Raw genomic sequence first — 52,675 nt, 5'->3', positions numbered from 1 at the left:
GTCAGGCACCGGTGCTTGCTCCTTCGTCGCCTACGCACCGGCGCCTGACCGGCGGCCCGGCCGCGGACCGGCCACTTCGTGGCCGTCCCTCCCTAGGGGTCGGGAGTGCGGTGGCTGGGTTGGGTGGGTTGTTGAAGACGGGGACAGGCTGGGTGTGCGCGCGGTGGGTTGATGAAGTCGGGGACGGGCTGGGTGTGCGCGCGGTGGGTTGTGGAGTGGGGGACGGGCTGGGTGTGCGCGCGGTGGGTTGTGGAGTGGGGGACGGGCTGGGTGTGCGCGCGGTGGGTTGTGGAAGTCGGGGACAGGCTGGGTGTACGCGCGGTGGGTTGTGGAAGTCGGGGACTGGCTGGGTGTGCGCGCGGTGGGTTGTGGAGTCGGGGACGGGCTGGGTGTGGGTGGTGGGTTGTGGAGGAGGGGACGGGCTGGGTGTGGGCTCGGGGGTGGACGGTGTGGTCGGGAGTGTGGTCTGGGTGGGCGGGTGGTGGGGTTCGGGGGTGACACGAGGTGGTGGGGGTGTGGTTCCCTGCGTCTGTGGCGTCCTTGGGGCACAGTGGTGTCATGACGAACCCGAGGAAGCGGGGGCGCGCGGAGGAACCTGCTCCGGCGCAGGCGCGGAAGGTGCCGGGGGCGGAGTTGCTGTCGGCGGCTCAGGCGGCGGTGGGGGCTGCGCAGACTGCGGCGGGGCAGGCTATCGATGCCGCTCAGCAGACTGCGGGGTATGCCTTCGATGCGGCGGTTCGGTTGCCGCCCGCGTCGGCGCAGCTGGCCGCGCAATTGCCGGATCTGGTGGAGAACCTGTCGATCGCGGTCGACCGGCTCAACAGCACGATCGACCGGCTCGATCGGACGTTGGCGCTGGCGGATCCGGTGTTCGCCACCTACGACCGGTTGCTGCCACGGCTCGAGGCGATGATCTCCCTGGGTGAGGACGTGTTCGGCGCGGTGGCGAAGCTGCCCGGTGTCGGGTTGCTCGGGCGGATCACGGGGCGTGGGGGCGAGGAACCCGCACCGGAACCGGAGCCGGACAAGCGCGGGCGTCGGCGGCGCTGATCCCGCGTCCGCCGTGCCGATCCGGCAGCGGTGTGGCTCAACCGTTGTTGCCGCGTGCGCGCGTCGAAGTCACGTCTCGGGAGTCAACGCCCGGAACGTCGCCGCCGCCTTGAGCACCATTTCCGCGTACTCGTCCTCGGGATCGGAATCGAGGACGATCGCGCCGCCCGCGCCGATTCGCCACTCGTCGTCGTAGCGGACGGCCGTGCGGATGACGATGTTGAGGTCGGCGGTGCCGTTGAGGCCGAGGAAACCGATGGTGCCCGAATAGATGCCGCGCGCTTGGGTTTCCAGTTCGTCGAGGATCTCCATGGTCCGCAGCTTCGGCGCGCCGGTCATCGAACCGCCGGGGAAGCAGGCGCGCAGGCAGTCGATCACCCCGGCGCCGGGAAGTAGCGTGCCACGCACGGTCGACACCAGTTGGTGCAGGGTGGAATAGGTTTCGGTGTCCATCAGCTTCGGGACGTGCACCGAACCCACTTCGCAGACGCGGCCCAGATCATTGCGCAACAGGTCGACGATCATCAGGTTCTCGGCCCGGGTCTTCGGGTCGTCGGCCAGTGCGCGACGCAGGTGCTCGTCCTCGTCGGCGGTCCGTCCGCGCGGGGCGGTGCCCTTGATCGGCTTGCTCTCGACCATCCGGTCCCGGTCGATCTTCAGGAACCGCTCCGGCGAGGAGCACGCCACATCCAGGGCGTCGAAGCGCAGGTAGGCGGCGTAGGGCGCCGGGTTGCAGCGGCGCAGTCGCCGGTAGAAGGCGAATCCGTCATCGGGCGCCGCGGCGACGGCGACCGCGTCGGTGAGACAGATCTCGTAGGACTCGCCCGCGTGCAGCTTGTCCTGACACACCGCGATATCGGCGAGGTAGCGGTCGCGGCCACGCACCAGATGCGCCCGCACGGCGTCGGGATCGGCGGGCACGGGCAGGTCGGCGGGATTGACCCAGGTGGGCAGATCGTCGAGGGACACCGACGTCGCGCGCAGCCATTGCTCGGCGTCGCTCTCGGTGGCGGGTTCGCACAGGGCGAGCAGGTGGGTTCGCCCTGCCTCGTGGTCGACGACGACCAGCCGGTCGGCGAAAATCCACTGGGCATCGGGGGTGGGGGAGCGGTGCGCGGTGTTCGCGCCGCAGTCGGCCTTCACCTCGTACCCGAGATAGCCGACGTAGCCGCCCACGAAATCGAAGGGCAGCGGCGGGGTTTCACAGTGCCGCGCCCGGAGTTCGCGGTCGAGATAGTCCAGGACCGTCCCCGCGACGGTACGGGTGCCCGCGATGTCCGTCACGGTGACGCGGGCATCGCCGACCCGATAGCCGACGATCTCGGCATGCGGCCCGCTCGCGTCACCGAGGAAGGAGAACCGGTCCAGGCCCGGTTCCACGTGCTCGCTGTCGAGCCAGAACGCGCTCGTCGCGTCGGCGTATCGGCGCAGGAAGATCGCTTCCGTGTCGATCGCGCGTTCGATCACTTTGTGCCGCAAGCGAAATGATCGTTCCCGGGAAACGGGCGCCACCGCCGCGGGTCCGCGCACGACCACCGACGCGGCTACCCGCGTGCGCGCTTTGGTGAGATCGGCGAAGTTGCGCAGCAGCGCGGCGCCGAACTCACTCGACACCGACTCGGGGTGGAACTGCACGCCCCACTGCGGCCGCTCGCGATGGCGCACCCCCATGATCACCCCGTCGCTGGTCGACGCGGTCACCTCGAGCGACGCGGGCAGCGGCTCCCGCGCCGCGAGCGAGTGGTAGCGCACCACGGTGAAGCCCTGCGGCAGACCGGCGAACAAGTCCCGATCGTCGTGGGTCACCTGATCGAGAAAACCGTGCCTGGCCTGTGGCGCGCGCTCCACGGTTCCGCCCGCGCCGAGCACGATCCCCTGATGGCCGAGGCAGACGCCGAGCAGCGGCAACTCGGTCTGCGCGATGAGCGCTGTCGACACCCCCATGTCGCGGGCGCGGTCCGGGCGGCCGGGTCCGGGCGAGATCACCACATTGTCGAACTGACCCAGGTCGAGGGAGCCGTCGGCCTCGTCGTTGCGCACGACGGTCGGCTCGCTCCCGTTGACCTCGCTGATCAGCTGATAGAGGTTGTAGGTGAACGAGTCGTAGTTGTCGATCAAGAGCGTGCGCATCGTGGCAGAAACATTACGCCGGGCGCGCGCGTGCGCATTCGCGCGCAGTCCCCTGCGATCTGCGGGCACAATGTGCGGCATGGCTGTTTCTCAACCTGTCGATGTTGACCCGGCGATCGCCGATTTCGCGGCGATCGGGCGGTGGATGGACGAACAGGGCTTGCCCGGGACGGAATTCGACGCGGTCACCGCTCTCGGCGGCGGCACCCAGAACGTGATGCTGCGCTTCACCAGGGGTGGGCGCGAGTATGTGCTGCGGCGCGGGCCCAAGCATCTGCGCGCCAAGAGCAACGAGGTGATCGGCCGGGAATCACGACTGCTGCGCGCGATCGCCGACACCGAGGTGCGCTCGCCCCGGGTGATCGCCGCCTGCGACGACGAGTCGGTGATCGGCGCGGTGTTCTATCTGATGGAGCCCATCCGCGGCTTCAACCCGCAGACGGAACTGCCCGAACTGCACGCCGGTGATCCCGAGATCCGGCGCCAGATGGGTCTGTCCGCGGTCGAGGCCATCGCCCGGCTCGGCTCCCTCGATTATCAGGCGCTCGGCCTCGACGACTACGGCCGTCCCGCGAGTTTCCTCGAGCGGCAGGTTCCGCGCTGGCTGCGCGAACTGGACTCCTACAACGCCAACGAGGGCTACCCCGGCCCGCGGATCCCCGGTGTCGAGCGGATCGGTGACTGGCTCGAGCGGCACCGGCCGAGGGACTGGATGCCCGGCATCATGCACGGCGACTGTCACCTGGCGAACATGATGTTCGACTACGACGGCCCCGAAGTGGCGGCGATGGTCGACTGGGAGATGTCGACGATCGGCGACCCGCTGCTCGACCTGGGCTGGCAGCTGGCGACCCGGCCCGAGCCCGGCACCGTCGGGGCGGGCCTGATGGGCACTCTCGGCACCGTCGGCGGTCTGCCGACCGAGGCGGAGATGATCGAGCACTACGGCAAGTTCTCCGACCGCGATCTCAGCGCCGTCACCTGGTACACCGTGCTGGCCTGCTTCAAGCTGGGCATCGTCCTCGAGGGCACCTACGCGCGGGCGTTCGCGGGTAAGGCGCCGAAACCGGTCGGCGACTTCCTGCACGCGGTGACGCTGGAACTCTTCGAGCAGGCGAACCAGCTCGCCGAGTGATGCCGGATCTCGCCGATAGTTGGCTCGATATCGATGGAGCGCAAGAAGCGGACATCCTAGGCTGACTTCCATGATCGTCCCCGACACCAAGAACTGGACCTGGGTCCTCGAACGCGCCTGCTCCGAGTGCGGATTCGAGGCCGAGGCCACCGCGTACTCGGCCGTGCCCGAGATCGTTCTCGACAGCGCCACCCGGATCGGCTCGGCGCTCGACCGCGACGACGCGCGAGTGCGTCCCGACGAGCTGACCTGGTCTGTTCTCGAATACGGCGCGCACGTGCGCGATGTGTGCCGGATCTTCGACACCAGGCTCGCGCTGATGCTCGACGGTGACGGTGTCGAGGCGCCGCGGTTCGAGAACTGGGATCAGGACGCGACCGCCGTCGCCGATCGCTACGACCAGCAGGACCCCGCCGTAGTCGCGCGGGAACTGGCGCTTGCCGCCGATCGGGTGGCCGCCGCGTTCGGCGCGGTGCCCGCCGATCGGCTCGATCTGCGGGGCGCGCGCAGCGACGGATCGCTGTTCACTGTCACCTCGCTGGGTCGGTACTTCGTGCACGACCTCGTGCACCACGTCCATGACGTGCGCGGATAGAAATCTCTCGAATATTTTCTAGAACGTGTTTCAGAAACCGGTGATTTGTCGCTAGGGTGAGTGCAGTCACAACGAGGCACGAGCTTGGCGAGAGGTCTACCGGCATGAAGACGAAGGGCGCGATCCTGTGGGGCACCGACCAGGAATGGTCGGTCGAGGAGATCGAGGTCGGCGACCCCGTCGCCGGTGAAGTGCAGATCCGGATGGAAACGGCGGGCATGTGCCACTCCGACCATCACATCGTCACCGGCGCGACGCCGATGCCGGCCTACCCGGTGATGGGTGGGCACGAGGGTGCGGGTGTGATCACCAAGCTCGGCCCGAACTGCCCGGCCGACCTGGCCGTGGGCGACCACGTCATCCTGTCGTTCATCCCCGCGTGCGGGCGCTGTCCCGCGTGTGTCGCGGGCAACATGGCGCTGTGCGACCTGGGCGCCGGACTGCTGATGGGACAGGCGATTTCGGACGGCACGTACCGCATCCAGGCGCGTGGTGAGAACGTCATCCCGATGTGCCTGCTCGGCACGTTCTCCCCGTACATGACGGTGCACCACACCTCCGTGGTGAAGATCGACCCCACCATCCCGTTCGAGGTGGCCTGCCTCGTCGGCTGCGGCGTGCCGACCGGGTTCGGATCGTCGACCCATGTGGCGCAGGTGCAGCCGGGTGAGACCGTGGTGATCGCGGGTATCGGCGGCGTCGGTATGAGCGCGCTGCAAGGGGCGGTGCTCGCCGGCGCGTCGAAGGTCATCGCCATCGACCCGAATCCGTGGAAGCGGGAACAGGCGCAGAAGTTCGGCGCCACCCACACCTACGAGAGCATGGCCGCCGCGATCATGCCGATGATCGAGGCCACCGAGGGTCGGATGGCCGAGAAGGTCATCCTCACCATGGGTGAGATGCACGGCGACTACGTCGAAGAGGGCCTGATCCTCACCGGCAAGGCGGGCACTCTCGTCGTTACCTCGATGGGCCGCATGGACGCCGGCGACGTCAAGATGAACAGCTTCCTGCTGTCGATGTTGCAGAAGACGGTGAAGGGCACGATCTTCGGTGGCGGCAACGCCCGTCAGGACGCGCCGCGTCTGCTCGCGCTCTACAAGGCGGGCCAGCTCAATCTCGACGATATGGTCACGCGCAGCTACTCGCTCGAAGAGATCAACCAGGGCTACCAGGACATGCTGGACGGCAAGAACATTCGCGGCATCATCCGCTTCACCGAAGCCGACTGGTAGTCAGCTCCGGCCTGCCCGCTCGGCGAGGCGGACCGCGACCTGGGCGATCAGGTCGTACGGAATCGGTTCGCCGAGTGGGAATTTCAAGGTGCCACGGCCCGAGTTGTAGGGGGCGATGGCTTTCTCGAACGCTTCGTCCCCCTCGGGGACGGGGTACACGCTCACGTGGGACTTCCAGCCCGCGAAGAAGATGAACACCCGGCCGTCGATGGTGGCGGCCGGGATGGCGTAGCTGATCTTCTCGCCCGTGGCGGGCACCGCGCGGTGAATCGTGTCGCGGATCCGCTGCAGGACAGCGCGCTCCGACGGCGGTTGGGCCGCCAGATAGGTGTCGACGGAGTCGGGTTTCTCGGCCATGTCCTCGACTCTAGGCTCTGACCAGGACTTTCTCCGGACGACCCGCGGCCTTCAGTCGCCCGTCCCGCAGCAGGAGGCAGTGGTCTGCCCTGCTCGCCTCGTCCAGGTCGTGGGTGGCCTGGACGACAGTCACACCGGCCGCGCTGATTTGCGCCAGGACCCGGGAGATCTCGGTCTGCGACGCCTCGTCCAAGCCCGCCGCCGGTTCGTCGAGCAGCAGGAGATCGGACTCCTGCGCCAATGCCTGTGCGAGCAGGGCGCGTTGGCGTTGCCCGCCCGAGAGGGTGTCGAGCCGCCGAGTGGCCAGGTCGGTGAGCTCCATGCGCTCCAGGCAGGTGCGCGCGATCTCGCGATCCGCACGGGTCAGCCGCCGCCACGGTCCGCAGTGCGCCCAGCGCCCCATCGCGACCACTTCTCGCACCGTGATCGGCAGGGTCGGCGGAATCGCCGTGTGCTGCACCACGAAGGCGGGCCGCCGGGTGGTGGTGCGGTGCACCGTCCCCTCGTGCGCCGCCACGGTGCCGGCGAGAACGCCGAGCAGGGTCGACTTCCCCGAACCGTTGGGTCCGACGATCGCGGTCACCCGCCCGCGCGGAATCGTGGCCGTCACCTCGTGGAGTACGGGTCGCCGGGCGTAACCGGCGGTCAGGTGCTCGATTCGGAGTGCTGCGTCATCTGTGTTCTGCATCTCACCTCAATTGAAACGATAATCGTTTTCAGTATATCGTCTCGCGCTATGGATTGGCTGTTCGCCCCGTTCGAGGTGGCTTTCGTGCAACGCGCGCTGTGGGGTGGGCTGCTCGTGTCGTGCGTGTGCGCGCTCGCCGGGACCTGGGTGGTGGTGCGCGGCATGGCATTTCTCGGCGACGCGATGGCGCACGGGATGCTGCCCGGCGTCGCGGTCGCGGCGCTGCTCGGTGGGAATGTGATGATCGGCGCCGCGATCAGCTGCACCGCCATGGCGGCGGGGGTGTCGCTGCTGAGCCGTGGCAAGCGGTTCGCGCCGGATACCGCGATCGGGCTGTTGTTCGTCGGGATGCTCGCGACCGGGGTGATCATCGTGTCGCGGTCGCAGTCCTTCGCGGTGGACCTGACCGGGTTCCTGTTCGGTGATGTGCTGGCCGTGCGTGCCGTCGACCTGTGGTATCTGGTTGCGGCCCTCGGCGTCGCGCTGGTGGTGGCGGTGCTCGGGCATCGCGCGTTCGTGGCGCTGACCTTCGATACGCGCAAGGCGCACACCCTCGGGCTGCGTCCGAAGGCGGCGCACGCGGCGCTGGTGGGGTTGGTGACCTTGGCGATCGTGGCGTCGTTTCATGTCGTGGGGACGCTGCTGGTCTTCGGATTGCTGATCGCGCCGCCCGCCGCCGCGGTGTTCTGGTCGAACCGGGTGCCGGTGGTGATGGCGGTTGCCGCGCTGATCGGTGGGCTGTCCACCGTGGGGGGACTGGTCATTTCGTGGCACGCGGGCACCGCGGCGGGGGCCACCATCGCGGCGGTGGCCGTCGGCTCGTTCTTCGTGTCCGCGCTCATTTCCGCGGTGCGGGAACGGGTCGGCCGGGTGGGCATGGTCGCGCTCGCCGCCGTGCCTTTGGTCGGCTGTGGGGCGACGGAGGTACCGGTCGTCGAGGAGGCGGCGCCGCACGGATTCGTCGCGGGCGCGGAGGAGATGAGCGAGGCTCGGACACGCGTGGTTGTCGCCGACGAGGCCGGTGCTGTGCGGGTGATCGATCTGCTGAGCGGAGAGGTCACGACCGTTGACGCCGGTTCACCGGAAACTGCTCGAGTGCAACCACCTTCGAGCGCCTCGGCTGGCGCCCCGCCGTCGCCGAGCAGTGGCGGCCTGGACGTGCCGACCGTGGGCGCGGTGGGGGACGGGCGCTTCGCGTACCTGAGTTCGGGCGCGTCGATTCAGGTCGTGGACAGCGGGGCGTGGACCGTCGACCACGGCGACCACCGGCACTACTACGTGGCCCCCATCCGGGAGGTCGGTGTGATCGCCGCGGCCGACAGCGGTGTGACCGCCGGGCCTGGAGCCGGAAGTGTCACTCCCGCACCGGAAGACGGCAGTGGCGCGGGTCGTTCCGGGGTTGCCGGTGCGTACAGCGATGCTGCTGTCGCGTCGCTGGTGCTGGACTCCGGTGCGTCGATCCTGCTCGACCGTCCGGCGCTGGATGGCGGTGCCGCCCAGCCGCAACGCCGAATCGAGGGCATCGCCCTCCCGTATGCCGAGCGGATCGTGGTCGCTGACAGCTCAGGTCGAGTCGAGGTGCGCGGGCGAGACGGCGCGACGGGGCACGTGCAGGCCGTGACGTGTCCGCAGCCCGAGGGGCAGGCCGTGACCAGGCGCGGCGTTGTCTTCGGCTGTGCCGACGGCGCGCTCGTGGTGGCACAGCGCGAGGGCGATGTCGTCGCCGAGAAGATTCCCTATCCGGCGCAGACCACCGACCGGGCGAGCGTGTTCACCCACCGCCCCGGCAGCACCACCCTGACCGCGCTCGCGGGACGGGACGGTGTGTGGTCGCTCGACATCAGGAAGAAGACCTGGACTCGAATCGCGATCCCCGACGCGGTCGCGGTGAACACCGCCGGTGAAGGATCGCCGCTGCTGGTGCTCACCCGCGATGGTGTGCTGCACGGCATCGACCCCGAAACCGGCACGGAGACAGCGCGTACCGCGCTCATCGCCGGGCCCGTCGAAGGCGATCCGGTGATCAGTGTCGACCCGGAGCGCGCCTATATCAACGACTCTCGGGCGCGCACCGTCCACGAGATCGCCTACAACGACAATCTTCGCGTCGCGCGCACGTTCTCGCTGGACATCGCGCCCTCGCTGATGGTGGAGACAGGCCTGTGAAGCGCGCGCACATCTCTCACGTTCTGCCCTCGAGCCGACGGCGGGCAACTGCCGTGACGTCGATAGCGTTGCGCCGCTACGCCATTGGTCGGATCACGGGGGCGATCCGCCGCGCAGTCCCGCTCCTGTTCGCAGCTGCCCTGCTCGTGCCGCTGATGAGTGCGTGCAGCAGCGGGGCCGAGCGGTCCGGGATCGTGGTGACCACCAATATCCTCGGCGATCTGACCCGGGCAGTTGTCGGTGACACCGTGCCGGTGACAGTGCTGATGCAGGCGGGCGCCGATCCGCATTCGTTCGGCATTTCCGCACGTCAAGCAGCCGAGATCGAGCGAGCGGCGCTGGTGGTGCACAACGGGCTCGGGCTTGAGGAAGGCGTGGCCCGGCATGTGGAGGCCGCCGCCGCTGCCGGGGTTCCCACCCTCGCCGTGGCCGAGCGGGTGAACCCGATCGCCTACACCTCCGATGAGTCGGCGGGACAACCCGATCCGCACTTCTGGACCGATCCGCGCCGGGTGCGCACGGCCGTCGAGGCGATCAGTACCGAGGTGCTCGCCCGGGTCGACGGCATCGACGCCGACGCGGTGCGGGCGAACACGCGGCGCTACCTCGGCGAGGTCGACGAGCTGGACCGCTGGATGACCGACCGCTTCGCCGCCGTCCCGGCCGAGCGCAGGCAGCTGGTGACCGACCATCACGTCTTCGGTTATCTCGCACAGCGATTCGGGTTCCGGGTGATCGGTGCGGTGATTCCCAGCGGCACCACCCTGGCCTCGCCGAGCGCCTCCGATCTCGACGACCTCGCGACCGCGATCAGGACCGCCGGGGTGAGCGCGATCTTCGCCGATTCCGCCCAGCCCGACCGGCTTTCGCGCGTCCTCGCCGAACACACCGGGCTACAGGTGCAGGTGATCGCTCTGCACACCGAGTCGCTCACCGCACCCGGTGACGGTGCGGCCACCTATCTGGAGATGGCTCGCGCCAACACCGAGGCCATCGCCCGTGGTCTATCCGGGCCGAGCACGTAATTCACGCACAAGAGATGGAGCATTACATGAACAGGTCACGGACCACGACCATGGTGGCCATGTCCGCGGCACTCGCCGCGGCGATGGCGCTGAGCGGTTGCGGCACAGAGGATTCCGGTCACGACCACCCGCACGCGCCGGGTGCCGAACCGATCGCCCTCACTTACGACGGCGGCATCTACGTCCTCGACGGCGCGTCACTGGCCCAGCGGGGCGAGGTGAAGATCGACGGCTACAACCGGCTCAACCCGGTCGGGGACGACGACCATCTGATGGTGTCGACCAAGGACGGCTTCCGCGTCTTCGACGCCTACGACGCCGCGTTCACCGGAACCCAGTTCCCCGCCGCCAAGCCGGGCCACGTCGTCCGGCACGCCGGCAAGACCGTGCTCTTCGCCGACGGCTCCGGTGAGGTCACCGTGCTCGATACCGCGCAGGTCGACAGCGGTAAGCCGACGGAGGTCTACCAGGCCGCCGCTCCGCACCACGGTGTCGCGATCGAGTTGAGCAACGGGAACATGGTGCTCACCCTCGGCACCGAGGACAAGCGGGTCGGCATCGTCGCGCTCGACAAGGACCGCAAGGAGCTCACCCGCAACGAGGACTGCCCCGGCGTGCACGGTGAAGCGGCGGCCCAGGGCGAGGCGGTCGTGATCGGCTGCCAGACCGGCGCCGTCGTCTACCGCGACGGCAAGATCACCAAGGTCACCAGCCCCACCGCCTACGGGCGGATCGGCAATATGGCCGGCAGCGACGCGTCGCCGATCGTGCTCGGCGACTACAAGCAGGACAAGGACGCCGAACTCGAACGCCCGCAGCAGATTTCACTGGTGAACACCACCGACGGCACACTGCGGCTGGTCGACATCGGCACCAGCTACACCTTCCGCTCGCTGGCCCGCGGCCCGCAGGGTGAGGCTCTGGTGCTGGGCACCGACGGCAAGATCCACGTCATCGACCCCGTCGCGGGCACGGTGGTTCGCACCATCCCGGTGATCGGCAGCTGGCAGGAGCCGCTCAACTGGCAGGTCGCCCGCCCGAACCTGTTCGTTCGCGACGGCGTCGCCTACGTGAGCGACCCCGCGTCCAAGCAGGTGCACCGCGTCGACCTGGCCACCGGAAACATCACCGCCAGCACCACGCTGGCAGCCACGCCGAACGAGCTGACCGGCGTCACCGCGCACTGATCGAGATCACCACGCTCGCCGTACACCGGCGAGCGTGGTGCTCGTCGGTGCAGTTCGTCGACTCAGGCGGCGCACCGCACGACGACCTCGCGCAGGTTGCGGCTGCGCACATCGTCGAGAATCGCCATGCCGAGCCGGTTCATGCTGTAGCCGAAACCCACTCCGGTGGTCGGGTCGGCGAATCCGAAGGAGCCACCCAAACCGGTGGTGCCGTACGCGCGCTTGTCCGAGCCGAAGCGGAACGTGCCGCGCGACTTGCGGAAACCGAGGTGATAGCGGCTCTTGGTGTGCAGCACCAGGTCGTCGGCGGGCACATCGTCGGCGGTGTCGGCGGCGGCCAGCAAGTCGAGAACATCCTCGCTGATCGGCAGCACGCCCGTGCGTCCGGCGGCGGCGCCGTAGACCTTCGCCAGCGCGCGGGCATTGCCGACACCGTTCATGCCGGGCCATTCGATCTCCAGGAACTCCCGCCGCGCGGCGCGCGCGGGGGCGCCGGGACGCGGATTGGTCAGTGCCGCATAGGAGTGTCCCCGCTTGGCATAGACCTCACCGCCGATGCGCAGCGGCAGGTCGCGCCGCTCGTAGCGCCAGATGTCCCAGCCCTTGGTCGCCGAGAGCTGGGCGACCCGGTCCATCGACTCGGTCTCGGGCAGGCCGATGAACAGATCGGCGCCGACCGGGCCCGCGATCTCCTCGGCGAAGAAGCGCCCGAGACTACGGCCGCCCGGATCCACCCGCCGCAGCAATTCGCTCTGATAGAGCCCCAGCGTGAGCGCGTGATAACCGTGCCGGGTGCCCGGCTCCCACGCGGGCTTCTGCGCGGCCAGCAGCTCGCCGAGGGCGTCGCGGTCGAGCAGTTCACGCAGTTTCACGATCCGGTCCAGACCTGACAGACCGGCCTGATGATCGATCAGCTGACGCACCGTGACGCGCTCTTTGCCGTGCGCGGCGAACTCCGGCCAGTACTTCGCCACCGGCGCCTCGTAGTCGAGCAGCCCTCGCGACACCGCCGTCGCGAGGGTGAACGCCGACATCCCCTTCGACGAGGAGAACACCGGCACGATCGTGTCGCGTTCCCACGCCACCTCGCGCTTGCGGTCGCGATGGCCTGCCCACAGGTCGACCAGTGGCTGGTCACCGGAGTAGACGGCGACAGCGGCGCCGATCTCGCCGTGATCGGTGAAGTTGCGGCGGAAGGCGTCGGCGACGGGGCCGAAACCGGCCGCCACGTCGCCGTGGATCGATGGTGCGGGACTCATGGTGTCCACGATCGTAGCCGCGTCTCGTACGCTGCCGATATGCGATCGTTGCAGCAGGTTCAGCACTGGCCGGTCGAGAACGCCGCCGCCGCCGTGGTCACCGCGGGCAGTGTGTCGAGTATCGGCGACACCGAGCGGGTGTTCCGGCTCGCCTCGGTCACCAAACCGCTCGTCGCCTACGCCACCCTCGTGGCGCTCGAGGAAGGCGCGGTCGAACTCGACCAACCGGCGGGTCCGCCCGGTTCGACCGTGCGGCACCTGCTGGCCCACACCTCGGGCGTCGCGTTCGCCACTCCCGAAGTTCTCGCCGCACCCGGTACCCGGCGCATCTACTCGAGCGCGGGCTTCGAACTGCTCGCCGATTTCCTCACCGATCTGACCGGGATCGAATTCCCGCGGTATCTGCGCGAGGCGGTTTTCGAGCCGCTCGGTATGCGCACGGCGGCCCTCGACGGTTCCGCCGGCCATGGGTGCAGTGCCTCGCTCGCCGACCTCACGCTATTCGCCGCCGAGTTGCTGACACCTCAATTGATATCTCGGCAAACCCTGGACGACGCGACCTCGGTGCAATTCCCCGACCGCAACGGAGTCCTGCCCGGATACGGCTCCCAGCGCCCCAACGACTGGGGATTGGGATTCGAAATCCGCGACGGGAAAACCCCGCACTGGACGGGGGCAACCAATTCCGCCCGCACCTACGGCCACTTCGGCCAGTCCGGCACGTTCCTCTGGGTCGACCCGGAAATCGGAGTGGCGACAATCGCGTTGAGCGACGAGAATTTCGGTGACTGGGCCAGAACGGCGTGGCCGAAATTCAGCGATTCCGTTATCGCAGAGACACATAACACGCAGTAAAGTAACACGCGCAACACCGCGCACTTCAGTACACTCGTGCCACGCCAGACCGCGACGGGCCGTTGGGGAAGACGTTCCTTGTCGAGGCTGGAGGTGTTGGTAAGTGCGCGCATCGAGTCAGTTCGCTGACGCGACGGCGGGTGTGGTCTACATCCACTCATCGCCTGCCGCGTTGTGCCCTCACGTGGAATGGGCGCTGTCCACCGCACTGTCGTCCCCCGCGAAATTGCGCTGGAACACCCAACCGGCCGACGGGCAACTTCGCGCCAGCAGCGACTGGATCGGTCCCGTCGGCACCGCGGCCCGAATTGCCCAATCATTGCGCACCTGGCCTGTGCTCCGCTTCGAAGTCACCGAGGATCCCAGCGAAGGCGTGGACGGCGAACGCTACAGCTTCGTCCCCCTCCTCGGACTCTGGCACGGATCCACCGGCGCCAACGGCGATGTGATGCTGGGCGAAATGCGATTACGCGCCTTACTCCAAGCCGCCAAGGAACTGGACGTCCACGGAACCTTCGACCTCTCCACCGAACTCGACCGGGCACTGGGCACGCCATGGGACGAGGATCTCGAGGCATTCCGTCAGGGAACCGACAACGTCGGCGCCGAAGTCACCTGGCTGCGACGGGATGTGGGTTGACGCCGGACCCGCGCGATACCGGCCGACCAGTGTCCGACCGGCAGTTCCAGGGATGTGCTGGAGGCGGCCCGGCGAAGTCAGTCGGCGAGGTCCATGCGCAGGAACTCGGTGATGCGCAGGAGTTTCGGTGGGCGGGGGATTTCTGGCGGGAGCGCTTGGAACGCTTCGTCTCTGCCGACGACGCGGGGCGCGGTGAGGGTTACCTCGCGGCCGTCCTTGCGGAGTTGCGCGGTGCCGGCGGCCAGGATGTTCTGCACCCAGTCCGAGGCTGATCCGTAGACGAGGACGAACAGGTAGCCGCCGTCGACGGGGTGGGCGTCGAGTGGGGTGCGGTAGGTCTTTCCCGAGGTGCGGCCGGTGTGGGTGAGCACCGGCCATTTTCCGCCTGCGACAGCGCGGGGGTTGAAGACGCGTTTGTTGATGTGGCCCCACCAGATCGGCATAGGCATGGGTGCTTCCCTTGTTCGGGCCGGTGTTACTTACACCTGTAAGGCTGACTTACGACTGTAAGCTTGTCAACACTTCGTCACCGAGGAGGTTTCATGCCCGTACGGCAACCGCTCAGTCGCGATCGTGTGCTGGATGCCGCGATCCGGGTCGCCGACCGTGGGGGAGCGGAGGCCATCACGATGCGGCGAGTGGCGCAGGAGCTGGGCGTGGAGGCGATGTCGCTCTACCACCACGTGCCGAACAAGGACGCGATGCTCGACGGGGTCGTCGACGCGGTGTTCGCGGCGATCGAGTTGCCGAAGGCGGGCAGCGCGCAGTGGCGGGAGGTGATCCGGGACAGGGCCTGCTCGGCGCGATCGGTGCTGGCGCGACACAGCTGGGCGCTCGGGCTGATGGATTCGCGCCGGCATCCCGGACCGGCGACACTGCGTCATCACGATGCTGTTCTCGGAGTTCTTCGCGAGGCGGGGTTCTCGCTGCCGATGGCCGCGCACGCTGTCTCGCTGCTCGACAGCTATGTCGGCGGGTTCGTCCTGCAGGAGGCGAACCTGCCCGTGTCCGTGCCTGCCGATGTCGAGGAAGTCGCGGGCGGCATTCTCGCGAACCTGCCGGCGGACGAGTTGCCGTATCTCACCGAGATGATCGTCGACCATGCGCTGCGGCCGGGGTGCGACTACTCGAGTGAATTCGGCTTCGGTCTGGATCTGATCCTGGATGCGCTCGAGGCGCGCCGAATGCCGCGCTGAGGCGCCAGCCCCCGATTGCTGGGGCACCGCGCTCCTTGAATCGGAATCCGTTGTGGTGCAGCATCAAACGTGTGATGAACAGACGAATTTCTGGAGCCATCCTCGCCGCGTCAGCCGCGGTGGTCGCCTTCGGTCCCGGCGCACCAGCCGGCGCGGCGACACCGTTCGTAGCACCCGAGATCACCTTCGCCGGTACGGCGGCGGGCACCGTGACCGCCACTCTGCGCAACCCGAACGACCGGGGACAGTGCTGGGCCGAAGCGGGCGTCGGTCCCGAGAACAATCACGTGTTCTTCGGTGACAGCGCACCGGAATCGCTGGCCGACCCCGGCAAGACCGTCGTGACCTCGCTCGACGGACTCGAGCCCGGCACCACGATCACCGCTCGCGGCGGCTGCGTCAACGGCGCCGAGTTCGCGTTCTCCGAGTTGGTCACGGTCAACGTTCCGACCGCGACGCCCTCGACCGGAAGCTTCGGCTTCTAGCGGATTCGCCGACAGCCGCGGCCGGTATGCCGCGGCTGTCGTCAGCTGTCGGTGCGTCGTGCCGGGAGGCTGACGCGGTCGAGATCGTGGGCGAGGACGGCGCCGGGAAAGGCTGCCTGCTCGATGAACAGGTGGTCCTCACGTTCGGTGTAGCGCTCTGAGAAGTGAGTCAGAACAAGGGTTTTCACGCCGCAAGCACGCGCGACCTCCCCGGCCTGGCGGGCCGTGAGATGGCCGCGTTCGTGCGCCTGATCCGTTTCGGAGTCGAGGAAGGTCGACTCGATGATCAGCATGTCGACATCCTCCGCGAGTTCGAAGACGTTGTCGCACAGGCGCGTATCCATGACGAACGCGACCTTCTGGCCCGGCCTCGGCGCCGAGCATTCCGCCAGCAGTGACCCGGACAGCTCACGGATCGCGGCGCCGGAGATGCCGTGCTCGCGCAGCTTCTCGGGCAGAAACGTTCGGCTGTCCGGTTCGGCGAGGCGATAGCCGTAGGTGGGGATGCTGTGGGCGAGGGCAAGCGCGGTGAGGGTGAAACCGTTGCCCTGCAACGTTTCACCGGGGCCGCTCACCGGATGCTCGATCAGCGTGGGAGAGCCGTAGTAGCTCGTCGCGTAGCGCAGCCTTTCCCAGTACTCGGCGTTCTCGCCGGGATAGACGGCGTGTACGCCATGGGGTACCCCGTCACGTCCCAGCCGCTGCACGATGCCGGGGACGCCCAGCGAGTGGTCGCCGTGAAAATGGGTGATACACAACCAGTTCAGTTCGGTCGCGGAAGCGCCCGCGTGCGCCATCTGACGCTGCGTACCCTCGCCGGGATCGAACAGCACGCCCTGCCCGTCCCAGCGCAGCAGGTAGCCGTTGTGATTGCGACGGCGGGTGGGCACAGCACCGGCTGTGCCGAGGACGACGAGTTCTCGTGTCGACATCGACCCATCCTGGCGGCTCGCCGCGCCGGTGTCACGTCGATTCGACCGTCGCCCGCGACGGGCGGGTGCGCCGACGACGGTGATGGTGAGATGGACCGAGTGCGTGCCGCCCGCCGAGGCTCGTACCGATGACACAGCTTCCGGAGGACGACGATGGATCTGTTCGACTACGACGCCGAACTACGTCTGCACACTGCGCACTTCTTCGCGGCCGCGAAGGTCCGAGCTGGTGATCGTGTGCTCGACATCGGTTGTGGCACCGGGCATACCACGCGCGAGGCGGCTCGCGCGGCCGTCGACGGAAGTGCCGTGGGGGTCGATATCTCGGAGGTGATGCTCGAACAGGCCCGTCGGATCAGCGCCGACGAAGGCCCGTCGAATGTCGGTTTCGAGCTGGCGGACGCACAGGTGAACTCCTTTCCGCCCCTGTACTTCGACCTCTGTATCAGCAGGTTCGGTGTGATGTTCTTCGCCGACCCGATCGCGGCGTTCACCAACATCGCCCGTGCCCTCCGTCCGGGCGGCCGTCTCGCGTGGCTGGTCTGGCAAGGCCACGACCGCAACGAATGGGCGACTGTGTTCAGCGACGTCCTCGCCGCGTCGATCGCCACGCCCGACCGCGGACCCTTCTCGCTCGCCGACCCGGAAGCCACCGAATCTCTCTTGGTAGCAGCGGGTTTCACCGACGTCGAGTTCACCGAGATCGACGAGCCCGTCTACTACGGTCCTGACAGCACGGCCGCCTACGACAATCTCCTCCGCCTGACCGGATTCACGGCCTTCCTCGCCGCCCTCGAGCCCACGAAAGCCGAGCAAGCCCGCGCACGGTTGCGCGAGGTCCTGGCCGGCCACGAGACCGAAACCGGCGTGTATTTCGACTCACGATCTTGGCTCATCAGCGCTCGTCGTCCTTGACGGTCGGCGACGCTGGTGGGGTCGCGAACCCTGAGTTCTCGACCGGCGGGACCGGTGCTGCGGTCATCACGAGATCGTGGTGAGGGGTAGGTGTGGCCAGTGGGCGAGGTCGGTGAGCATTCGGCGGTCGTGGGTGGCGATGACGATGGCGGCGGGGGTGATCGACAGGGCGGTGGTGAGGTCGTCCACCAGGGAGATCGACAGGTGGTTGGTCGGCTCGTCGCAGAGGAGGAGGTGGGGGCGGGTGGCTAGGTGGATGGCGAGATGGAGGCGGCGTTGCTGGCCCTGGGAGAGGCGGGCGACGGAGGTGTGGCGGGATCGTCGCTCGAGCAGACCTGTCGCGCTGAGCGAGATGGGGTCGATGGTGTTGTGCAGGGTTCGGATGTGCTGGTCGTAGACGTCCTGGGCGGTGAGGGTTGGGTCCCATGCGGGGACCTCTTGGCCGATGAGTGCGACGCGGGCCGGACCGTAGTGGCGGACGGTGCCGGTGGACGGCTCGAGCGTGCCCGCGAGCGCGGCGAGCAGGGTGGACTTGCCCGCACCGTTGTGGCCGGTGACCAGGAGGCGTTCGCCGGCGTCGAGAGACAGCGAGACGGGGGAGTCGAGGCGACCGGTCACCGTGATGCCGTCCGCGCTGATCAGGGGCGTGCCCGCCCGCACCCGCAACTCGGGAAAGCGCAGTCGCAGAGGAGGTTCGGGCACGGTGACGACCTGAGCTTCGAGATCGGCCTGGCGTCGCCTCAGTGCCTGCACCAGTCCGGGTGACCGAGACTGGCGTTGATGTTTGCCGTGTCCTTTGTCCGGTCGCCAGCCGGTGCTGAGACGGTCACGCGCACCGGCCACCGCATCGTGCAGGCGCGCACGCTCGGTCAGTTGCTCCTCGTATTCGTGTTCCCACCGGTCGCGGGCGCGCGCCCTGCCCTCCTGCCAACCCGGGTAACCACCGGCGAAGAGCTGCGGGCGCCCGTCCTGACTGGGATCGAGGTCGAGGAACTCCTCGGCGACATCACGCAGCAGCGCACGGTCGTGGCTGACGACCACCAGCCCGCCGGAACGGGTGCGCAGGCGGCCGGTCAGGAAGTCCAGACCGTCCCGATCGAGGTGATTCGTCGGCTCGTCCAACAGCACGATGTCCTGGGTCGACCCGAGCAGGCACGCCAAGCGGACTCGATAGCGCTGCCCGACCGACAGCGTCGCCAACGGGCGCTCCCGATCCGTGCACGCGTGCAGGGCCGACAGCGCGATGTCGACGCGGCGCTCGGCGTCCCAGGCGTCGAGCCTGGTCGCGGCGTCGAGGGCCGCCGCGTAGGTGTCGTCGGCACCCGCTTCTTCAGCGGTGAGCGAGAGCGTGGCGGCATCGAGATCGCACAATGCCCGCACAGCGGGTTCGATCGTCTCCGCGACCAAGTCGCCGACGGTTTCACCCGCGCGGGAAGTGATGGCCTGCCGGGCGAGGCCCGCGGTACCGACTCGGGTGACCGAGCCGCCATCCGGGACGAGCACCCCGGCCAGCACATGCAACAGCGTGGACTTGCCACGTCCGTTCTCCCCGACGATGGCGAGCCGGGAACGGGCCGACACCGTGAGGGAAACGTCGGTGAGCACCGCACGCGATCCGAGCGTGACCTGGATCGATGTCGCCTTGATATGGGCGTTCGCGCCGGCCGGAAGGTGGGTGGACAGGCCGGATCGGCCGATGTGAGAGAGGGACACAGATTCTCCGCAGCTCGAGGAAGGAGCCGGGACAGCACGAAGGACCGCCCGGCGTGGATACCCGGGACAGCGGCGTCAGAAAGGGGATGGAATGCGGGTCGCCGCCGTCAGCGGAGCGACCAGGGCTTCATCATCGAGGTGCCTGTGTGCATGATTCGAACGATACCGAGGTGCGCGTCGGTTGCCAACGAGTTTTCGGGACGGGTGAATCCTTTCGGGTCGCCGGTGCCTCTTATGTGTGTCGCGACGGACGTCGGGACAGGACACGGAGGTTTGTTGTGGTCATCGGTATCGGTGTTGTCGTCGGTCTGGTGTTGCTCTGCACGTGCATGGTGGTCGTGAAGCGCAAACGAGCTGGGCGTGGGTGAGTCACGGTGGCCCGATGAGCGATTGATCGCCTCCGCGCAGAGCGGTGACGTGGATTCGATCGCGGCACTGGTCTCGGGGTCGCATCCGCACATCCAGCGCTTCGCCCATTCCCTGTGCGCCACACCGGAAGACGCCGAGGACGCGGCGCAGGAGGCGCTGATCATCCTGTATCGCAAGATCGGGATGTTGCGGGCCTCCGGTGCGCTGGCGTCGTGGATGTTCCGGATCGTTCGCCACGAGTGCCTGCGTCGCGTGCGGACGAGCTTGTCGGGACGAATCCTCGTGCAGGACAACATCTCGGCTGCCTCGGCCGAGGACGAAGTGCTGCGACGTCTGGAAGCGGGCCGGGTGGCGGCCGCGGTCGCCGACCTGCCCGCCGACCAGCGCAGCGTGCTGATCATGCGCGACATCCAGGGCTACAGCGGTCGGATGGTCGCCGATGCGCTCGGGCTCAGTACCGCGGCGATGAAATCGCGGCTGCACCGGGCACGAGCGACCGTTCAGCAAGCGTTGCAGGCCACGCCTGATGAGGCTCCCGGAGGAAATGATGAGTGACGATTTCGCGAGTAAGTCCATGGTCGAGCACCTGGTACGCGGCGGGGTGGGGTTCGGCGCGCTGGTCGGGTCGGTGGCGCTGATCCCCGTGGCCGGGCCGCTCAGCTTGTTGCTGCTGCCCGTGGGTGTGATCGCGCTGCGCGGGTGTCCGACGTGCTGGGCGATCGGGCTGATGCAGACCATCTCGCGGGGCCGGCTGCGGCGCTCCTGTGACAACGGCCAGTGCACACTGACCGTCGGCGACACCCACCGAGTCGCTCCTTAGCAGCGCACGCCGTCGAGCGGCCGGCAACTCCGTCGGCCGCTCGACGGCAGTCACGCCGCGCCGAGCAGCGGCAGGCAGGGCGCGAGTCCGTCGATCTCGACGGCTGTTCGCTGCTTGCTCTCCCATCGCCCGCGCGAGAGCCGCACCCGGCGCATGACCGTGACCTTCTCGCGCACCGCGAGGCGCTGGATCCCGTCGGGCTCATAGCCGAGCTTCTCGGAGACTCGGAACGAGGACGGGTTGTCGGCAAAGGCGCCGGAGACCGCGTCGGTGGCGTGTAACCCCGCGAAGGCCAGATGCAGAACCGCTGCGCGCATGTCGGTGCCGATGCCTCGCCCCTGGTGCCGGAAGCCGATCCAGGAGCCGGTGCCGACCTCACGCAGGGTCGCGAAATCACGGGCGCGGATGCTCTGCTGCCCGACGATGCGGCCGTGCTCGAAGACCGCGAGGTTCAAAGTCCAGTCGTCGGGGGACCAGCTGCCGAGCTGGAGCCAATGGTGCTGAACCACCGAGCGTGCTCGTTCGCGAGGAGGGAGATCTGTCCACGGGACCGTGAACGGCATGCGGTCGGAGTCGTGCACGCCTTCCGCGGCGAGGTCGGCCAGTGCGGCGAGGTCTTCGTCCGAGGGCAGACGAAGTTCGAGGCGGGGTGTGGTCAGGCGCAGTCCGAGCAGTGGCCAGTGGTCGATGAGCATGAGTCATTGTGCCGGGCGAGCCAGATCCGGCTCCTCTGATTTTCGCGCACTGTGCCCCTGACGCCGCTAACCCCCGAACAGCAGATACAGCCCGGTGAACGTGAAGCCGACCATGGTCAGCATCAATGCCAGCTGCCCGGTCAGCCGGTGACGCGGCGGTAGCAGGACAAGGCAGCGGTCGTGCGCGGCGGCGACGCCGAGGAGGTGGCCGATCAGGACAGCGAGCACTTTGCAGGTCGCGAGCGCACTCGGATGACTCGACAGCACGTAGGCGACATCTCGATCGGCCAGACCCGCGATGTTCCATCCACGGTCGAGTGGGTCCGCCAGCAGCAGTACCGTCGCCTGCCCCTTCTCGAGGAGAAACGTGAGGTAGTGGGCGATCAGATAGCCCGCCACGATCGGGGTGAGACTGAGCGCCAGCCGCCGCGGCAGCAGCGCTCGATCTGCGGGGGAGAGGCCACCGGTGGCGCGCGCGGCGACGGAGAACAGCCCCCCGACCACCCCGATGAAGACCAGCAGTCCGGCCGTGCGCACCAGTGTCGCGTCGACGACCGGAGCCAGGTCGTCGACCAGGACGCGCCACCGCGGGAAAGTGGAGAAGCTGTCGAAGGCGGTGGATCCGAGCAGCGTCGCCGCGACCGCGACAGATCCGGCGAGTCCGGGAGTCCCCGCGAGATTGTTCAGCGGCATGCGCAACACCGGCTGCCCCGCGCCGTCGCGGCCGTAGGCGCTCAGGTGCGCCAGCAGCGTGCTGTACACCTCGAGCGGATCCGCCCGCTCTGCCCAGACGGTGCCGAACAGCACGAGACCGATCGTGGTCACGACCAGATAGCCGAGCAACCAGGTCAGCACCGCGCTCACCGACCCCGGTGCGTGCCACGCCAACTCCAGCCACACGAAGGAGAACAGGCCAGCAGCGGCCGGGAGGTAACCCCAGCGCTCGCGATAGCGGAGAAGACCCTGCTCCGGCGATCGCCGCAGCAGCAGACAGCCGAATCGATGGATCGCCCTGACCGGGGAGATCACCTTCCAGACCGGCCCGACCAGCAGGGACGCCACCATCACCGCGACCCAAACGCCGATGTAGAGCACTCCGGGCACCGGGTTGCGGGCCGGATCCGGGGAACCGAACACCGCGATGACGACCACACAGACCGTGACGACCACGCTCGCCACGGCGATGACCGTCCGCGTCGCGCGGGCGTCGACCATCCGGCGTACCGGCGTCGGCAGGGGGACTCCCGGCGAGGCGGGGTCGAGACGGGGTCGACGCCAGGCGAGGAACAGCAGCGCGAACGAGAAGGTCAGCGCCCACGCCGCGCCGATCAACGCGTAGGTGAGCGGAATCGGCAGGTCAGCGGCACCGTTGAGGCCGTGGGCGAGGGGGCTCACTGCCGGACCAGCAGTGTCGTCACCGTCCGTCCGAGGTGGTGCAGTTCGATCTCCACCCGGCCCGGCACCGTCACGGTGAAGTCGAACTGCTGGCCGGAAGCCGCGGCGACGGGAAAGGTGTGCGCGGGGGCGGAGTGGACATGCAGTTCGTCGGTGGCGTCGCTGTCGACCCGCAAGACGATGCGTTGCCCGACTTCGGCTTCGGTGCGCGTATTGGCCGGGGACACCGCGCCGTTCGCGATCCGGATGTCGATGGTGCGGGCCGTGCTCGCGGGCTCGGCGCTCGGCTCGGACTCCGCACCCGATGAGCAGCCCAGCAGCAGCGAACCCGCGGCGACCGTGACAAGGCCGTACCGGAGCCGACGATGTGTCACGGATTCTCCTCGGCGTGGTCGGTCGGCGCGGATCGTTCTCGTGCGTCCTCGTTTTCGCGTTTCTCCGCGCGCCGATCACGCATCGCGATGAACAGCACCAGACCGACCAGTGCCACCGCGGGCAGGAAAGCCGGAATCGCCAGCAGGAGGGAGTGGTCGGCGAGCAGGTCGACGTTCTCCTGGCGAATCATGTTATGGCCGTTGCCTTCTGATCCGGTGTGCTGCCCGCAGCCAGATAGCGATCGTTGACGCGGGCCGCACCCCACGCCATCGCCGCGATCAAGGCCAGGCTGCACGCCAGCACCACCAGCCCCGCGAGACCGATCAGCCAGGACGGATGGTCGAAGGACCGTTCGCGCTGCAGGACCGAGATCTCCTCGACGAACGGCCGCGTGAAGCTGTCGGGCGCCGGCACCTCCGCGGCGCCGATGCCGCGATCGAGCGGCATGAAGATCGGGAGCGCGGATTGCATGCGCCCGTCCTGCAGGCGAAGCAGCGTCTTCCAGGTGCCGTGCACGGGCACCGAACGGGTGGAAACGAAGTGGTCGTCGGCGACGCGACGGAGCTTGTCCACGACGAGGCCGTGGCCGGGACTGTCCTCGCCGGTACCGCCCTGCCACGCCAGGATCTCCACCCATTCGGGATCGGCACCGATCAAATTCCCGGGGTTGAGCCGGACATCGGCGGTGACCATCCGCCCGCCCTGCTCGGGATCGGCGTCGGTCAGCACGACGGTCGCCGACGCGTTCTCCGGTACCCGGATGATCAGCCCGTTCGCGGTGGCCGCCGCCGCGATGACCACCGCGGCGACCACGATCGCCCGCCGCACCGGGGGTTTGGGCAGCGCCTCGCCGCGCAAGACGGTGCCGAGCATCGCGCCGATCACACCGCCCGCCACACCGACCGGCACCGCCATCGCGAGCAGCTCCGGCCACATCCCGCCGACCCAGGGATTGACGAACATCCGCTCGATCCACAGCGATTCCAGCCAGATACCCACCGTCGCCACACCGAGCCCGGTGAGCGCGCCCCACCACAGCGGTCGGCGAATCAGCGGAACGAGGGCGAGCAGTTCGACCACGATCGCGGCACCGAGGTAGAGCGGAAACACATTGCGCGGCGCCTCGAATCCGGTACCGACCAGGACCGCGACGATGGAGCGCACCGCGAACGCGAACGCCACCAGGACCAGGGTGCTGAGTGCGCCGAGCGTCAATCGCGCCGAGATCAGGGCGATGGTGGCGGCGAAGACGATCAACATCGGTTGCAGCACCAGCCGGAACTGCTCGACGCCGAAATCGAACTCGACTCCGAAAACCGACAGTCCGATGACCAGGCCGCCGAAAGCGAACGCCTGGATCGCCCACAGCATCCGCCCGTCGGCCCGCTCGGGGTCGGGCCGGTTGTAGCGGCCTTCGAGTTCGAGCACGAGCACGCCGATCAGCGACAGACCGGCACCGCCGATGAGCATGAGATGCGTGGGCCCCCAGAGTGTGACGTCCTGGCCGAACAGCCGGTGCCAGATGTCGTCGAGCGGGAAACCGATCAGCGCGTACAGACCGGCACCGGCGATCAAGATGCCCCCCACGGGGGCGTACCAGTCGCGGGTGATCTTCACCGCGGCCCGGCCCGGCTTCTCGTCGAGCGGCAGGATGATCGCGAGCATGCCCGCCATGAACAGGAAGAACAGGCCGACCAGGATGAAATAGTGCGCCGGGTTGGCCAGCGGTCCGTCGTCGCGGCCCTTGCCGACATGCAGACTCACATCCCAGATGAAGCCGAGGAACGCGGTCAGGATGGTCGCGAGAAACATCGCGATCGGCAGCGCCACCCAGCCGGGACGATTCATGAGGCGACCGCTGAAGTCGGCCAGCCGCCGCAGCCAGGTGATGCGCCGGGTCCGGTGCAGGTAGGCCACCCACAGCAGGACCGCACCGACCACCGCGGCCGCGCCGGTCATCAGCGCGACCTGATCGAGGGCCGCGCCGCCGCCTTCGGTGCCCGGCTCGGCCAGAATCGTCGACGGATCGCTCAACACTGTGGCCACGGCAGTCCTCCGATATGTCGAAGCGCCCGGTCTGCGGGGTAACGAACAGTATCCCGAATTCCGCGCTACACCGATACCCCGCGCGCGGGTCGCGGTCGAGCGCTCAGCCGCGCGAGGTGGCTACCCGGCCGGACGCAGCTGCTGCCGGTACTGCTCGCCCCAGGTCTCCATCAGCCGGATGATCGGGACGAGACCGCGGCCGAAGTCGGTCAGCTCGTACTCGACCCGGGGCGGGACCTCCGGATACACGGTGCGGGTGAGGACGCCGTCGCGCTCGAGTTCGCGCAGCTGCGCGGTCAGCATCCGCTGGGTCACGTGCGTCATGGCGCGGCGCATCTCGGTGAACCGGGCCGTTCCCTCGCTCAGCTGGAAGACGATCATGCCCTTCCATTTGCCGCCGATCACATCGAGGGTGACCTCGACCGGGCAGTCGAAATCGAGATCCTGCTTACGTTTGGCCATGCGCATCCTCGTCTCACCGGCACAGGTATGAAAAAGGGTACCGGGTAACAGAAATGTGCGTTCTTACGCGGATATTCCCCGTCGGGCAGGCTCGATCCAGCAAGCAGAACCGGTCCCGACAGGAGTTTCAGACATGGCCCAGCTACTTCAGCTCGATGCCAGCCCGCGCCGATTGCGCTCCCACACCCGCACCCTGGTCGGGGAGTTCGTGGCGCGCTGGCACGAGGGCCGACCCGGTGACACGGTGGTCCGCCGCGACCTCGGCCACGAACCGCCTCCGCACCTCACCGAGGACTGGATCGCCGCCGCCTTCACCGCACCGGGGGAGCGCACCCCGCAGATGCGCGAGACCCTGGCCTACAGCGACCAGCTGGTGGACGAGCTGTTCGCCGCCGACGTGCTGGTGCTCGGAGTCCCCATGTACAACTTCGGGGTTCCGGCGATGCTGAAGGCCTATATCGACCAGATCGTCCGGGTCGGCCGCACTTTCTCCTTCGACCCCGAGGCCGCGGCGCCGTACACGCCACTCACCGCCGGCAAACGCGCCTTCGTCATCGTCGGCACCGGTGACGCCGGCTACGAGAGGGGCGGTCCGCTGGCGAGCATGAACCATGTGGAGCCGTACCTGCGCACGGCGCTGGGTTTCATCGGCATCGACGAAGTCGAGTTCGTCTACACCGGCAACGACGAATTCGGCGGTGAGCGCCTACAGCGATCCCTCGAACGCGCCCGCAACCGGGTAGCCGACCTGACTCCTGAGCGCGAAGCCGTCGAGTTAGCGTGCTGAGAGTGCGCGGTGATGCCGAAACCCCGGACAGGGCCCGGGGTTTCGGCAATTCGACCTTGATCGTTCGGGGTCAGCGAGTGGCGATGATCGCCGAACCATGGCCGAAGAGGCCCTGGTTCACCGCGATACCCGCGCGGGCGTTGTCCACCTGGCGGCCCTCGGCCTGGCCGCGCAACTGCCAGGTGAGCTCGCAGACCTGGGAGATGGCCTGTGCGGGGATGGCCTCACCGAAGCAGGCGAGGCCGCCGCTGGGGTTCACCGGTACCCGTCCGCCCAATGTCGTTGCGCCACTGCGCAGCAGAGCCTCCGCTTCGCCCGTCTCACAGAGCCCGATGTCCTCGTACCAGTCCAGTTCCAGCGCGGTGGACAGGTCATAGACTTCGGCGAAGGACAGGTCGGCGGGACCGATTCCGGCCTCTTCGTAGGCGGCGTGCGCGATGGCCGAGCGGAACGTGCGAGACGGGGGCTCGACGGCCACGGCGGAATCCGTCGAGAAATCCGGCAGATCGAGCACGGTTTTCGGGAACGTCGGGGTGACCGTCGAGAGCGCGGAGATGCGCACCGGATCGGCGATGCCGTGGCGGCGTGCGTAATCCATCGACGTCAGCACCAGCGCGGCCCCGCCGTCGCTGGTCGCGCAGATGTCGAGCAGCCGCAACGGGTCCGACACGATCGCCGAGGCCGAGATCTCCTCGACCGAGACTTCCTTGCGGTAGCGGGCGTTCGGGTTGTTCAGGCCGTGCCGGGAGTTCTTCACCTTGACCGCGGCGAAGTCGTCGAGGGTGGCGCCGTGCAACGCCATGCGGCGGCGGGCATAGAGTGCGAAATAGATGGGGTTGGTGGCGCCGAGCAGATGGAAGCGCAACCAGTCCGGGTCATCGCGGCGCTCGCCACCGACCGGCTGGAAGAAGCCCTTCGGGGTGGTATCCGCGCCGACCACCAGCGCCACCTCGCACAGCCCGGCCAGGATCTGGGCGCGCGCGTTGGCGATGGCCTGCGCACCGGAGGCGCAGGCGGCGTAGCTACTCGAGATCTGCGCACCCGACCAGCCGAGCGCCTGCGCGAACGTCGCGCCCGAGACGAAACCGGGGTAGCCGTTGCGGATGGTGTCGGCGCCGGCGATGTAGCCGACATCGCGGTGGTCCAACCCGGCATCGGCCAGCGCCGCACGCGCCGCCACCAGACCGTATTCGACGAAGTTGCGCCCCCACTTGCCCCACGGGTGCATGCCCGCGCCGAGGACGGCGATGTCGCGATCGTTCGTGTCAGTCATTGACCGGCCTCCACATCCACACCGTGTGCTCTGCGTCCTCGTCCTCGTACAGCGTCCCGACGGTCAATTCGACCGGCATGCCGACGGCCAGATCGTCGACGGTGAGACCGCGCACGACCTGCCCGAGAATCACCATCTGCTCGACCTCGAGCTCCACCGCCGCAACGACATAGGGGACGAAGGGATCGGCCGAGACGTAGGGCGCGGGCGGCTTGTACCGGGCGTCCGCGTACGACCAGATCCGGCCACGGGTGGAGAACAGGTACTCGACGAGCTCGGAGCCGTCGTGGGTACCTGTGCACTGGGGGTTGCGGCAGGCGAGCGTGTTCTTCGGGAAGTACGGCGTACCGCAGTCGTTGCAGCGAGTTCCTCTGAGACGTACCTGGCCGTCGTCCGCAGTGAACCAGTCAGCCACGGCGGGGCGTTGTTCTTTCTGCACGTGGCCGACGGTATAGGAACACGTTCTACTTTGGGGCGGAATTCCGTTCCAGCGCTGCTCGGGCGCGGGTACGGTGGGCGGATCGAGGACGCGATGACATCGATCTGGAGTACCGCGCGATGGGCACCAAAGCTATTGACCCGCAGTCGATTCGCAACGTCACGATCATCGGCGATACCGACGGGGCGGCGCGCGTCGTCCATCGCCTGCGCCGATGTTTCGGCGACACCGAGAACACGATCCGCTGGTCGATGGACGGAATCGAGCACACGATTCGCGTCACCGAGCTATCGGGCGACCCGCTCATCGCCGACCTGGAACGATCGATCCGCCTGGCCGACGGGGTCATCGTGGTCGTGAACGCCGCCGTGCGGAGCACTCCGCGACTGGAAACCATGCTGCGAGTCGCCGACGACCACCAGGTCGCCCGCCTGTGTCTGGTCGGCGGCCTGGATCACCCCGCCGCCGACTTCCCCCGCTGTGTTCGCACGATCGCCGACACGCGCGGGGCCGCGCCGTTGGCGCTCCAGATCCCCGTCGGCACCGGCGCCGACTTCGACGTCATCGACCTGGTTCCGCTGTCGGCACTCGAACCCATGGGCGCCGAATCCTCGGGAAGTCGACGGGAACCCGTCGAGCGCTGGTCTCGCGCGCTCATCGAGACCCTGACCGAACAGCGCCCCGCGGACTCGCTCACCGTTCGAGACCTGCACACCCGCATCCGCCGCCGCACCCGCCACGGTGACCTCGTGCCCATCCTGTGCGGCGCACCCCTCGCGAGCGACGACATCGCCCCACTCCTGGACGCCATCGTCCGCTACTTGCCATCGCCCTTGTATGTGTGCCAGCCAGAGCACGCCCTCGACTACTGACCACCGCGTCCCGGCCTGATCGGAACGTGGCTCAGTCATGGTGGGGGTGGTGTGCCGAGTCGCGTCACCCACCCACCGAAGTGCATAATCGAACGTATGTGCGACTCGATTCGGCTCTACCTGCGCAATGGACGCTGGACGGAACCAGCGCCGCGCTTCTGCCCCAACGGCCACCGGCTCGGGGCAGGCCGTTCGCTCGTCAGCGTGCTGCCCTGCCTCCGCATCGGCGGCCATCACCGAACGCACACCTGCCTCGCCTGCGCCACGACCATCTACTGCCCACCGATCCACACCGACTGCGAGCACTAGCCCCTGCGCCGACCCGAAATCCTTGTCCGGTGAACGATCTACAGAGGGATGACGATGGGCCCGCACGAGTTGGCCCCGACGGCGCACCCGATCGCAGTGAGCACGGACTGCACCAGCGAGGAAGAGCCGGTGCCCAACGAGCTGCTCCCAGAACCCTGCGGGGATTCCGCAGCGGCAGGCCCGGCGGCGGCGACCAGTCCGGCGGTGATGACCAGGACTGCGGTACCGGTGCGCAACGCCCGGCTGGTGAAAGTCATGCCGAAATCGTACGGTCGATCAACTGATCCCGACCGCCCCCGAATCCTGGGGCACCGGTGGTGCGAGGACTATCGCCGTCCACCTGCAACATGAAATGTGGGCGCAGAGGGGTTCGAACCCCCGACCGCTGGTGTGTAAAACCAGTGCTCTACCGCTGAGCTATACGCCCTGGCACCGCCGGGGAGTACCGGCGGTGTCGGGTTATGAATCTAGCGCGGCGAGGGCTTTCTCCCAAGCCGCCTGGTCACGGGCTTGTCCGGGGCCGTTCATCTCCGCGAAGGTGATGTAGCCGGACTTGTCGACGACGAATGTTCCGCGGTTGGGATAGCCGGATTTCTCGTTGAAGACGTCGTAGGACTGGGTGACGGCGCCGTGCGGCCAGAAGTCCGACAGCAGGGGGAACAGGTAGCCCTGTTCCGCGGCCCAGATCTTGTGGGTGGGGGGCGGGCCGACGGAGATCGCGATGATCTCGGCGTCGTCGTTCTGGAATTTGGGCAGCTCGTCGCGGACCTTGCACAGCTCGCCCTGGCAGATGCCGGTGAAGGCGAGCGGATAGAACACCAGCAGCACGTTCTTCTTGCCGCGGAAATCCGACAGGGTGACGGGCTGGTTGTTCTGGTCCTTGAGCGTGAAATCCGGCGCGAGAGTGCCAACCTCTAGCGGCATACTACGAATCCTCCGTCGTGTCGGGTCCCAGCCGGGCATGCGAGCCCAACTGAGACCCTAGCGAACGGCGGATTCAGCGCTGTTTGGACGGTGCCTTCGGCTGAACGAGGCGTGAGCCCGTCCAACTGCCGAGGCTGATGGTGGATGTCTGGGTCAGGCCGGCCGTGGGTGCGGCTTCGGCGATCTCGCTCGGATCGACATGGCCCTGTTGACCGGTCTTGGGGGTGAGGACCCAGATGAAGCCTTCATCGGCCAGCGGGCTGATGGCATCCATCAGCTCGTCGGCCAGATCGCCGTCACCTTCTCGCCACCAGAGCAGGACGGCGTCGACGACCTCATCGGAGTCTTCGTCGACCATTTCGCCGCCGCTGACCTCCTCGATCTCGGCGCGCAATGCGTCGTCGGTGTCCTCGTCCCAGCCCAATTCCTGAACAACCAAGCCGTGAGAAATGCCAAGCTTCTGAGCGTAGTTCTGCGCGTCCGCCGCGGCGACCACGGTGGTGTCCTCCCTAAACTTCCGACAGTAAGATAGGTGCAAGCGAACATGGTTATCGGCCGCAGCGCAAGCCGATCGGATGAATTGGGACCGTATGCCGCGTGTCGGCAGGGCAAAATCGGCCGTCTCAACAGGCGTCGTGGACTGCGGTGCGTGCCTGGTTGATGGTGCGGCTGGCCTCGTTGAGCTTGCCGACAGGTGAGTTGTAGGTCATCTTTCTGGTCTGCACGGCCAACTCGCGCGCCGCGACGACATAGGCGGTGAATTTGTCGGCCAGTTCGGTCGGCAGCGCGCCCGCCGCGGCGACGACGCCCGACTCCACTTTGGTCGCCGCGTTGTCGAGGGTGGTGGCCGCGGACTCGCGTTTGGCGGCGTAGTCGGGAGCGTTGGTGTCGTGCGCGGAGACGAAGTCGTTGTAGGCGGTGACGCCGGCGCCGGTGGTGGTGGCGAACTGCCCGCAGTTGTCGGTGATCGCGCGCTCGCGCGCGGCCGCGGCGCGCGAGGACGCGGCTGCCGAGGACGACGCCGCGGCCGTGGTCTTGTAGGCGGCTACTTCGGCCGCGTCGGTGGTCGGCGTGCCGGGAATCTGCTCGGCGCAACCCGCCACCACCGAACCCGCGGTCACGGCGACAAAGGCGCAGATCAGCCCCAGTCGGCGCGCGTGCAGCACCCTCATCGTCCGGCGTTCCCTCTCACTCACGTGCGTGACTCGCATTTCCCCGCAGAACCTACCTAATGGTATTCGCGTCGAGGTGATGACCTCGGCAGCCGTTTCGGTAAGGATGGGGGTGCACCCGAACCTTTCGCAACGGGTGGTCCGCACACCAAGCGGGCAGGCCCGGGGACGGCGACGCCGACCAAGCAGTTCAGCCCCCTTCACGAGGAGCAGATTTGACCGACCTGATCCACTCTGCAGCTTCCAACGATCCAGTAGCGACCTCCACCGGCGGCGGTGACTCCACTACCAAACCCACCGGTGAACGGGTGCGGGTCATCCGCGAAGGAGTGGCGTCGTACCTACCGGATATCGACCCCGAAGAGACCAGCGAATGGCTGGAATCCTTCGACGACATGCTCGACCGGGAAGGCCCGGGTCGCGCCCGCTACCTGATGTTGCGTCTGCTCGAGCGAGCGGGCGAACGCCGTGTCTCGATTCCGGCGCTCACCTCCACCGATTACGTCAACACCATTCCCACCGAGAACGAACCGTGGTTCCCCGGTGACGAGGAAGTCGAGCGCCGCTTCCGCGCCTGGATCCGGTGGAACGCCGCGATCATGGTGCATCGCGCGCAGCGCCCCGGAATCGGTGTCGGCGGCCATATTTCGACCTACGCGTCCTCGGCGGCGCTCTACGAGGTGGGCTTCAACCACTTCTTCCGCGGCAAGGATCATCCCGGCGGCGGCGACCACGTCTACATCCAGGGCCACGCCTCGCCGGGCATCTACGCGCGCGGTTTCCTCGAGGGCCGCCTCAGCACGGATCGGCTCGACGGATTCCGTCAGGAATACAGCCACGGCGGCCTCGGCAAGGGTCTGCCGTCCTACCCGCATCCGCGGTTGATGCCGGACTTCTGGGAGTTCCCGACGGTGTCGATGGGCCTTGGCCCGATGAACGCGATCTACCAGGCCAGGTTCAACCACTACCTCACCGATCGCGGCATCAAGGACACCTCCGACCAGCACGTGTGGGCGTTCCTGGGCGACGGCGAGATGGACGAGCCAGAGTCGCGCGGCCTGATCCAGGTGGCCGCCAACGAGGCGCTCGACAACCTCACCTTCGTGATCAACTGCAACCTGCAGCGGCTCGACGGCCCGGTGCGCGGCAACGGCAAGATCATCCAGGAACTGGAATCGTTCTTCCGCGGCGCGGGCTGGAACGTGATCAAGGTGGTCTGGGGCCGGGAGTGGGACGCGCTGCTCGGCGCCGACCGCGACGGCGCGCTGGTGAACCTGATGAACTCCACCCCCGACGGTGATTACCAGACCTACAAGGCCAATGACGGCGCGTACGTGCGCGATCACTTCTTCGGCCGTGACCCGCGCACGAAAGCGCTGGTGCAGAACATGTCCGACAGCGAGATCTGGAACCTCAAGCGCGGCGGCCACGACTACCGCAAGGTCTACGCGGCGTATTCGGCGGCGATGGCGCACAAGGGCCAGCCGACGGTGATCCTGGCCAAGACGATCAAGGGCTACACCCTCGGCAAGCACTTCGAGGGCCGCAACGCCACCCACCAGATGAAGAAGCTGGCGCTGCAGGACCTCAAGGACTTCCGCGATCTGCAGCGCATCCCGATCAGCGACGCCGAGCTGGAGAAGGACCCGTACCTGCCGCCGTACTACCACCCCGGCATGGACGATCCGGCCATCGAGTACATGCTGGCCCGGCGCAAGTCGCTCGGCGGTTTCGTGCCCGAGCGTCGCTCGCCCGCCAAGCCGCTGAAGCTGCCGGGCGACGAGGCCTACCGCTCGGTGCGCAAGGGTTCGGGCAAGCAGAAGGTCGCCACGACGATGGCGCTGGTGCGCCTGGTCAAGGAACTGTTGCGCGACAAGGAGATCGGCAAGCGGATCGTGCCGATCATCCCCGACGAGGCCCGCACCTTCGGCATGGACTCGTGGTTCCCGACGCTGAAGATCTACAACCGCAACGGCCAGCTCTACACCTCGGTCGACGCGGAACTGATGCTCGCCTACAAGGAGAGCGCGGTCGGCCAGATCCTGCACGAGGGCATCAACGAAGCCGGTTCCACCGCCTCGTTCACCGCGGTCGCCACCTCCTACGCCACCCACGGCGAGCCGATGATCCCGCTCTACATCTTCTATTCGATGTTCGGCTTCCAGCGCACCGGCGACAGCTTCTGGGCCGCGGCCGACCAGCTCGCGCGCGGATTCGTCCTCGGCGCCACCGCGGGCCGCACCACCCTCACCGGTGAGGGTCTGCAGCACAACGACGGGCAGTCGTTGCTGCTGGCATCGTCGAATCCCGCTGTGGTGACCTACGATCCGGCGTTCTCGTTCGAGATCGCGCACATCGTGCGCGACGGTCTGCGCCGGATGTACGGCGGCGGCGAGGCCGCGGCCAGTCAGCTGCCCGGCACCGAGGTGCCCGCGGTGGGCACGTTCGGCGGGGAGAACATCTTCTACTACATCACCCTGTACAACGAGCCCTACCAGCAGCCTGCCGAGCCCGACGACCTCGACGTGGCGGGTCTGCTCAAGGGTCTGTACCTGTACCAGAGTGGCGGTGAGGGCGAGGTTCGTGCCCAGATCCTGGTCTCGGGTGTGACCGTGCACGACGGGCTGCGCGCGCAGGAGATGCTGGCGCAGGAGTGGGGTGTGGCCGCGGACGTGTGGTCGGTGACCTCGTTCGGCGAGCTCCGCCGGGAGGCGCTCGACAAGGAGATCGCGGCGCTCAAGCGCCCCGACGCGGATTCGGGTTCGCCGTATGTCACCCAGGCGCTCTCGGCCGCGCGCGGACCGGTCGTCGCCGCGACGGACTGGATGCGCGCGGTGCCCGATCAGATCCGGCAGTGGGTGCCCGGCGACTACATCACCCTGGGCACCGACGGGTTCGGTTTCTCCGACACCCGCACGGCGGCGCGCCGGGTGTTCAACGTCGACGCGCAGTCGATCGTGGTCGCGGTGCTCGAGGGGCTGGTCCGGGACGGCACGTTCGACAAGGCCAAGGCGGTGGAAGCGGCCGCGAAATACGGCATCGACAGCGTGGCCGCCGCGCCGAAGCCCAGTGCGGACGCGGCAGAGGAACTCGCGTAGCGGACTATTGGACTGTGGAGCGCAAACCGCCGCGGCCCCGTCGGATCACCGAGGGCACCAGCGAACACGAGGTATACCTGCCGACGGGGGCTCTGTCCCCGAATCGGCAGACTCGTGATCCGCTGCCCGACACGCTGCTCAAGCGGGTCAAGCAGTTCTCGGGCCGGCTGTCCACCGAGGCCGTGGGGTCGATGCAGGACCGGCTGCCGTTCTTCGCCGATCTGGACGCCGCGCAGCGAGCGGGCGTGCAGATGCTGGTGCAGACGGCGGTCGTGAACTTCCTGGAGTGGTTGCAGGATCCCGATTCCGATATCCGCTTCAGCCTGGACGCGTTCCAGGTGATTCCACAGGATCTGGCGCGGCGGCTCACGCTGCGCCAGACCGTGGACATGGTGCGGGTGGCCATGGACTTCTTCGAGCAGTGGCTGCCCGCGCTGGCGCGCAACGATCGTCAGCTGGTGGCGCTCACCGAGGCCGTGCTGCGATACGGGCGTGAGCTCGGCTTCGCGGCCGCCTCGGTGTACGCCAGCGCCGCCGAGTCGCGTGGGGCGTGGGATACCCGCCTGGAGGCCCTGGTGGTCGACGCGGTGGTCCGGGGCGACACAGGCCCGGACATGCTGTCCCGGGCCGCCACGTTGAACTGGGACGCCACAGCGCCCGCCACGGTGCTGGTCGGCACGCCGCCGCTGGACCAGGGTGTGTCGACGGTCGGCGCGGTGCACACCATCGCGTCCAAGCACGGCAGAGCCGCGCTGGCGGTGGTGCAGGGCGCGCGACTGGTGATGGTGGTCAGCGGGCACCTGGGGGAGTCGGGCCTCGGCTCGCCGTTCCTCACCGATCTGCTGGCCGAGGTGTTCTCCGACGGCCCGGTGGTGATCGGCCCCACGATGCGCACCCTCGGGGCGGCGCACGCGTCGGCGATCGAGGCGCTGGCGGGGATGGAGGCCGTTGTCGGCTGGCGCGGGGCGCCAAGGCCCGTTCACGCGACGGAGTTGTTGCCCGAACGCGCGTTGCTGGGCGATAGAGCTGCGATAGAGGCGTTGAACGAGTATCTTGTGCTCCCGTTGGCTGCTGCCGGATCTTCGTTATCCGACACACTCGACGCGTACCTGGATTGTGGTGGAGCAGTAGAAACTTGCGCTCGGCAGCTGTACGTCCATCCAAATACCGTTCGGTACCGACTCAAACGAATCGGTGAAGTCACGGGCCGTGATCCGATGAATCCACGCGACGCGTATGTGCTCCGAATCGCAGCAACAGTGGGCCGTTTGACACGAACGCATAACGAATCATCTCCTCCTGTCACAGAAACCCCACCCGTCCCACTGGCTCACGACCCCCTGTAACGGGATTGGCGAATCGGTCGATCCCGACACCCCACCTCGGATTTTGTGGGACCCCTACAAAAGCGATCGGAAAGCTTCATTCGCGCCGACATCTCGTGCGGCGGGGGTCACAGTGTTGTCTTAGGGAGTGATCGCGTTGCTCACCCCTGGACAGGGGTCCCAGACACCCGGCATGCTCACGCCGTGGCTCGCACTTCCCGGTGCGACTGATCGCCTCGAGCTCTGGTCGAAGGCCGCAGGCCTCGATCTGGTCCGTCTCGGTACCACCGCGACGGCGGAGGAGATCGTCGACACCGCGGTGACGCAGCCGCTCGTGGTCGCCGCCGCCCTGCTCGCGTTCGCCGAAATCGCCCCCGGGTCGATTCCGGCGGATACAGTCGTCGCCGGACACTCGGTCGGCGAATTCGCCGCAGCCGCTGTCGCCGGTGTCATCACCGCCGACGAGGCAGTCGCCCTCGCCGCCATCCGCGGCCGGGAGATGGCCAAGGCCTGCGCGCTGGAGCCGACCGGCATGTCCGCGGTGCTCGGTGGCGACGAAGCCATCGTGCTCGCACGGCTCGCCGAACTCGATCTCGTCCCGGCCAACCGCAACGCGGTAGGCCAGATCGTCGCCGCGGGCCGCCTGGAAGCTCTGGCGGAGCTCGCCGCGAACCCGCCGGAGAAGGCACGGGTCCGCGCGTTGCCCGTCGCCGGTGCGTTCCACACCGTCTTCATGGCCCCGGCACAGGAAGCTGTCGCCGATGCCATCGCCCAGATCTCGCCGAGCGACCCGATCCGGACGCTGCTGTCGAACTTCGACGGGCAACCGGTCACCTCGGGTGCCGACGCGATCGAAAAACTTGCCGCTCAGGTTACTCGCCCCGTGCGCTGGGACCTGTGCAACGAGACCATTCGCGCCGCGGCCGTCTCGGCCGTGGTCGAGTTGCCGCCGGCGGGCACGCTGGTCGGCATCGCCAAACGGGAACTGAAGGGCACGCCCAATCTGGCCCTCAAGACCCCGGAAGACCTCCCCGCGTTGGCCGAACTGACCACCTCGGGCTAGCTTTCCCCCCGGCGGTCCTGCACAGCGAAGTGCGGACCGTTCACGACCCTACAAACAAGCAACAAGAAGGGAGCCACCAAAGTGGCCGCTCTGACCCAGGAACAGATCGTCGAAGAACTCGGCAAGATCATCGAAGAGGTTACGGGTATCGAACCCTCCGAGGTGACCCTCGAGAAGTCCTTCGTCGACGACCTGGACATCGACTCGCTGTCCATGGTCGAGATCGCTGTGCAGATGGAAGACAAGTACGGCGTCAAGATCCCCGATGAGGATCTGGCCAGCCTGAAGACTGTCGGTGACTCCGTCGCTTACGTCCAGAAGCTCGAGGCCGAGAACGCCGACGTCGCCGCCGAGCTCAAGGCCAAGTTCGACAGCGCCGGCGAGTAGGGCCGAACTTTGACCACTCCTGCTCCCAGTACTTTGAACGGGAACTTCCCCAACGTCGTCGTCACGTCGATGGCGGCGACCACGTCGATCGCTGGTGATGTCGATGCGACGTGGAAGGGACTCCTCAACGGTGAGAGCGGAATCGACGTTCTCGAGGATTCCTTCATCGAGGAATACGACCTGCCGGTGCGAATCGGCGGTCACCTGAAGGTCAGCCCCGACAGCCTGTTGAGCCGGGTCGAGATCCGCCGCATGGCGTATGTCGAGCGCCTGGCGACCGTTCTCGGTCGTGAGGTGTGGAAGAACGCGGGCAGCCCTGAGGTCGACAACGACCGTCTCGGCGTCGCGATCGGCACCGGACTCGGCGGCGGCGACGCCCTGATCGACTCGGTCGACAAGCTGAAGAACGGTGGCTATCGCAAGATCTCGCCGCTGGCTGTTCAGATGGTCATGCCGAACGGTCCGTCGGCGGTCGTCGGTCTCGAGCTGAAGGCCAGGGCGGGAGTGGTCACTCCGGTCTCGGCGTGCTCGTCGGGTTCGGAGGCCATCGCCAACGCGTGGCGGATGATCGTGATGGGTGACGCCGACATCGTTGTCACCGGTGGTGTCGAGGGCTTCATCGACTCGGTGCCGATCGCGGCGTTCTCCATGATGCGCGCGATGAGTACCCGCAACGACGATCCGAAGGGTGCTTCGCGCCCCTTCGACAAGGATCGCGACGGTTTCGTCTTCGGTGAGGCCGGCGCGCTCATGGTCATCGAGACCGAAGAGCACGCCAAGGCGCGCGGTGCCACCATCCACGCTCGTCTGCTGGGTGCCGGTATCACGTCCGACGGGTTCCACCTGGTCGCTCCCGATCCCGAGGGCACCGGTGCGGCCAGGGCGATGACTCGCGCGATGCAGACCGCTGGTCTGACCAAGAGCGACATCACCCACATCAACGCCCACGCGACCGCGACGCCCATCGGTGACTCCGCCGAGGCGAACGCGATCCACAAGGCGATCGGTAAGCACGCTTCGGTGTACGCGCCGAAGTCGGCACTGGGTCACTCGATCGGGGCCGTCGGCGCCCTCGAGTCGATCCTCACGGTGCTCGCGATCCGGGACGGCATTGTTCCGCCCACACTGAACCTGGACAACCAGGATCCGGAGATCGATCTCGATGTGGTGCACGGAGAAGCCCGTCGCCAGGAAATCGAGTACGCGATCAACAATTCCTTCGGTTTCGGTGGGCACAACGTCGCGCTCGCCTTCGGTCGGGCCTGAGCCGCCGACTGCATTCCGATCCCCGGTGGGGGTCGCGCCAACTGAATGGTTCGACCCCCACCGGCGGTTCGCCACAGCAGCCGCCGTCGCGGCAATCTTTACGAAGGAGTGAGCGCGATGACCATCATTGCTCCCGCGTTTCAAGACACCACCACCGATCCGCGCGACCCACTGGGTCGGCTCCAGCGCTTCTTCGACCCCGGCACCGTCCTGCCGCTGCATCCGCGCGACCGCTCCGGCGTGCTCGCCGCGATCGGCGAGGTCGACGGGGTCCGCACCGTGGCCTACTGCTCCGACGCGACCGTCATGGGCGGCGCGATGGGGGTGGAGGGCTGCAAGCACATCGTCGACGCGATCGACACCGCGATCGAATCCGGCATTCCCGTCGTCGGGCTGTGGCACTCCGGTGGCGCGCGCCTGGCCGAGGGTGTCGAGGCGCTGCACGCGGTAGGCCTGGTCTTCGAGGCCATGGTGCGCGCGTCCGGCCTGGTGCCTCAGATTTCGGTGGTGCTCGGCTTCGCCGCCGGTGGCGCCGCCTACGGTCCCGCGCTGACCGACGTGGTCATCATGGCGCCCGAGGGCCGCGTGTTCGTCACCGGACCCGACGTCGTTCGCTCGGTGACGGGCGAGAACGTCGACATGGCGACCCTCGGTGGTCCCACCACACACTTCAAGAAGTCCGGCGTCTGCCACATCGCCGCCGACGACGAGGCCGATGCCCTGCACCGCGCGCGCCGTCTGGTCTCGATGTTCGCCGAGCAGGGCGAGTTCGACCTGGTCGCGGCCGAGCACGGCGACGTCGACCTCAAGGCGATGCTGCCGGAGTCGCCCAGGCGCGCCTACGACGTGAAGCCGATCGTGCACGAGCTGCTCGACAATGTCGACGGTGAGTCCTCCTTCGAGGAACTCCAGGGTGGCTACGCCCGCAGCATGGTCACCGGCCTCGGCCGTCTCGGCGGTCGCACCGTCGGCGTCCTGGCCAACAACCCGCTGCGCCTTGGCGGCTGCCTCAATTCCGAAAGTGCCGAGAAGGCTTCACGTTTCGTGCGCCTGTGCGACGCGTTCGGCATCCCGCTGATCGTGGTCACCGACGTCCCCGGCTACCTGCCCGGCGTCGGCCAGGAACTCGAGGGCGTGGTCCGTCGCGGCGCGAAGCTGCTGCACGCCTTCGCCGAAGCCCGCGTCCCCCGCGTCACCCTGGTGACCCGCAAGATCTACGGCGGCGCCTACATCGCGATGAACGCCCGCGCCCTCGGCGCCACCGCCGTCTACGCCTGGCCCGGCTCCGAAGTCGCCGTCATGGGCGCCAAGGCCGCCGTCGGCATCCTGCACAAGAAGGCACTCGCCGCCGCTCCCGAATCCGAGCGCGAAGCCCTCCACGAGCGCCTCACCGCCGAACACGAGCAGCTCGCGGGCGGCGTCGAACGCGCCGTCGCCATCGGCGTGGTCGACGAGGTCATCGACCCCGCCAAGACCCGCAGCATCATCGCGGCGGCCCTCGCGGCGGCCCCGGCCCGCAAGAGTCACCACAAGAACATTCCCCTGTGATCTGAACTGACGCAACACCTTCGGACCCCGGGAGATTTTCCGGGGCCCGAAGTTGTGGTGGGTCAGCCGACTGCTCGGGGACGATCCCCCGTCTACCGCGCCGCCGCCGTGGCTGTTCAGGGGATAATGGCAGGGTGCGCTATGAGGAACTCGCAGATGTCCCGTGCTCTATCACGCGGCCGCTGGTGATCTTCGGGGATCGCTGGACCTTGCTGATCCTGAAGTACAGCTTCGCCGGGGTGCGGCGGTTCAACGCGTTCCAGAGCGCGCTGGGGATTTCGCGAAGCCGGCTGCGGGACCGCCTCGATCGGCTGATCGAACACGAGATTCTGGTGAAACGCCCGGCTGATGACGGTGTCTACGAGGAATATCGCCTGACCGAGAAGGGGCACGCGATCTACCCGATTCTGATGGCGATCCGCGACTGGGGGGACGCCTACATGGCGCCGGACGGACCGCCGGTGGAATACCGGCATCGTGGCTGCGCTGGGGAGGCGCACGCGCATCTGACGTGCGATGAGTGCGCGGCGGAGATCACCGCGCGCGACGTCGAGCCGCAGGCCGGTCCTGGAATGTCCTCGGCCGGGCGCCCTGCCTGACGCGGCGCGGTGATTCGCCCGGTCAGGATGTGTGCCAGGTGACCTGGTCGTCGAGGGGTGCGCGGGCGGTGCGGAAGCTGTTGATGGGGTGGGTGGTGTCGGGGTGGCCGAAGGAGATGCCGAAGACGACCTTGCGGGTGTCGGGGATGGCGAAGTAGTCGCGGAGGAAGGGGGCGTAGGAGGCCAGGGCGGCCTGGGGTGCGGCGCCGAGGCCGAGGGCTTGGGCGCCGAGGAGGAAGTTCTCGAGCCAGAGCCCGCAGTCGATGGCGCCGTAGATGCCCAGATCGGCTTCGGAGGTGACGATGGCGACGTGCGGGGCGTCGAAGAATTCGAAGTTGCGCACCATCTGGCGCATGGTCTTCTCGTGGTCGCCCTTGACGATGCCGACGCTGTCGTAGAGCTGGAACCCGCAGGCACGGCGCCGATCGCGGTAGATGCCTTCGTAGGCGGCGGGGAATTCGAAATCGGGTGTGCTGCCTGCGGTCTGGATGTGGTCGAGGAGTTCCTTACGGAACCGGTCGGTGCCTTCGCCCGTGGTGACCACGACCTGCCAGGGCTGGGTGTTGCACCACGACGGCGTGCGCTGGGCGAGGGTCAGCAGCTGCTCGATGGTCGCGCGGTCGACCTGTTCGGAGGTGAACTGACGGCAGCTCCAGCGGTCGTCGGCCAGCCGCTGGAGGGTGGCGAAATCGCTGCTGTCGTGGTCGGTCTGCGCCATCGCGCGGCCCCCTCGGGTACGGAGAACTGGTCTCATTTTGAGACTGAATCTAGCAGTTCCGCCGCTGCCGCGGAACCCACCGGCACCACGAGTTCGGTGCCGGCGGGCGCGGATCAGCCGCGTCGGCGGCCGACGACCAGGATCGCGATACCGATGCCGGCGACCAGCGCTACGCCCGCCCCGATCAGGACGTACCAGGCCCACGGCCGGGCGATCGTCGCCGGACCGCTCACGGCGACAGGCTGTTCCGCTGCCTGCTGCGCACTGGCACCGATATAGGTCGGGCCGGGCTCCGCCGCACCGGCCACGGTGACGTCGAGCTGTACCGGCGTCGGAGGCAGAGCGTCGGCGCCGGTCGGGATGCCGACCTTCACCGCGAGGTAATACCAACCTGCCACCGACTGCGCGCGAACGTCGTAGCTGTCGCGGTTGGCGTAGCGGACCGGCACCGATGCCAGGCGAAGTTCGGCGCCCGATCGGCCGGTATAGGCGTTGGTGTCGGAGCCGATTTCGGTGCCGAGCGGGGAGTACAGCGTGGTAGTCACGTTCGAGGCCGCGATGCGGTTGGCGCCGCCGGTCTCGGCGAAACGCACCCGGTAGGCCAGGCCCTGTCCCCACTCGAGCCGAACACGGTAGAAGACGTACTCGCCCGACTGCACGGTGTCGGTGTAGCTGCCGCCGCCGGGCAGCGTGGCGGCGGTCGTGAACGAGCCACTGCCGCTGACCGGCTGGGCAGGCGACGTCGGTTCGGCGAACGCGGTCTTGGTGGTCGAGGCCGCCGGGCCGGGATCGGTGACGCCGGGTTCGATGCCGACGAGAATCTCCACGGGCAACCGATCGGAGGAGCCCTGCGACACCAGATCCCAGGTCAGCTCGAAGGTGTAGCGACCGGCGCCGGTGCACTTGTCGGACTCGAACAGCGGTTTGGCCGCGCCGTCGAAGGCCTTGGCGATGGTGAGGGTGGCGCCGTCGCTCGATCTGGTCTCGAGTTCACGCTCGCGAATGCCGCACTCCACGCTCTCGCGTCCGAAGAGGCGAAGGTCGAGTGCGTTCATGTCTTCGGTCGTCGAGGTGCTTCGCCCGCGGGGGAACGAGACGATCCCGGTGAAGTAGGCCGTGGCGCCCTCGGGCACGTCGACCGCGTAGTACCGCTTCTCCCGCTGGCCGAGGGTGTCGAGGTACTGGCCGGGCTTCGCGACCGGTGCGGTGCCGATGCTGCCGGTGCCGGTGATGGGCGTGCCGGTGGCCTGGTAATCGCGCAGTGCGGCCGTACTCACCCGCGGCAGAATGCGCTCCAGCGCGGCGCCGTCGGCCGCATCGCTGTAGGTGCCGCCGGTGGCCTGCGCCATACAGGTGAGCTGGGCGCGCGCCTTGTCGTCGACGGCGAACCCGATCGAATGCACGATCAGGTCCAGGCCCTGGTGCTTCAACTCTTTGGCGACCTCGCACGGGTCCGGCGGCGAACAGGTGTCGTCGCCGTCGGAGACGAGCACGATCGAACGCGGTCCGGAATCGGGCAGCGCGTCGGCGGCCTGGCGCAGTGCGGTGCCCATCGGGGTCCAGCCGCGCGCGTGGATACCGTCGACGGCGGTGGTGAGGGCGGGCTTGTCGAGGGTGGTCGGCTGCCGCAACACCTGAACGTCGCGGCATCCTGCCGCTTTGTCGGCCTCCGAGTTGCTGGTGCCGGTGCCGTAGGTGGTGAGCCCGACCGAGGATTCGGCGGGTGCCGAGGCGACGAACGTGCGCACGGCCCGCTTCGCCGAATCCATCATGGTGCCGCCCTGATCGGGGCGCTCCATCGAACCCGAGGCGTCGAGGATGAGCATGGTCGGCGCGTACCGGGCGGGGTCGGCCTGCGCGACGGCCGGAAGTAACGCGGGCAGCACGGTGAGGGTTACGGCGGTGAGTGCGGCGGTCAGCGTGCTGAGTCTCGGCATCGTCCTCGGCTTCGGTGCAGCGGGGTGAAACCGGACAGACGTTACCTATCGGCCACTGCTCGCTCTACCCCTGAGCCAGTGGTGCAAACCACTGTTTGAAACACCCGTCCGGGTGTGCGCAGGTGAGGTCCTCGCGCTGGTGCTCCGGCTCGCGCCTGCGGCGCATCGGGGCGGTTCCGGGGCACAATCGAACGCATGGCTTTGCAGGCCCGCGACGCGCAGGAGCGCAAACGGCACGGCAGGCACTACACGCCACCGGAGCTCGCGCGGTTCCTCGCGCGACGGGCGCTGCGGTACACCCCACGCGCCGGGGTGCTGCGTGTGCTCGACCCGGCGTGCGGGGACGGCGAGCTGTTGCTGGCGGTACGTCGGGAAGTCGCCGCGAGCGCACCGGATATGGCGGTGCACCTGACGGGATATGACCTGGATCGGCGCGCTGTCGCCGAAACCGCCGACCGGGCCGCCGCCCTCGGCGTCGAAATAGACTGCCGCGACGGCGATTTCCTGGCGGCGGCGGCTCGTCTGGCCGACGGCTCGTTCGACTTGATCATCAGCAATCCGCCGTATGTCCGGACCCAGCAGCTGGGCGGGGTGACCGCACAGCTGCTGAGCAAACAGTTCGGCCTGCGCGGGCGGATCGACCTCACCCACCCCTTCGTCGCCATCGCGCCGCGGCTGCTGGCGGCCGGGGGAGTGCTCGGGTTGCTCTGTGCCAACCGGTTTCTCACCACGCGGGCCGGATCGAATCTGCGTCGAATTCTCACCGATGAACTGACGCCGGTGGAGCTCTACGACCTCGGTGACACCAAACTCTTCGCCGCCGCGGTGCTGCCCGCGATCACCGTCGCCCTGCGTGCCACCGGGCCACCCGGCTGCCGCTACGTCTCGGTCTATGAGGAACTGGGAGTCGAACCCGACTGCACCACGGAGCTTTTCGACGCGCTGGCAGGTGATGACAGCTGCCGCGTCGGCGCCGGGGGACGGGTGTTCGCACTGGAAGTCGGCGTGCTGGCGACAGGCGACGCGGTGGCCCGTGCGCCTGTGGCAGACGTGCCGTCGCCGGAGCCGTTGTCCACGGTGACGGCTCCGCCGATAGCGAGCGCGGAGCAGGCAGGACTGATCGACCCGCGAGACGGTGTGCGCCCCGACCGTCACGGTGACACCGCGTGGCGCATGTCGCGCCCCTCGGTGGATCACTGGCTCGGCCGGATCGCCGATCGCACCTGGCGCTCGTTCGGGGAGGCCGCGCGGATCAGGGTGGGAATCAAGACGACAGCCGATCGGGTGTTCATCTCGGACCGCTGGGATCAGATGGACCCGGCACCGGAGCCGGAACTGTTGCGGGAGTTGATCACTCATCACGATCTGCAACCCTGGCGAGTCGCGATGGCGCGCGGCACGAAGGTTCTCTACCCCTACGATCTGCGGCAGCCGCGCCGCACACCGATCGATCTGGCCGAATTCCCCGGTGCCGCGGCATATCTTCAGTCCCACGAACAAGCCCTGTCGGGCAGACGTTACGTCCTCGACGGTGGCCGGAAGTGGTTCGAGATCTGGGTTCCGCAGCGCCCACACCTCTGGGGTGCGCCGAAATTGGTGTTTCCCGACATCAGCGCACGTCCGCGGTTCGCCCTCGATCGGTCGGGTGCGGTGGTCAACGGTGATTGCTACTGGATCTCGCTCACCGATCTCGGCGCGGGGCGTGCGGCCGTCGATCTGGCGTATCTGCTGATGGGCGTGGCGAATTCGGCACTGGGGCTGCGGTTCTACGACGCCGTCTGCGGTAACCGGCTGTACTCGGGCCGACGTCGCTGGATCACCCAGTACGTGGCGCGACTGCCGGTGCCCGATCCCGGCTGCCCGGCGGCGGGAGAGGTGGTGCGACGGGTGCGCGCGCTGCTGGAAGACGGTGTGCCGGTGGCTGATTCGGGCATCGATGAGGCAGTGGCGGCGGCCTTCGGTGTCTCAGTGGATGTCGCGGAGCCCGACCATCGGTAGCAGGGTGCGCCGCGCGAACTCCCGCCCGGCTTCCGCGTCGTCGAGCGGGATGAGCCCGTCGGGGGTCAGTGCCAGCGACAGCGCGAGCCGCGCCATGACCTCGGCGACCAGATCTGGATCGAATTCGGGCACCGGCGCGCTGGCCTGGAGCTCGCGCAGCTTCTCGGCCAGATAGGCGCGCCCGACGGCGAGGATCGGTCCGGCGTCGGTGGTGAGCCGGGGCAGGATGATCTCCGGTTCGGTGCTGAGCAACCGGCGCAGCAGTTCATTGCCCGCGATGGTGGTGACGAAGGCGACGAAGATCTCGACGAGCTGGTCGCCGGGTTCGGTGACCGCGCGTACTCGCTCGTCGATCTCGGTGACGTAGCGCTGTGCCTCACGCACGCCGACGGCTTCGACCAGCTCGTTCTTGGATTCGTACCGCCGATAGAGGGTGGCCGGGCTGATGCCGGCCCGCCGCGCGATCTCGCCCATGCTCGTGCGCTTGATCCCGAAGTCCAGAAATGCCGACAGCGCACTGTCGAGCAGCTTCTCCCCGTCGGTGACGGGCTTTTCGAGTATCCGCGCGAGGATCGACGTAACGGTAGGCATTACCCCATTATCCCCGTGGCGGCAGATCCAATGCGGCCATCTCCTGCTCGATCGCATTGGCCGCGAAATGTACTCCGCGAGAACGGAGTTCGTGAACACGCGATTGGAGTGCTTCGATCCCGCCGGGCTGGGCCGCGATATCGGCCACGCTGAGCGGTCCCGCCGCTCGGCGTACGCCGGAATGCACGTATGCCACCGTGATACCTCCTGCCTCGCGTATCCGGTGCCGACCGCCGCTCCTATGATCGGACGCAATACGCAGGACAAATGTTATCAGGGTTCCCTACTGGTCACTTGCTCAGTGTGACGGGTCACAACACCTCGGCGTCGCGATGGTTGGTCAGATTGTGCAGATACACCGCGGCATTGAGCTTGATCCCGTCCTGCTGGGCCGGGGTGAGTTCGCGACGCACCTTGCCCGGCACGCCGGCCACGAGTGAGCCGGGCGGAATCTGCGCGCCCTCGGGAATCAGCGCATTGGCCGCGATCAGGCTGCCCGCGCCGATCACCGCGCCGTTGAGCACGGTCGCGCCCATGCCGACGAGTACATCGTCGCCGATGGTGCAGCCGTGCAGAATCGCGTTGTGTCCCACCGAGACCCCGGTGCCGACGGTGAGCGCGAAACCGGGGTCGGCATGCAGCACGCAGCCGTCCTGGATATTGGTGCGCGCGCCAATGCTGATCTGTTCGAGGTCGCCGCGCAGCACCGCCGAGTACCAGACGCCGACCTCGGCGCCCAGGCGCACCCGCCCGATCACGGTCGCGTTCGGCGCGATCCAGGCAGTGTCGTCGATCTCGGGAGTGAACCCGCTCACCTTGATGATCATGAACGTCATTATTGCGCCGCACCGCGGAACTGCGCGCGGTGGGCCGCCGGAGACGTGCCGAGCACGCGGTGGAAGTGGTGGCGCAGGCTCACCGTGCTGCCGAAACCGGTGTCGCGGGCGACCCGGTCGACGGTGTCGTCGGTCGATTCCAGCAGCAGCCGGGCATGGTCGACGCGCTGCTGCAACAGCCACTGCTGGGGACTGGTGCCCGTGCGATCGCGGAAGCGGCGGGTGAAGGTGCGCCGCGACATCAGCGCCTCGCGTGACCAATGGTCGAGGTCGACGGCGGTGCCGAGGCGCGCGCGAGCCCAGGCCATCGCGCATTCGATCGGGTCGTCGGGGTCGTCGTCGGGCATCGCGATCGGGATGTACTGCGCCTGCGAGCCATGGCGGTGTGGGGCGGTGACCAGCGATCGCGCCAGTTCGGTGGCCGCGCGGACGCCGAGGTCGGTGCGCACGATGTGCAGGCAGCAGTCCAGCGCGGCGGCGACGCCGGCGGAGGTGATCACGTCGCCCAGATCACTCCACAGAGTGTCGGCGCGTACGCGGACGTCGGGGTAGGCCATGGCCAATGCGTCGGCGGCGGCCCAGTGGGTGGTGACCTCGCGCCCATCGGCGAGCCCGGTCGCCGCGATCGCCCAGGAACCGAGGCACAGGCCGACCAGTCGGGCGCCGGTGGCGTGGGCGGTGTGGACCGCCTCGTTCAGCGTGGGCGAAATCCCTGTGTCACGTATCCATCCCGGAAAGACCACCAGGTCGGCGGTGCTGACGGTATCGAGGCCGTCGCGGACGGTGATGTCGAAACCGGCTGCGGTGGACAGTGTTCCGGGATCCTCGGCGCAGACCCGCACGTCGTAGGGCGACACGTCGTCGACGCCGGTGCCGGACCTGCCGAACACCAGGCTCGGCACCGACAGGTGGAACGGGCTGATTCCGTCGAACGCGATCACGGCCACCGAGGTCATGGCCCGATCTTATCGGTGTACGGCCTGCAGGCCACTGTCGGACGGTGGCTCGCTCGGCGACAGTGATCGGTATGACCGAGATGATCACCCGCCCCGCCCTGGCAGCCGCCCTGCACATCGGCGGCCCGACCCTGCGTTTCCGCTACGGCGGACTGACCTGGCTCACCGATCCGACGTTCGACGAGCCCGGCGACTACCCGGGTCCGGTCACCCTGCACAAGCTCAGCGGTCCGGCCGTACCGGTCGAGGAGATCGGGCCGATCGACGTCGTGCTCCTCTCGCACGACCAGCACGCCGACAACCTCGACAACGCGGGCCGTGCGCTGCTCGCCGAGGTCGACACGGTCCTGTCGACACCGGATGCCGCGAGCCGGATCGACGGTGTACGCGGCCTGGTGCCGTGGGAGACGGTGACCGTCGGCGCGGTGGAGATCACCGCGGTGCCCGCGCTGCACGGACCGCCGGGATGCGAGCCGCTCAGCGGTGTGGTCACCGGATTCGTGCTGCGTGCGCCAGGTGAGCCCACGGTGTACGTGTCCGGCGACAACGCCTCGGTGGAGGTGGTGGAGCGGATCGTCGAGCGGGTCGGGCGCATCGATGCTGCGGTGCTGAACATCGGCGGGGCCAATGTGGGGCGGTTCGGCGACAGCGACGTCACATTGAACGCCCGCACCGCCGTCGCGGCCGCCGTGGTGCTCGGCGATGCCGTGATCGTGGCCGTGCACGCGGAGGGGTGGGGCCATTTCAGCGAGTCGCTGGACTATCTCGAGCGCACCTTCGCCTACGCCGATCGCGCGCATCAGCTGATCGTGCCGGTGCGCGGTGAAATGTTTTCCGTGTGAGCGGCGATTCAACGAATAGTTCTGCTATCTAACATCTTTCGTGCGACCCGCACCTGCTGCTGTCAGGTGCGGGTCCGTGGGCTGAGGAGAAGACATGTCGCGGAAGTTACTGAGGGGCAATCTGTTCCGGGTTGTGCTCGGTGTGCTGATGGCCCTGGTGGTGTTCGCTGTCGGTGCCTGTTCGTCGGACGGCGGCGACTCCGGTGACGCGGGATCGAGTGGGGTGTCGACGACGTCGGTGACCGCGACCACGTCGGCTTCGCCCACGAGTTCGCCTGCGGCATCGACGGTTCCGGGTGGTTCGGGTGGTGGATCGACGCCGGAGTCGTCGTACTACCACTCGCCCACCCAGGCCGCGCCGGGGCCGCCCGCACAGGGAGAGATCCCACCCGGGTACACCTGTGTGCCCGGCCCGGATTGTGGAACGGACTCCTGCGGTCACAACGAATGCGGCATCCCGCCCGGGTACAACTGTGTACCCGGCCCGGATTGCGGAACGGACTCCTGCGGCCACAACGAATGCGGTGAAACAGTCCCGCCGGTCCCGACAACCGTCGCCCCGACCACCACCACCACCCCGCCCCCGGTGACGACGACCCCCACAACGGCACCACCGACCAGCTCCACCGTTCCGGCAACCGCCCCGGAAACCACCTCGAGCGCGGCGGCTCCAGCCCCGGCGTAATCGGCTCGGCCGCGACACGCGATCGAGCCGGCGGCTGAGCTCCGGACCGGGTCCTAGGCTTGCCGGATGACGCGAACGGGCGTAGTCGTCGGGGTGCCGACGGAGGTCAAGCCGCAGGAGTTCCGGGTGGCGCTCACCCCGGCAGGCGCCACCGAACTGGTCGCGCACGGGCACGAGGTGCTCGTGCAGGCCGGTGCCGGAGCCGGGTCCGGCTTCGCCGACGACGACTACCGCGCCACGGGTGCGCGGATCGTGGACGGCGCCGATCAGGTCTGGGCGCGGGCGGATCTGGTGGTGAAGGTGAAAGAGCCCATCGCGCAGGAATACTCACTGATGCGCCGCGACCAGGTGCTGTTCACCTTCTTGCACTTGGCGGCGTCGAAGGAATGTACCGACGCGATCCTGTCGTCGGGAATCGTCGCCATCGCGTACGAGACGGTGCGCGGTGCCGACGGGTCGCTGCCGTTGCTCGCACCGATGAGTGAGGTGGCGGGCAAGCTCAGCGCACAGGTCGGGGCCTATCACCTGATGGCGCCGATGGGTGGCGGCGGCGTGCTGTTGGGCGGTGTGCCCGGGGTGCGACCGGCCGATGTGGTGGTGCTCGGCGGCGGTGTCGCGGGGACGAACGCCGCGAGTATCGCGGTCGGGATGGGCGCCAGGGTGAGCGTGCTCGATACGAATCAGACGCGCTTGCGTGAGCTCGACGCGCGCTTCGCCGGGCGGGTCGGCACCCTCGCTTCGCATGCGCTCGAGATCGACAAAGCCGTTGTCGCTGCGGATCTGGTGATCGGATCGGTGCTGGTGCCGGGGGCCAAGGCGCCGAAACTCGTGTCCGACGACCTCGTCGCGCGGATGCGGCCCGGCTCGGTGCTCGTCGATATCGCCGTGGATCAGGGCGGTTGCTTCGCCTCGACCCGGCCGACCACCCACGCGAATCCGACCTTCGCCGTGGCGAATTCCCTGTTCTACTGCGTGGCGAACATGCCGGGCGCCGTGCCGCACACCTCGACGGTGGCGCTCACCAACGCCACCCTGCCGTTCGCGGCGGTGATCGCCGACAAGGGCTGGCGCGGAGCCTGTGCCGCCGACCCCGGTCTGGCCGCGGGACTCACGGCCGTCGACGGCAAGCTGCTGTCCGCCGAAGTCGTGGCCGCGCACGGATATTCCCTCGGCGCGTAACCGGGCCGCGTCGCGGCTACCGGCCGCCCAGGTACCAGTCCGGGTCGCCGTCGATGGGCAGGTCGCGCAGCTTGTCGGGATTGCGCACCACATTGATGGCGACGACGCGACCGGCGTCGATGACGAACGAGAAGACGCCCATATTGGTGCCGTCGAAGACGACCAGGCCCGGCATGCCGTTGACCAGCACCGCACGACCCCAGCCGTTCGCGGCGGTGTACCAGCCGAGCAGCATCTTGGCGATGAGCTCCGCGCCGCGCACCGGCTGACGGATGGCGGGCACCTTGCCGCCGCCGTCGGCGGTGAGGACGACGTTCTCGTCGAGAATGCCCAGCAGCGAACTCAGATCACCCGAGCGCCAGGCCAGCGAGAACGCCGAAACGACCTTCTCCTGTTCGGCAGGCGACGCGGGAAACCGGGGGGTGCCGTTCTCGACATGCTTGCGGGCGCGGGAGGCGAGCTGGCGGACCGCGGCGGGCGTGCGCCCGACCACCTCGGCGACCTCGGGGCCGGTCATGCCGAACACGTCCTGCAGCACGAACGCGGTGCGTTCGGCGGGCGAGAGCGACTCCAGCACGACCAGCAGGGCGGTGGTGACGCGTTCGTCCTGGGAGATGCGGTCGGCCGGATCGTCCCAGGACGTGACCTCGGGTTCCGGCAGCCACTCGCCGACGTACTGTTCGCGGCGGGCGCGCGCGGACCCGAGCTGGTCCAGGGCGAGGCGGCCGATGACGGTGGTGAGCCAGGCGCGCAGGTTGTCGATCTCGTCCGCCTTGCCCGCGTCGAACTGCCGTTGCAGGCGCAGCCACGCGTCCTGCACCACGTCCTCGGCATCGCTGATGCTGCCGAGCGTGCTGTAGGCGAGGCGCCGCAGGTAGGGGCGGTGTTCCTCGAAGCGGCGGGCCAGTTCGGCCTGATCGAGAGGCTGCGGTGCGGTCATGGTGGGCGCCCGTTCGGTTGATCTTGCTCGGTCACGGCGAGTGTAGAAGTGCCGTCACAGTGATGACGAAGCAGTGGTCGCGGATGTGACATCCGGGTGCGGGGATACGCTCGGCGGGTGCGGAACGCGACATCGACGGCGGTCGGGCTGGTGCTGGGATTTGTGCTCGATCGGGTCTTCGGCGATCCGCGGCGGTGGCATCCGGTAGCCGGATTCGGTTCGGCGGCAGCGGCATTGGAAGGCACAACCTATGCCGACGATCGACGCGCCGGGGTGGTGCACGAGGTCATCGCGGTCGGCTCGGTTGCCGGGATCGGTGTGCTCGTCACCCGTGGGAGGGGTTCGGGCCCCAGCGCAGTACTGGTGACCGCACTGGCCACCTGGACCGCGCTGGGCGGTCGCAGCCTCGTTCGTGCCGGACACGCGATGGCCGATCGTCTCGACGCCGGTGACCTCGCCGGTGCCCGGGAACTGTTGCCTTCGCTGTGTGGGCGCGACCCGTCGGTGCTCGATGCCGAGGGGCTTGCGCGCGCCGCGCTCGAATCCATTGCCGAGAACACCTCGGATGCGGCGGTCGCGCCGTTGCTGTGGGGGGCGGTCGCGGGTGTGCCGGGGGTGCTCGGGTATCGCGCGGTCAACACTCTCGACGCGATGGTCGGGTACCGGAACGAGCGGTACGAGCGGTTCGGCTGGGCTGCTGCTCGTACCGACGATGTCGCCAACCTGGTTCCTGCCCGTGTCACCGGGCTGCTCACGGCGGCCCTCGCTCCGTTGGTCGGCGGGAAACCTTCGGGTGCGTTGCGCGCGTGGCGGCGTGATGCTGCCGGGCACCCGAGCCCCAATGCGGGGGTTGTCGAGGCGTCTATGGCGGGAGCCCTCGGTATCGGGTTGGGTGGACGCACGCAGTATCGGCACGGGACCGAACTCCGGCCGACCCTGGGTGACGGGCCAGCGCCCACGGCTGTGGATCTGCGGCGGGCGGTGCGGATGTCCGGGGCTGTGCAGGTTGGTGCGGTTGCGGTTGCGGGTGTGATTGCTTGGCTGTGGGGCAGGCGGGTTGGCAGTGGTGGGGATGACCGGGGATAGGTAGTCCCAGGACGGTTTGACGCTGTGTTTTTGGCGCGCTGGCGCGCGCGTGTCCGCGGCCCTGAGGGGCCGCCGGTCAGGCGCCGCGGAATCGCTCCTTCGTCGCATCTCCGCGGCGCC

The 52,675-nt window shown here is 68.1% G+C and carries 54 protein-coding genes and 1 tRNA gene; 29 read left to right on the top strand and 26 right to left on the bottom strand.

Translation table 11 applies throughout. The features are described from left to right. The first annotated feature begins 558 nt into the window (after positions 1-558). Positions 559-1,050: a hypothetical protein gene (locus ACFWFP_RS34225; protein WP_378996359.1), complete on the top strand. Its 492-nt coding sequence runs from the start codon at positions 559-561 to the stop codon at positions 1,048-1,050. Between the two features lie 69 nt (positions 1,051-1,119). Here the strand turns inward: ACFWFP_RS34225 and pabB are convergent, their stop codons facing one another. Next, a complete protein-coding gene (pabB, locus tag ACFWFP_RS34220) occupies positions 1,120-3,180 on the bottom strand; it encodes an aminodeoxychorismate synthase component I (protein WP_379302105.1) in 2,061 nt (686 codons plus the stop codon). A gap of 70 nt (positions 3,181-3,250) precedes the next feature. Here pabB and ACFWFP_RS34215 point away from each other — a divergent pair, with 70 nt between their 5' ends. From ACFWFP_RS34215 to ACFWFP_RS34205, 3 genes are all read left to right on the top strand, one after another. Next, a complete protein-coding gene (locus ACFWFP_RS34215) occupies positions 3,251-4,315 on the top strand; it encodes a phosphotransferase family protein (RefSeq protein ID WP_379302111.1) in 1,065 nt (354 codons plus the stop codon). 70 nt (positions 4,316-4,385) lie between these two features. Then, the gene (locus tag ACFWFP_RS34210; protein WP_379302103.1) at positions 4,386-4,910 is read left to right on the top strand and encodes a DinB family protein; all 525 of its coding nucleotides are present in this window, start codon (positions 4,386-4,388) and stop codon (positions 4,908-4,910) included. A 104-nt stretch (positions 4,911-5,014) separates the two neighbouring features. After that, on the top strand, positions 5,015-6,145 hold the full coding sequence (locus tag ACFWFP_RS34205; RefSeq protein WP_379302101.1) for an NDMA-dependent alcohol dehydrogenase: 1,131 nt from the start codon (positions 5,015-5,017) through the stop codon (positions 6,143-6,145). Here the strand turns inward: ACFWFP_RS34205 and ACFWFP_RS34200 are convergent, their stop codons facing one another. Together ACFWFP_RS34200 and aztA are read right to left on the bottom strand one after the other, a co-directional pair. Continuing rightward, complete coding sequence (locus ACFWFP_RS34200) at positions 6,146-6,502, bottom strand: iron chaperone (RefSeq protein ID WP_379302099.1); 357 nt, start codon at positions 6,500-6,502, stop codon at positions 6,146-6,148. Between the two features lie 10 nt (positions 6,503-6,512). After that, positions 6,513-7,190: a zinc ABC transporter ATP-binding protein AztA gene (gene aztA, locus ACFWFP_RS34195; RefSeq protein WP_379302097.1), complete on the bottom strand. Its 678-nt coding sequence runs from the start codon at positions 7,188-7,190 to the stop codon at positions 6,513-6,515. Between the two features lie 48 nt (positions 7,191-7,238). Between aztA and aztB the strand changes: the two genes are divergently transcribed. The 3 genes from aztB (at position 7,239) to aztD (ending at position 11,568) form a co-directional block, all read left to right on the top strand. Next, positions 7,239-9,356: a zinc ABC transporter permease AztB gene (gene aztB / locus ACFWFP_RS34190; RefSeq protein WP_379302095.1), complete on the top strand. Its 2,118-nt coding sequence runs from the start codon at positions 7,239-7,241 to the stop codon at positions 9,354-9,356. 155 nt (positions 9,357-9,511) lie between these two features. Further along, the gene (gene aztC, locus ACFWFP_RS34185) at positions 9,512-10,381 is read left to right on the top strand and encodes a zinc ABC transporter substrate-binding protein AztC (RefSeq protein ID WP_379302093.1); all 870 of its coding nucleotides are present in this window, start codon (positions 9,512-9,514) and stop codon (positions 10,379-10,381) included. 26 nt (positions 10,382-10,407) lie between these two features. After that, a complete protein-coding gene (gene aztD, locus ACFWFP_RS34180; RefSeq protein WP_379302091.1) occupies positions 10,408-11,568 on the top strand; it encodes a zinc metallochaperone AztD in 1,161 nt (386 codons plus the stop codon). Positions 11,569-11,630: 62 nt separating this feature from the next. On the opposite strand, the gene ACFWFP_RS34175 is transcribed toward aztD, so the two are convergent. Next, positions 11,631-12,827, bottom strand: coding sequence for a serine hydrolase domain-containing protein (locus ACFWFP_RS34175; protein WP_379302089.1), 1,197 nt, complete (start codon positions 12,825-12,827; stop codon positions 11,631-11,633). Positions 12,828-12,866: 39 nt separating this feature from the next. On the opposite strand from ACFWFP_RS34175, the gene ACFWFP_RS34170 reads away from it, so the two are divergent. After that, positions 12,867-13,682 (top strand): serine hydrolase domain-containing protein, encoded by an 816-nt coding sequence (locus ACFWFP_RS34170; RefSeq protein WP_379302087.1) that lies wholly within the window; start codon positions 12,867-12,869, stop codon positions 13,680-13,682. A 103-nt stretch (positions 13,683-13,785) separates the two neighbouring features. After that, a complete protein-coding gene (locus tag ACFWFP_RS34165) occupies positions 13,786-14,322 on the top strand; it encodes a DUF3145 domain-containing protein (RefSeq protein ID WP_379302085.1) in 537 nt (178 codons plus the stop codon). A gap of 77 nt (positions 14,323-14,399) precedes the next feature. On the opposite strand, the gene ACFWFP_RS34160 is transcribed toward ACFWFP_RS34165, so the two are convergent. Further along, complete coding sequence (locus tag ACFWFP_RS34160) at positions 14,400-14,771, bottom strand: nitroreductase family deazaflavin-dependent oxidoreductase (protein WP_379302083.1); 372 nt, start codon at positions 14,769-14,771, stop codon at positions 14,400-14,402. Between the two features lie 93 nt (positions 14,772-14,864). Here ACFWFP_RS34160 and ACFWFP_RS34155 point away from each other — a divergent pair, with 93 nt between their 5' ends. Together ACFWFP_RS34155 and ACFWFP_RS34150 are read left to right on the top strand one after the other, a co-directional pair. After that, on the top strand, positions 14,865-15,518 hold the full coding sequence (locus ACFWFP_RS34155) for a TetR/AcrR family transcriptional regulator (RefSeq protein WP_379302081.1): 654 nt from the start codon (positions 14,865-14,867) through the stop codon (positions 15,516-15,518). A 74-nt stretch (positions 15,519-15,592) separates the two neighbouring features. Next, on the top strand, positions 15,593-16,003 hold the full coding sequence (locus ACFWFP_RS34150; protein ID WP_379302079.1) for a hypothetical protein: 411 nt from the start codon (positions 15,593-15,595) through the stop codon (positions 16,001-16,003). 41 nt (positions 16,004-16,044) lie between these two features. Here ACFWFP_RS34150 and ACFWFP_RS34145 read toward each other — a convergent pair whose 3' ends face one another. After that, positions 16,045-16,935, bottom strand: a complete 891-nt coding sequence (locus ACFWFP_RS34145; protein ID WP_379302077.1) for a ribonuclease Z — start codon at positions 16,933-16,935, stop codon at positions 16,045-16,047. A 153-nt stretch (positions 16,936-17,088) separates the two neighbouring features. On the opposite strand from ACFWFP_RS34145, the gene ACFWFP_RS34140 reads away from it, so the two are divergent. Further along, positions 17,089-17,850 carry a class I SAM-dependent methyltransferase gene (locus ACFWFP_RS34140; RefSeq protein ID WP_379302075.1) on the top strand — a complete coding sequence of 254 codons (762 nt, stop codon included), beginning with the start codon at positions 17,089-17,091 and terminating at the stop codon, positions 17,848-17,850. A gap of 66 nt (positions 17,851-17,916) precedes the next feature. Here the strand turns inward: ACFWFP_RS34140 and ACFWFP_RS34135 are convergent, their stop codons facing one another. Then, the gene (locus ACFWFP_RS34135; protein WP_379302073.1) at positions 17,917-19,563 is read right to left on the bottom strand and encodes an ABC-F family ATP-binding cassette domain-containing protein; all 1,647 of its coding nucleotides are present in this window, start codon (positions 19,561-19,563) and stop codon (positions 17,917-17,919) included. Positions 19,564-19,923: 360 nt separating this feature from the next. Between ACFWFP_RS34135 and ACFWFP_RS34130 the strand changes: the two genes are divergently transcribed. Beyond that, complete coding sequence (locus ACFWFP_RS34130; RefSeq protein WP_379302071.1) at positions 19,924-20,487, top strand: RNA polymerase sigma factor; 564 nt, start codon at positions 19,924-19,926, stop codon at positions 20,485-20,487. Continuing rightward, positions 20,480-20,752, top strand: coding sequence for a hypothetical protein (locus ACFWFP_RS34125; RefSeq protein ID WP_379302070.1), 273 nt, complete (start codon positions 20,480-20,482; stop codon positions 20,750-20,752). Before ACFWFP_RS34130 ends, ACFWFP_RS34125 begins: the two co-directional genes overlap by 8 nt. A 50-nt stretch (positions 20,753-20,802) precedes the next feature. Here ACFWFP_RS34125 and ACFWFP_RS34120 read toward each other — a convergent pair whose 3' ends face one another. From ACFWFP_RS34120 to ACFWFP_RS34095, 6 genes are all read right to left on the bottom strand, one after another. Continuing rightward, positions 20,803-21,447 (bottom strand): GNAT family N-acetyltransferase, encoded by a 645-nt coding sequence (locus tag ACFWFP_RS34120; protein ID WP_379302068.1) that lies wholly within the window; start codon positions 21,445-21,447, stop codon positions 20,803-20,805. A gap of 66 nt (positions 21,448-21,513) precedes the next feature. Continuing rightward, complete coding sequence (locus ACFWFP_RS34115) at positions 21,514-22,842, bottom strand: hypothetical protein (protein ID WP_379302066.1); 1,329 nt, start codon at positions 22,840-22,842, stop codon at positions 21,514-21,516. Beyond that, on the bottom strand, positions 22,839-23,216 hold the full coding sequence (locus tag ACFWFP_RS34110; protein WP_379302064.1) for a hypothetical protein: 378 nt from the start codon (positions 23,214-23,216) through the stop codon (positions 22,839-22,841). The genes ACFWFP_RS34115 and ACFWFP_RS34110 overlap by 4 nt, the downstream gene beginning before the upstream one ends. After that, complete coding sequence (locus ACFWFP_RS34105) at positions 23,213-23,407, bottom strand: hypothetical protein (RefSeq protein ID WP_379302062.1); 195 nt, start codon at positions 23,405-23,407, stop codon at positions 23,213-23,215. Before ACFWFP_RS34105 ends, ACFWFP_RS34110 begins: the two co-directional genes overlap by 4 nt. After that, positions 23,404-25,176: a hypothetical protein gene (locus ACFWFP_RS34100; RefSeq protein WP_379302109.1), complete on the bottom strand. Its 1,773-nt coding sequence runs from the start codon at positions 25,174-25,176 to the stop codon at positions 23,404-23,406. Before ACFWFP_RS34100 ends, ACFWFP_RS34105 begins: the two co-directional genes overlap by 4 nt. Before the next feature lie 207 nt (positions 25,177-25,383). Next, positions 25,384-25,725, bottom strand: a complete 342-nt coding sequence (locus ACFWFP_RS34095) for a winged helix-turn-helix transcriptional regulator (RefSeq protein ID WP_379302060.1) — start codon at positions 25,723-25,725, stop codon at positions 25,384-25,386. Positions 25,726-25,858: 133 nt separating this feature from the next. On the opposite strand from ACFWFP_RS34095, the gene ACFWFP_RS34090 reads away from it, so the two are divergent. Continuing rightward, a complete protein-coding gene (locus tag ACFWFP_RS34090) occupies positions 25,859-26,512 on the top strand; it encodes an FMN-dependent NADH-azoreductase (RefSeq protein ID WP_379302058.1) in 654 nt (217 codons plus the stop codon). 70 nt (positions 26,513-26,582) lie between these two features. Here ACFWFP_RS34090 and ACFWFP_RS34085 read toward each other — a convergent pair whose 3' ends face one another. Continuing rightward, on the bottom strand, positions 26,583-27,785 hold the full coding sequence (locus tag ACFWFP_RS34085) for a lipid-transfer protein (RefSeq protein WP_379302056.1): 1,203 nt from the start codon (positions 27,783-27,785) through the stop codon (positions 26,583-26,585). Next, entirely contained in the window at positions 27,778-28,224 is a 447-nt protein-coding gene (locus ACFWFP_RS34080) for a Zn-ribbon domain-containing OB-fold protein (RefSeq protein ID WP_379302054.1), read from the bottom strand. Before ACFWFP_RS34080 ends, ACFWFP_RS34085 begins: the two co-directional genes overlap by 8 nt. Positions 28,225-28,343: 119 nt before the next feature. Here ACFWFP_RS34080 and ACFWFP_RS34075 point away from each other — a divergent pair, with 119 nt between their 5' ends. Both ACFWFP_RS34075 and ACFWFP_RS34070 read left to right on the top strand, forming a co-directional pair. Beyond that, positions 28,344-29,096 carry a GTP-binding protein gene (locus ACFWFP_RS34075; protein WP_379302052.1) on the top strand — a complete coding sequence of 251 codons (753 nt, stop codon included), beginning with the start codon at positions 28,344-28,346 and terminating at the stop codon, positions 29,094-29,096. Positions 29,097-29,192: 96 nt separating this feature from the next. Next, positions 29,193-29,405 (top strand): hypothetical protein, encoded by a 213-nt coding sequence (locus tag ACFWFP_RS34070; RefSeq protein ID WP_379302050.1) that lies wholly within the window; start codon positions 29,193-29,195, stop codon positions 29,403-29,405. A 38-nt stretch (positions 29,406-29,443) separates the two neighbouring features. Here the strand turns inward: ACFWFP_RS34070 and ACFWFP_RS34065 are convergent, their stop codons facing one another. The 5 genes from ACFWFP_RS34065 to ACFWFP_RS34045 all read right to left on the bottom strand — a co-directional run bounded on the left by ACFWFP_RS34065 (position 29,444) and on the right by ACFWFP_RS34045 (position 31,501). Beyond that, positions 29,444-29,662 (bottom strand): hypothetical protein, encoded by a 219-nt coding sequence (locus ACFWFP_RS34065; RefSeq protein WP_379302048.1) that lies wholly within the window; start codon positions 29,660-29,662, stop codon positions 29,444-29,446. 98 nt (positions 29,663-29,760) lie between these two features. After that, positions 29,761-29,832, bottom strand: a tRNA-Val gene (locus tag ACFWFP_RS34060). Positions 29,833-29,864: 32 nt separating this feature from the next. Next, positions 29,865-30,329, bottom strand: coding sequence for a peroxiredoxin (locus ACFWFP_RS34055; RefSeq protein WP_067456651.1), 465 nt, complete (start codon positions 30,327-30,329; stop codon positions 29,865-29,867). A 73-nt stretch (positions 30,330-30,402) separates the two neighbouring features. Continuing rightward, on the bottom strand, positions 30,403-30,825 hold the full coding sequence (locus ACFWFP_RS34050; protein ID WP_101469203.1) for a DUF3052 domain-containing protein: 423 nt from the start codon (positions 30,823-30,825) through the stop codon (positions 30,403-30,405). A 127-nt stretch (positions 30,826-30,952) separates the two neighbouring features. Beyond that, entirely contained in the window at positions 30,953-31,501 is a 549-nt protein-coding gene (locus ACFWFP_RS34045; protein ID WP_378639088.1) for a hypothetical protein, read from the bottom strand. A gap of 215 nt (positions 31,502-31,716) precedes the next feature. Here ACFWFP_RS34045 and aceE point away from each other — a divergent pair, with 215 nt between their 5' ends. The 7 genes from aceE (at position 31,717) to ACFWFP_RS34010 (ending at position 40,787) form a co-directional block, all read left to right on the top strand. Then, positions 31,717-34,599: a pyruvate dehydrogenase (acetyl-transferring), homodimeric type gene (gene aceE / locus ACFWFP_RS34040; RefSeq protein WP_379302046.1), complete on the top strand. Its 2,883-nt coding sequence runs from the start codon at positions 31,717-31,719 to the stop codon at positions 34,597-34,599. Positions 34,600-34,643: 44 nt separating this feature from the next. Next, positions 34,644-35,945 (top strand): PucR family transcriptional regulator, encoded by a 1,302-nt coding sequence (locus tag ACFWFP_RS34035; RefSeq protein WP_379302107.1) that lies wholly within the window; start codon positions 34,644-34,646, stop codon positions 35,943-35,945. Positions 35,946-36,072: 127 nt separating this feature from the next. Then, complete coding sequence (locus tag ACFWFP_RS34030) at positions 36,073-36,987, top strand: ACP S-malonyltransferase (RefSeq protein WP_379302044.1); 915 nt, start codon at positions 36,073-36,075, stop codon at positions 36,985-36,987. 81 nt (positions 36,988-37,068) lie between these two features. Next, positions 37,069-37,374: a meromycolate extension acyl carrier protein AcpM gene (gene acpM, locus ACFWFP_RS34025; protein WP_056821158.1), complete on the top strand. Its 306-nt coding sequence runs from the start codon at positions 37,069-37,071 to the stop codon at positions 37,372-37,374. Positions 37,375-37,383: 9 nt separating this feature from the next. Further along, positions 37,384-38,640, top strand: coding sequence for a KasA/KasB family beta-ketoacyl-ACP synthase (locus ACFWFP_RS34020; RefSeq protein WP_379302042.1), 1,257 nt, complete (start codon positions 37,384-37,386; stop codon positions 38,638-38,640). Positions 38,641-38,757: 117 nt separating this feature from the next. Further along, complete coding sequence (locus ACFWFP_RS34015; RefSeq protein WP_379302040.1) at positions 38,758-40,188, top strand: acyl-CoA carboxylase subunit beta; 1,431 nt, start codon at positions 38,758-38,760, stop codon at positions 40,186-40,188. Between the two features lie 134 nt (positions 40,189-40,322). Then, on the top strand, positions 40,323-40,787 hold the full coding sequence (locus ACFWFP_RS34010; RefSeq protein WP_379302038.1) for a winged helix-turn-helix transcriptional regulator: 465 nt from the start codon (positions 40,323-40,325) through the stop codon (positions 40,785-40,787). Between the two features lie 22 nt (positions 40,788-40,809). Here ACFWFP_RS34010 and ACFWFP_RS34005 read toward each other — a convergent pair whose 3' ends face one another. Continuing rightward, positions 40,810-41,505 carry a nitroreductase gene (locus ACFWFP_RS34005; RefSeq protein ID WP_379302036.1) on the bottom strand — a complete coding sequence of 232 codons (696 nt, stop codon included), beginning with the start codon at positions 41,503-41,505 and terminating at the stop codon, positions 40,810-40,812. A 113-nt stretch (positions 41,506-41,618) separates the two neighbouring features. Continuing rightward, positions 41,619-43,442 carry a VWA domain-containing protein gene (locus ACFWFP_RS34000; protein WP_379302034.1) on the bottom strand — a complete coding sequence of 608 codons (1,824 nt, stop codon included), beginning with the start codon at positions 43,440-43,442 and terminating at the stop codon, positions 41,619-41,621. 195 nt (positions 43,443-43,637) lie between these two features. On the opposite strand from ACFWFP_RS34000, the gene ACFWFP_RS33995 reads away from it, so the two are divergent. Then, positions 43,638-45,440, top strand: coding sequence for an Eco57I restriction-modification methylase domain-containing protein (locus ACFWFP_RS33995; RefSeq protein WP_379302032.1), 1,803 nt, complete (start codon positions 43,638-43,640; stop codon positions 45,438-45,440). Here ACFWFP_RS33995 and ACFWFP_RS33990 read toward each other — a convergent pair. From ACFWFP_RS33990 to ACFWFP_RS33980, 3 genes are all read right to left on the bottom strand, one after another. After that, on the bottom strand, positions 45,408-46,031 hold the full coding sequence (locus tag ACFWFP_RS33990; RefSeq protein ID WP_379302030.1) for a TetR/AcrR family transcriptional regulator: 624 nt from the start codon (positions 46,029-46,031) through the stop codon (positions 45,408-45,410). The genes ACFWFP_RS33995 and ACFWFP_RS33990 overlap by 33 nt on opposite strands. Before the next feature lie 311 nt (positions 46,032-46,342). Continuing rightward, positions 46,343-46,858, bottom strand: coding sequence for a gamma carbonic anhydrase family protein (locus tag ACFWFP_RS33985; RefSeq protein WP_101469311.1), 516 nt, complete (start codon positions 46,856-46,858; stop codon positions 46,343-46,345). Positions 46,859-46,866: 8 nt separating this feature from the next. Further along, positions 46,867-47,823: a GlxA family transcriptional regulator gene (locus tag ACFWFP_RS33980; RefSeq protein ID WP_379302028.1), complete on the bottom strand. Its 957-nt coding sequence runs from the start codon at positions 47,821-47,823 to the stop codon at positions 46,867-46,869. Between the two features lie 71 nt (positions 47,824-47,894). Between ACFWFP_RS33980 and ACFWFP_RS33975 the strand changes: the two genes are divergently transcribed. The 3 genes from ACFWFP_RS33975 (at position 47,895) to ald (ending at position 50,529) form a co-directional block, all read left to right on the top strand. Then, positions 47,895-48,665 carry an MBL fold metallo-hydrolase gene (locus tag ACFWFP_RS33975; protein WP_379302026.1) on the top strand — a complete coding sequence of 257 codons (771 nt, stop codon included), beginning with the start codon at positions 47,895-47,897 and terminating at the stop codon, positions 48,663-48,665. 94 nt (positions 48,666-48,759) lie between these two features. Next, positions 48,760-49,350: a hypothetical protein gene (locus ACFWFP_RS33970; protein WP_379302024.1), complete on the top strand. Its 591-nt coding sequence runs from the start codon at positions 48,760-48,762 to the stop codon at positions 49,348-49,350. A gap of 66 nt (positions 49,351-49,416) precedes the next feature. After that, the gene (gene ald, locus ACFWFP_RS33965; protein WP_379302022.1) at positions 49,417-50,529 is read left to right on the top strand and encodes an alanine dehydrogenase; all 1,113 of its coding nucleotides are present in this window, start codon (positions 49,417-49,419) and stop codon (positions 50,527-50,529) included. 16 nt (positions 50,530-50,545) lie between these two features. On the opposite strand, the gene sigJ is transcribed toward ald, so the two are convergent. Next, positions 50,546-51,469, bottom strand: coding sequence for an RNA polymerase sigma factor SigJ (gene sigJ, locus ACFWFP_RS33960; RefSeq protein WP_379302020.1), 924 nt, complete (start codon positions 51,467-51,469; stop codon positions 50,546-50,548). Positions 51,470-51,586: 117 nt separating this feature from the next. Here sigJ and ACFWFP_RS33955 point away from each other — a divergent pair, with 117 nt between their 5' ends. Beyond that, positions 51,587-52,555, top strand: a complete 969-nt coding sequence (locus ACFWFP_RS33955) for a cobalamin biosynthesis protein (RefSeq protein ID WP_379302018.1) — start codon at positions 51,587-51,589, stop codon at positions 52,553-52,555. Positions 52,556-52,675 lie beyond the last annotated feature (120 nt).

Origin of the sequence: Nocardia sp. NPDC060249 (genome assembly GCF_042728755.1) — a bacterium.
Lineage (GTDB): Bacteria > Actinomycetota > Actinomycetes > Mycobacteriales > Mycobacteriaceae > Nocardia.
This window is presented reverse-complemented; position numbering and strand designations above follow the sequence as displayed.

Bases quoted from the DNA above. Each gene is read 5' to 3' on its own strand.
- ACFWFP_RS34225 (WP_378996359.1), top strand. From the start codon at position 559: ATGACGAACCCGAGGAAGCGGGGGCGCGCGGAGGAACCTGCTCCGGCG.
- pabB (WP_379302105.1), bottom strand. From the start codon at position 3,180: ATGCGCACGCTCTTGATCGACAACTACGACTCGTTCACCTACAACCTC.
- ACFWFP_RS34215 (WP_379302111.1), top strand. From the start codon at position 3,251: ATGTGCGGCATGGCTGTTTCTCAACCTGTCGATGTTGACCCGGCGATC.
- ACFWFP_RS34210 (WP_379302103.1), top strand. From the start codon at position 4,386: ATGATCGTCCCCGACACCAAGAACTGGACCTGGGTCCTCGAACGCGCC.
- ACFWFP_RS34205 (WP_379302101.1), top strand. From the start codon at position 5,015: ATGAAGACGAAGGGCGCGATCCTGTGGGGCACCGACCAGGAATGGTCG.
- ACFWFP_RS34200 (WP_379302099.1), bottom strand. From the start codon at position 6,502: ATGGCCGAGAAACCCGACTCCGTCGACACCTATCTGGCGGCCCAACCG.
- aztA (WP_379302097.1), bottom strand. From the start codon at position 7,190: ATGCAGAACACAGATGACGCAGCACTCCGAATCGAGCACCTGACCGCC.
- aztB (WP_379302095.1), top strand. From the start codon at position 7,239: ATGGATTGGCTGTTCGCCCCGTTCGAGGTGGCTTTCGTGCAACGCGCG.
- aztC (WP_379302093.1), top strand. From the start codon at position 9,512: ATGAGTGCGTGCAGCAGCGGGGCCGAGCGGTCCGGGATCGTGGTGACC.
- aztD (WP_379302091.1), top strand. From the start codon at position 10,408: ATGAACAGGTCACGGACCACGACCATGGTGGCCATGTCCGCGGCACTC.
- ACFWFP_RS34175 (WP_379302089.1), bottom strand. From the start codon at position 12,827: ATGAGTCCCGCACCATCGATCCACGGCGACGTGGCGGCCGGTTTCGGC.
- ACFWFP_RS34170 (WP_379302087.1), top strand. From the start codon at position 12,867: ATGCGATCGTTGCAGCAGGTTCAGCACTGGCCGGTCGAGAACGCCGCC.
- ACFWFP_RS34160 (WP_379302083.1), bottom strand. From the start codon at position 14,771: ATGCCTATGCCGATCTGGTGGGGCCACATCAACAAACGCGTCTTCAAC.
- ACFWFP_RS34155 (WP_379302081.1), top strand. From the start codon at position 14,865: ATGCCCGTACGGCAACCGCTCAGTCGCGATCGTGTGCTGGATGCCGCG.
- ACFWFP_RS34150 (WP_379302079.1), top strand. From the start codon at position 15,593: ATGAACAGACGAATTTCTGGAGCCATCCTCGCCGCGTCAGCCGCGGTG.
- ACFWFP_RS34145 (WP_379302077.1), bottom strand. From the start codon at position 16,935: ATGTCGACACGAGAACTCGTCGTCCTCGGCACAGCCGGTGCTGTGCCC.
- ACFWFP_RS34140 (WP_379302075.1), top strand. From the start codon at position 17,089: ATGGATCTGTTCGACTACGACGCCGAACTACGTCTGCACACTGCGCAC.
- ACFWFP_RS34125 (WP_379302070.1), top strand. From the start codon at position 20,480: ATGAGTGACGATTTCGCGAGTAAGTCCATGGTCGAGCACCTGGTACGC.
- ACFWFP_RS34120 (WP_379302068.1), bottom strand. From the start codon at position 21,447: ATGCTCATCGACCACTGGCCACTGCTCGGACTGCGCCTGACCACACCC.
- ACFWFP_RS34105 (WP_379302062.1), bottom strand. From the start codon at position 23,407: ATGATTCGCCAGGAGAACGTCGACCTGCTCGCCGACCACTCCCTCCTG.
- ACFWFP_RS34100 (WP_379302109.1), bottom strand. From the start codon at position 25,176: ATGACCGGCGCGGCCGCGGTGGTCGGTGCGGTCCTGCTGTGGGTGGCC.
- ACFWFP_RS34095 (WP_379302060.1), bottom strand. From the start codon at position 25,725: ATGGCCAAACGTAAGCAGGATCTCGATTTCGACTGCCCGGTCGAGGTC.
- ACFWFP_RS34090 (WP_379302058.1), top strand. From the start codon at position 25,859: ATGGCCCAGCTACTTCAGCTCGATGCCAGCCCGCGCCGATTGCGCTCC.
- ACFWFP_RS34085 (WP_379302056.1), bottom strand. From the start codon at position 27,785: ATGACTGACACGAACGATCGCGACATCGCCGTCCTCGGCGCGGGCATG.
- ACFWFP_RS34075 (WP_379302052.1), top strand. From the start codon at position 28,344: ATGGGCACCAAAGCTATTGACCCGCAGTCGATTCGCAACGTCACGATC.
- ACFWFP_RS34070 (WP_379302050.1), top strand. From the start codon at position 29,193: ATGTGCGACTCGATTCGGCTCTACCTGCGCAATGGACGCTGGACGGAA.
- ACFWFP_RS34065 (WP_379302048.1), bottom strand. From the start codon at position 29,662: ATGACTTTCACCAGCCGGGCGTTGCGCACCGGTACCGCAGTCCTGGTC.
- ACFWFP_RS34055 (WP_067456651.1), bottom strand. From the start codon at position 30,329: ATGCCGCTAGAGGTTGGCACTCTCGCGCCGGATTTCACGCTCAAGGAC.
- ACFWFP_RS34045 (WP_378639088.1), bottom strand. From the start codon at position 31,501: ATGAGGGTGCTGCACGCGCGCCGACTGGGGCTGATCTGCGCCTTTGTC.
- ACFWFP_RS34015 (WP_379302040.1), top strand. From the start codon at position 38,758: ATGACCATCATTGCTCCCGCGTTTCAAGACACCACCACCGATCCGCGC.
- ACFWFP_RS34005 (WP_379302036.1), bottom strand. From the start codon at position 41,505: ATGGCGCAGACCGACCACGACAGCAGCGATTTCGCCACCCTCCAGCGG.
- ACFWFP_RS34000 (WP_379302034.1), bottom strand. From the start codon at position 43,442: ATGCCGAGACTCAGCACGCTGACCGCCGCACTCACCGCCGTAACCCTC.
- ACFWFP_RS33995 (WP_379302032.1), top strand. From the start codon at position 43,638: ATGGCTTTGCAGGCCCGCGACGCGCAGGAGCGCAAACGGCACGGCAGG.
- ACFWFP_RS33990 (WP_379302030.1), bottom strand. From the start codon at position 46,031: ATGCCTACCGTTACGTCGATCCTCGCGCGGATACTCGAAAAGCCCGTC.
- ACFWFP_RS33985 (WP_101469311.1), bottom strand. From the start codon at position 46,858: ATGATCATCAAGGTGAGCGGGTTCACTCCCGAGATCGACGACACTGCC.
- ACFWFP_RS33980 (WP_379302028.1), bottom strand. From the start codon at position 47,823: ATGACCTCGGTGGCCGTGATCGCGTTCGACGGAATCAGCCCGTTCCAC.
- ACFWFP_RS33975 (WP_379302026.1), top strand. From the start codon at position 47,895: ATGACCGAGATGATCACCCGCCCCGCCCTGGCAGCCGCCCTGCACATC.
- ACFWFP_RS33970 (WP_379302024.1), top strand. From the start codon at position 48,760: ATGTCGCGGAAGTTACTGAGGGGCAATCTGTTCCGGGTTGTGCTCGGT.
- ald (WP_379302022.1), top strand. From the start codon at position 49,417: ATGACGCGAACGGGCGTAGTCGTCGGGGTGCCGACGGAGGTCAAGCCG.
- sigJ (WP_379302020.1), bottom strand. From the start codon at position 51,469: ATGACCGCACCGCAGCCTCTCGATCAGGCCGAACTGGCCCGCCGCTTC.